Here is a 55890-nt window from a genome sequence, read left to right on the forward strand (position 1 = left end):
GCGCCACCCACATCGACCTCTACGACAAGGACCAGCACGTCACCCCCGCCGCCAACAAGCTCAGCGACTTCTACACCACCCACCTCACCACCTGAGGAGTGAAGCCCGACGCGCCCCGGCCCACCTCCTGGGTGGCCGGGGCGCGTCGCGTTGTCAATCGACCCCCTCTAGTCACACTCTAAAACATAAAATATATTCCACATTATTGTTGAGGTCATCTTGCTGGAAGCGAGGCGCACATCGTGCAGTGCATCCCCCCGGTCGAAGCAGCGCTCGCCCGTCTGGTGACGGATCTGGAGTACGACTCCCTGCCGCCCGAGGCCCTTCAGGGGGCCCGCAGGCTCATGCAGGACCAGCTCGCCGTGCAGATCGGCTGCGCGAGCCTGCCGTGGAGCCGATCCGTGCGGGAACTGACCCTCGCGCGCCACGTCCCGGGCGTCTCGCACGTGGTCGTCACCGGCGACACCATGAGCGCGGCGGACGCGGCCTTCGTCAACGCCACCTTCGGGCACGGCTTCGAATACGACGACGCCCATCGCGCCAGCTCCAGCCACCCCGGCAGCTGCGTCGTCTCCACCGCCCTCGCCGTCGGCGAGGAGCTGGACGCGACGATGCGGGACGTGCTGCTCGGCATCGTCGCGGGCTACGAGGTCTACACCCGCATCGGCGTCCTCGCCGCCCCTCACCTCCTGGAGCGCGGGTTCCATCCGCACGCCGTCCTGTCGAACTTCGGCGCCGCCGCCGTGGTCGCCAAGATGCGCGGTTTCGACACCGAGCGCACCACGCACGCCCTCGCCATCGCCATGAGTCACTGCTCGGGCACCACCGAGTACACCTCCTCGGGCGGTTCCGTGAAGCGGGTACACGCGGGCATCGGGACGCGCAACGGCATCCGGGCGGCCGAGATGGCGGAGGCGGGCGTCACCGGACCCCTCGCGCACCTCACCGGATCCAAGGGCTTCTTCCCCACCTTCGTCGGCCAGCCGCTCGACGAGGAGAAGGCACTGGCCGCCTTCTCCCCGCGCGCCGCCTACGAGATCGAGCGGATCTGGATCAAGCCCTACTGCTGCTGCGGCATCAACCACGCCTACATCGACGGCGCACGACGACTGGCCGACCGCGCGGAGCTCATCGACAGCGTGGAACTGGGCATCCAGACCGGAGGCAACGTCATCGTCGGCACGCGCAACGTCAACGCGTACACGCCCGAGAGCATCGAGAACCTGCAGTACAGCCTGCCGTTCCAGTTCGCCCTCTCGCTCCTCGGGCTCGGCAACGGCTACGCCACGCACCGCGCCTACATGGACGGGGGACTCGACCTGTCGGAAGACGGGCGGGTGGCCGCGCTCGCCCGACGCGTCCGCATCACGCCCAAGCCGGAGCTCGACCGGACGCACCCCGGCAAATGGGTCGGGGACATCACCGTGACGTACCGCGACGGCACCCACGAGAGCCTCTTCGTCGACAGTCCTCTTGGTACCGCCGAGAACCCCCTACCTGGCGCCGACCTCGACGCCAAGTTCCGCGACCTCACCGTGATGGCCATGGGTGCCGGGCGGGCGGAGGAACTGCTCAAGGTCATCGCCGACGGAGATGACGCGATGCCCGCCGCGGACCTCGCCACCCTCCTGATCGTCTGACCACCACCGGACCACACCGGTCCTCCTCACCGAGCCGCTTCTGTTCAGGGACGAGACAGAGAAGAGAAGGTGCATGACCACCACACCGACCACCCACCCCGCCATGCCGGAGTTCGTCACGGGCGCCCACAAACTGCTCATCGGCGGGGAATGGGTCGAGCCCGCCTCGGGCCAGTGGATCGACGTCGTCAACCCGGCCACCGGCGGGACCCTCGGTTCCATCGCCCAGGGCGACTCCAGCGACATCGACCGCGCGGTCAAGGCCGCCAGGCGCGCCTTCGAGGGCGAGTGGAGCCGCTGGACGCCCCACCAGCGCCGCAAGCTCCTCCTGAAGGTGCACGACCTCGTACTGGACCACTTCGACGAACTCGCCCTCATCGAGACCCTCGACATGGGCGCGCCGCTCGCCAGGACGAAGGGCCTCGCCGAGTGGACCTCCCAGGTCCTCCAGTTCTTCGCCTCGCAGTGCGACGCCGGCGGTGCCGCGGCACCCCAGAACTCGCTGCCGGGTAACTTCCTGACCCTCAAACACCAGGCGCCCGTCGGTGTCGTCGGCGGCATCATCCCCTGGAACGGCCCGCTCATCGGCCTCTGGTGGATCTTCGGCCCGGCACTCGCCACCGGCTGTACCGCCGTCCTCAAGCCCGCCGAGGACGCCTCCCTCTCCGTGCTCCGCGTCGCCGAACTGCTCACCGAGGCCGGCGTGCCCGACGGCGTCGTCAACGTCGTCACCGGCTACGGTGCCGAAGCGGGGCAGGCCCTGGCCGAGCACATGGACGTCGACCGGATCGCCTTCACCGGCTCGGTTGGGACCGCGCGGGCGATCGTCCAGGCGTCCGCGGGCAACCTTAAGCGTCTCCAGCTGGAACTCGGCGGCAAGTCGCCCGACATCGTCTTCGCCGACGCCGACCTCGACAGGGCCGTGCCGGGCGCCGCGATGGGCGTCTACACCAACAGTGGGCAGGTGTGCGTCGCCGGCACCCGCATCCTCGTGCAGCGCTCGGTCCACGACGAGTTCGTGGCGCGCATGGGCGAGTTCGCGAAGTCCATCCGCGTCGGCGACGGCCTCGACCCGGACACCCAGCTCGGCCCCCTCGTCTCGCAGCGCCAGCTCGACCGGGTCATGCACTATATCGGTGTCGGGGATGAGGAGGCCAGACTGGCCGGTGGCGGCCGCCGGCTCGGCGGCGATCTCGCCGGCGGCTTCTTCGTCGAGCCCACGATCTTCGCGGGCGCCACGAACGACATGACGATCGCCCAGGAGGAGATCTTCGGCCCGGTGGCGTCCGTGATCCCCTTCGACGACATGGACGACGCACTGCGCATCGCCAACGACACGCCCTACGGACTTGCCGGCGGTGTTTGGACGCGCGACCTGGCTACGGCGCACAAGGTCTCGCGGGGGATCACCGCCGGCACGATCTGGGTCAACTGCTACGGAGTCCTCGATCCCGCCATCGGCTTCGGCGGGACGAAGATGAGCGGCTACGGCTGGAAGGGCGCCAAGGAGCACGTGGAGAGCTTCCTCTACCCCAAGGCCGTGTACATCAACCTCGATTGATCCAGCGGACGCGTGCCGTTTCGCGCGCACCTGCCGCCATCGCCGTTCACGGGCCGGAATCCCGTGAACGGCGATGGCGTCCCTGTGTCTTGCGCGGAAGCCCGCCTGCGTCAGCCGCGTCAGATCGTGTCGTCCTCGTCCAATGCGGCAGGGGTTGCCGACGGCCATGCGCGGGCGGCGGCTTCCAGGATGGAGCCGATCACCGCGGGATCCAGTCGCGACAGACCGTCGAACAGCCCGCTCGTGCGCAGGGCGATCACGCCTGCGAGGCAGGCGACCAGCGTCTCGGCCCCGGCGACGGGGTCGTCCGCGCCCGAGGCCGCCAGGTGCGTGGCGAGCGCCGACACGAGGTGGGTATGCATCTCCACCGCGGCGGAGGCCCGGACCTCCGGCGTGCTGCCCTGGGCGAGGAGCGCCTGGACGAGCGGGCCTGGAGTGCCCCGGAGGTCGGCGCGACGCAGTGCGTCCACGGTGTACGCGACGAGGTCGACGCCCTCGGGCGACGCGGCCGACTCGCGTCCGTCCTCGGCGACAGCGGAGCGGTAGAGCGCGGCCTTGTTGCCGAAGTAACGAGCGACCAGCGACCCGTCGACACCGGCCCTCTCACCGATGTCGCGCAGGGTCACCGCCGCGTATCCGTGCCGGCCGAAGAGCTCCCGGGCGGCACGGAGCAGCGCGGCGCGAGTGGCGTCGGCGTCGCGCTTCCTGCTGCGTGTGTGGTCTCTGGGCGCGTCCATGACTGTCCTTTCCCGCCTGGCCCGCGTCAGCGATCGGAGCCGCGGCGGATGACACCTGGGTCGGCGGGGGGAGTGAGGCGGAGGGCCGCTCCGCTGCCCCGGGACACGACCGGTGACACGTCCGCCGGGGAGGAGGTGCCCCGGCGGGGAGGGAGTACGACAGCCGCGGCGACCCCGAGGAGGGTCGTTCCCGCCGTCACCAGCAGAGCTGCCGTATAGCCGGTATCGCTGGGCAGGAGGCTTCCGGCCGGAGTGAAGACGACCATGATCGCCGATATCGCTGCGCTGCCGACGGCCCCGCCGATCGTGCGCAGCACCTGGTTGAAGCTGGTGGCGCTCCCGGTCTCGGACGGCGGGACGTGGCGGACGATGAGCAGAGGCATGACCGCGTAGGCGGCGCCCACCCCGGCGCCGAGCAGGAACGTGCCGAGGACGAGGACCGACATGTGGTCGCGCCACAGCGCGAGTGCGACCAGGTCGAGGGTGACGATGAGGGGGCCCAGGGGCAGAACGCGCAAGGGCCCACGGCGGGAGACCAGGGCGTTCGCGACGCGGTTCGCCACGACGCTTCCCACGGACATCGGGAGCAGCACGAGCCCCGTGGCGGTGAGGGAGAGGTGGAATCCGTATCCAGCGCCCTCGGGGACCTGTGTGTAGAGGTTGACGAGGGACAACACGCCGAACATGCCGACGCCGGTGAGCAGGGCCGTCACGTTCGCCGCCAGCACGGCGCGGTTGCGCATGAGACGTACGTCCACCAGGGGGTGCGCGGCACGACGGGCCTGGAGGAACCATACGAGCAGCAGCACCACGCCGCCGCCCAGACAGCCGAGCGTGGTGGCCGACCCCGCCCCCCAGACCATGCCCTGGCTCAGGGAGAGGAGCAGCAGGGCCAGCGCCGAGCAGAGCAGTACGGCACCGGCGAGGTCGAGCGGGTGGCGCGGTGTCGAGGACCCCGCGGGTACGGCCCATCGCACCACGAGCAGCGCGGAGGCGCTCAGCAGAGCCGCGAACCAGAACCCGGCACGGTAGTCCGCGTGCTGTGCGATCACGCCGGTCATCGGGTATCCGATGCCCGCGCCCACCGATGTGGTGACGGAGAGAGAGGCGATGCCGGAGCGCATCCGTCTCCGGGGGAGATGCTCCCGGGCGACGGCGATGGCCAGTGGCAGCAGACCCATGCCCATGCCCTGAAGGGCGCGACCTGCGAGCAGCAGAGGGAGGCCGGGTGCGGTCGCCGCGAGGACACTGCCGGCGAGGACGCCGAGCAGGGCCGCCTGGATGGCTCCGCGACGACGCGGCCCGTCGCCCAGGCGGCCGAGTACGGGGCCGGCGACCGCTCCGGCCAGCAGGGTGGCGGTCAGCACCCATTGGGCCGCGCTGAGCGACACGTGCTGTTCACGGGCGATGGTGGGGACCATCGGTGCCCCGAGCGTGCTGATGACGGAGACGGTCAGCGAGGTGAACATGAGCGAGGGCAGCAGGGCCCGGGGCCGACGGAGGGAGGGGGGTTCGGCCATGCTGCCGCTTCCTTTCGCGGGACTGTGATGTCACCAGTCCATGTCATCGGGTGATGACATATAATATGGAAAATATATTCCACGGGTCAAGTCGAGACCCCCGCCCAGTGGGGCGGGGGTCGATGCGGAACGGCTGGGCCGAGTCGTCCTACAGGTTGTCCTTGAAGAACGGCGTGATCTTCTCGAAGGCCTGGTCGACGGCGAACGGCTGGTCGTACAGGTCGTAGTGGCTCGCGCCCTCGACGACGAAGATGTTCTTGTTCTTGGAGGCCGCCTTGTCGAAGAGCTCGAAGCCGTCCCGGTAGGAGCCGAAGCCGCCCGGAACGCTGCCCACGATGATCTGGAGTGGTTGTGTGAGGAGCCGCTCGGCCAGGTGGAACGCGTCCCAGCCGACCGCGGCCGAGAGGCCGGAGAGCCGCAGCTTGTTCGGGGAGTTGGGGTTGGCCCCGCGGGGGGTCTTGTAGTAGTCGATCGCCTGCTCGATGTCGATGTCGGCGATGCCGGCGGACTCCCGCTCCTCCTGGCTGTTGGGGATGTAGGTCGTGATGACCGGGTCCGCCCCGCGCGCTTCGGCCGTCCGCTGCCTGCCGACGGCTTCGAGCATGCCGATCGCCGCACCGGCGCTGAGGTCGCCCTCGCGCATCAGCCGGCCGTAGTTGGCTCCGACGACGGTGACCAGTGCCTTGATGCGGTGCTCGGTCATGGTGGCGTTGGCGGCGTAGCCGCCTCCGCCGCAGACGCCGAGGCAGCCGATGCGGTTGTCGTCGACGTAGTCGAGGGTGACGAGGTAGTCCACGGCGCAGCGGAAGTCCTCCACGCGGGTGGCCGGGTCCTCGAGGTAGCGCGGTTCGCCTCCGCTCTCGCCCTGGTACGAGGCGTCGAAGGCGAGCGTGACGTAGCCCTGCTCGGTCAGGCGCTCGGCGTAGACGCTGCCGGCCGTCTGCTCCTTGCAGCTGCTGATCGGGTGGGCGCAGATGATCGCCGGATACTTCTTCGACGAGTCGAAGTCCTTGGGCAGCCGCAGATCCGCCGCGACGTCCCAGCTCCTGTTCTTGAACCGCACGTGCTCCATGACCTGCTCCTCACCGTGTGCGTCGCCTTGGCGGCAGCACCCTCTTGCGATCCGAAAACTTCCCATTTCGGACGATTCCACGGCATCGCTCAAGTATCCAGGGACAGAATCGGCCCCCCCGGCCCGAGTCGCGTGGGCCGGCGTATAAGGCGTAGTGACACGACAACCCGAGACACCGGAGCCGTACGCGGTGCAGGGGAGCGGCCGCGATCTCGATGCCTGTGGCACGTAGCGCCTCGGGTGCCCGAAGGGGAGCGTCAGAGCAGTGGGGGGAGGGACGGGCGGGGCCCAGGACAGGGACGGCCCTTCCTCCCGCATCCGGGCGATGGCAGCCTGCCTGCGGTGGTTCGTTCGAGGGACCTCATCCCCCGCAGGGCACGACGCGGCCCGCGGGGATGCCCCGGTCCGCGCGGTTGTGAAGCCTGCACTCGCCCACCCCCGCATTCCTTCGGCATTCAGGAGGCCGTCATGTCCCCCCACGCATCGTCATCCGCTCCCCGCCGCTGTCGAACGCTCGTCGTGGGCGGCTCCCTCGGCGGCCTGACGGCGGCTCTCGCCCTGGCGGCCGCCGGGTTGTCGTCCACCGTCCTGGAACGAACCGCCGGGCGGACACGGCGTGGTGTAGCGATTCTGGTGGCCGGTGCCCGGCTGCGGAGGGCGATCGGGCCGGCGGCACACCACGTGGTGGGGGAGGTGCTCGGACGGTCGTCCATGAGCCAGATGTCTCTGCCTCATGCCTGGTGGGACGTCTACAGCGCCCTGCGGCGGGCCGCCGAGGCCGATCCCCTGATCACCCTTGTGGAGCGGGCGCACGTGGCCGAGGTAGGCCAGGACAGCTCGTCGGCATGGGCGCGCACGGACTCCGGGGAGACCTGGACCGCCGACGTGCTGCTGGGCGCCGACGGGTACCGCAGTGTCGTGCGCCGCCATGTCGACACGGAGCGTCCGCACGCGGCGTACGCCGGATACGTGGTGTGGCTGGGGCAGTCCGAGCTGCCGTCGGCGCACCGCGGGCACGTCGGCGGTCCGGACTTCTTCTCGCACGAGAACGAGATGCTCGCCGTCTACCCGCTCATCGACAGCAGTGAGGAGGTCACCCGCTTCGGCTGGGGCTGGTTCGATCCGACGCGCAATGACCTCTTCCACCGGATCGGCGCCGTCGAGGACGGGCGCGTGGTCCGTACGCCGCGCGTCTCCGAGGTCCCGGAGGGCGTCTACCGGGAGATGGCGGACCGGGCCGGTGGAGCGTGGCACGAGCCGTGGCGTGACGCGGTCGTACGGGCCTTCCGCGAGCGGGAGGTGATCGCGACACCGATCGCCGAGTACCTCCCGCGGCGGGTCGTCGCCGGCCGGGTCGCGCTTCTCGGGGACGCCGCTCACGCCCAGACTCCGATGACGGGCGCGGGCTTCGAGGAGGCCGTGTCCGATGCGACTGCACTGGCGGAGATGCTCCCCGGGGCCGCTTCGCCCGTGACGGTGCTGGAGAGGTACGAGCTGTCGCGCCTGGCCGACATGAGACGCCGCGTGTCGGGGGGCCAGGCGTTCAGTCGGTCGTTCTCCGGCGTCTGAGCGGTGGCCCGCTGGGGGCTCGCCCTCGGCTGACCCCCCTGGCGAGAACTTTAAATAAGATATATTATTACGCCATCCATTGAGTCTCGCACCCGCGTGCGGTGGCTATCTAGACGCCTGGCAGGCATTCCGGTGAGTTCGACATCCGCGCGGTCACCGACGAGCCGGGGCGAGAGGGAGAAGGCGTCCATGGCAGTTGCTCCGTTCTCAGAGAAGTACTGGAGTGAGATCGAGGCCGTTTCCGCCGAGGAGGCGCGGGCGGTCCAGAACGAGCGGTTGCGCGAGCAGATCGCGCATCTGGCCGCGAACAGCGCTTTCTACCGGGAGAAGTTCTCCCTCCACGGCATCGACCCGACGAGGATCAGCTCCGTCGATGACTTGGCCGACATCCCCTTCACGGAGAAGCAGGAACTGCGCGACAGTCTCGCCGCGGTGCCGCCCCTGGGAGCCCATGCCGGCGTCGACAGCACCGAGATCGTGCAGATCCAGGCTTCTTCGGGGACCACCGGCAGCCCTTCGTACGTGGGGCTGACCGCCTCCGACATCGTCACCTGGTCGGAGCTCGGGGCGCGTGCCCTCTACGCGAACGGGTTCCGCCCCGGCGACCGGCTCCTGCACGCCTTCGGCATGAGCAAGGGCTTCGTCGGCGGGCTGCCCATCGTGCAGATCATGCAGTACATGGGCATCGTTGACATCCCCATCGGGGCGGAGGCCGGTGCGGAGAGGCTGCTGAGGGTCCAGGCGGACCAGCGGCCGAACGCCCTCATCGGCACCCCCCACTTCCTCGCCCACCTCGCCGAGCAGGCCCCGAAGATCGTCGGCCGCCCCGCCCGCGAGCTGGGCGTCCGTGCGATCAGCGTCGGCGGAGAGCCGGGCGGCGGTCTCCCGGCCGTACGGGAGAAGCTGGAAGCGCTGTGGGGCGCGACCTCGCGCGAGATGCTGGGCGGTACCGACATCGCCTGCACGTACTGGGGCGAGTGCGAAGCGGCCGACGGCATGCACTTCCTGTCGCCCGACCTCATGGTCGTCGAGCTGATCGACCCTGAGAGCGGTGCCCGGATCGAGCCGGTGGAAGGAGCCCAGGGCGAGCTCGTCTACACCGCGCTGCGGCGTCGGGCCTCGGCCCTGCTGCGCTTCCGCACCAGGGACTACGTCGTCGTCACCGGGACTGACTGCCCCTGTGGAAGGACCGGCTTCAAGGTCCGGTGCATCGGTCGCACCGACGACATGCTGATCGTGCGCGGGATCAATCTCTTTCCTTCGGCCGTCAAGCAGCTGGTCGCCGAGCTGGCGCCGGCGACGACCGGAGAGATGCGCATCCGCGTCGACTTCGAGGGTCACTCGACGCAGAGGCCGCTGCCCCTGGTCGTGGAACACGCCGCGGGTATGGGCCCGGCCGAGCAGGGCGCCCTGCGCTCCACCATCGAGCAGCGGGTCCGTTCCGCCCTCAACGTGAAGACGGTCGTCCAGCTCGTCCCGGACGGGACTCTGAAGCGACCCGACCACGTCAAGGTCTCGCTGATCGAGCGCGTCACGCCGTAACGCAGTCCACGGCGTCAGGGGCCGGTGGACACGGGAAAGACCGTGTCCACCGGCCCCTGACGCGTTCGGGGGAGGCCGACGGGACCGGGCGTACCTGGCGTGGCTCGAACGTCGAGAACTCCATGGATCCGGGAGGCGCCCCGGATCCATGGAGTTCTCGACGCCCTGCACGCCGGCCGGCGCTCAGGAGTGGGGTGGGGCCCCGCGGTCGTCCGACGGGCGGTCGAGCAGCTGGCCGAGGAAGGCGCGGGCCGCGGGCCCCGGGGTCCGCCCGTGAGGAGTGGCGATGTGGATCTTCCGGACCGCCCACGGCTCGTCGAGCTGCACCATGGCCACCCCGGGGGCCATCTCCTGGCTGACCAGGCACTCGGGTTGCACGGTGACGCCGAGCCCCGCCCGGACGAGACTGATCGCCACGCTCGCGCTCCGCACGGTGTACCCCGGCTCGAAGTCCTGCTCGAGCCGACGGGCGGCGGCACGGAAGGCCCCGAGCATCGAATTGACCGCGATCAGCTTCTCCGGCAGAAGATCCCGGAAGGTCACGCTGAGCTGATCGCTCAGCCAGTGGTCCTCACGTACCACCACGACCAGACGGTCGCGCCGATAGGGAGTGACGTCGACGCCGTCGAGGTCGAGCTCGTAGGCCGCCGCGAACACGCCGATGTCGGCCTGGCCGTGGGCGACCTGCTGGACGATGTCGGCGTTCTCGACATCGTGGACGGCCAGGTTCACGAGGGGGTACTCGCGGCTGTACTCGCCGATCTCCCGAGCGAGGAAGGGGACGAGGAGGGTGCGGGCCGACGCGATGGTGAGATCACCGCGCACGCCCTCGGTGAAGGAGGCGATCTCGGAACGCATGTCCTCGAGGCTGTCGAAGATCTGGCGCACGTAGCGTGCGAGCACCGCGCCGGCCGGGCTGGGCACGACCCCCTTGGGGCCGCGTTCGAGCAGCTGGATCCCGGCGATGTCCTCCAGGACCTGGATGCGCTTGGTGGCTGTGGACGCGGCGATGTTCTCGCGGATCGCCGCCCGGCCGATCTGCTGCTCCTCGATCGCGGAGAGGAAGAGTCGCAGCGTGAACAGATCGACCTGACGGATCAGGTGCAGTCGGTTGAAGGTTCCCATGTCGCCACCCAAGTGTTGCCACGCGTGCCTGGGCCGAAGGCCCCCGGTCCACCGACTGGGGCAGTGTCCGCAGGGGTCACCGACGGTCCTTGAGCACCCTTTCGATCCCGTCATTGTCAGCCCCGATGTCACGGGCCGCGTGCAGCGGCGGCGGGCGCTTTCCGTCGAAGGACAGAGGCAGGCCCACGAGACCCAACTCGTCGTCCTCCGGTGTGCCGATGATGCCGAGGGCGCGGGTCTGTTCGTGGGCGACGAGCTCCGCGGTCGTCTGGATCGGTGCCACCGGTATGCCCGCCGCCCGCAGCTTGTCCTGCCAGTGTGCCCGCGTCTCCCCGGACAGCCGCTCGCCGATCAGCCGGTCGATCTCGCGCCTGTTCCGCAGTCGGCCGGCGTTCGTGGCGAACCGGTCGTCGGTGGCCCACTCCGGCGCCCCGAGTGCCTCGCAGAGCCGGGCGAACAGGGCGTCGTTCGCGCAGCTCACGACGACGTCCCCGTCGGAGGTGGGGAAGGCCCGGTGCGGCACGATGAAGGCCACGCCCGAGCCGTGGCGACCGCCGGGTTCACCGTCCGCGCCGTGGTTCGCGATGCCGACGGACATCCAGGCGACGGCCGTCTCCAGAAGCGAGGCGTTCACGGTCGCGCCGGCGTGCTTGGTGCCGCGCCGGTGGAGGGCCGCCAGAACGCCGATGGCGGCCCACATCCCGGCACCGAAGTCGACGATGGAGACGCCGGCACGGACGGGGGAGCCGTCCTCCTCGCCGGTGATGCTCATGATCCCGGAGAACGCCTGCATCAGCGGGTCGTATCCGGGGAGTGTGTTCAGGGGCCCCCGGTGGCCGAACGCGCCGATCTCGCAGCAGATCAGTTCGGGCTTGGTCACCCGGAGGCTGTCGGAGTCCAGCCCGTACGAGGTCGCCGCACCGGGGCGGAGGTTGTGGACGAAGACGTCCGCCCGTTCGGCGATCAGCCGGTGCAGCGTGGTGAGCTGGTCGCGGTCCTTGATGTCGATGCTGATGCACCGCTTGCCCCGGTTGAGGGCGTGGAAGGCGGCCCCGCTGCCCTTCCACGTGCTCGGCCCCCACCCGCGCGCGGAGTCGCCCGTAGGCCGCTCCACCTTCCATACCTCGGCGCCGAGTTCGGCGAGGATCTTCCCGGTGAACGGCGCCGACGCGCTGTCGCTCAGCTCCACCACCACGACGCCCGACAAGGGCAGATCACGCAGCATGATGTCTCCTCTCCCCTTCTCAGCCGGCCGGCGGTGGCGCCGCGGCGCGCGCCGCACCGGAGCTCAGCAGGTCGTCGATCTCGGTCCCGCTGAAGCCGTACTCCGCGAGGACTTCCGCGGAGTGCTCGCCGAGCCGGGGTGCCGGGTGGCGCAGTTCCGGCGTGCTCTCGCTCCACCGCTGAGGGATGCCCAGCGCCCGCAGGAGCCCCTCGGTCGGGTGCTCCTCGTCGACGAAGAAGCCGACCTCCTTCATATGGGGGTCGTCGAGCAGCGTCTCCGGCGTGTTGACCTCGATGATCGGGATGTCCGCCTCGACCAGCAGGGCGACCCACTCGGCCGTCGTCCTGGCCGGAAAGGTCCCGGCCACGAACTCGTTGACCAGGGCGATGTTCTCGGTGCGGGCCTGCACGGTGGCGAACCTCGGATCGACGGCCCGCTCCGGGTGACCCGTGATCTCGCAGAACTTCCGCCAGTGCCGGTCGGTGTAGATGTTCGTCCCCACGTAGCCGTCGAGCGTGCGGTACGGGCGGCGGTCCGGGTTCATCATCCGCGCGTACCCCCAGTCCCCGATCGGAGGGGAGAAGGTATGCCCGTACAGGTGGTCACCCAGGACGAAGTGGGCGAACGTCTCGAACATCGGTACCTGCACCTCCTGACCGCGGCCGGTCCGCTCCCGCCGGTACAGAGCCATAGAGACGGCCGAGGTGGCGGCCATGCCGACCACCCGGTCCGCGATCGCCGTCGCCACGTAGTCGGGCGGGCCGGCCTTGCGGCTCTGCAGGACGGGCATGCCGACTGCGGCCTGGATCAGGTCGTCGTACGCGGGCCGGTCCGCGTACGGACCGTTCTGCCCGAAGCCGTGGACGCTGCAGTAGACGATTCCCGGGTTGACCTGCCGGGTGTCCTCGTACGACAGTCCCAGCCCGGCCATGGACTTGGGACGGAGGCTGGACAGCAGCACGTCCGCGGAGCGGATCATCCGCTTCAGCGCGGCGCCGCCGCCCTCGCTCTTCAGATCGAGGACGAGGCTGCGCTTGTTCCGGTTGAGGTGGAGGAAGATCGCGCTCATGCCGGGATTCCGGCGGGGGCCGATGCCGCGGGTCGTGTCGCCCTCGGGCGACTCGACCTTCGTGACGTCGGCGCCCATGTCCGCGAGCAGCAGCGTCGCGTACGGTCCCATGAAGTTCGACGACAGGTCGAGGATCCGCACGCCGTCGAGAGGGCCGGTCATCTCATGCCTCCTGTCCGGGTGTCGCCCGCGTGAACACGGGCAGCACCTGTGCGCCGCGCCGGACGAAGCGCACCGACACCTCCATGCCGATCTCGACGGCGCCCGGCGGCTCGTCGATCTGCGTGAAGAGGAAGTAGCCCTCGTCCAGGCGGACGAAGCCCACGCTGTACGGCGCGATGCCGGCCCAGACTGGGGTCGGTCCGCGCATGATCGTGCTGTGCGAGTAGACGGTGCCGTGCCCGGCGGACCGCACCCAGTCCAGCGACGCCGACCCGCAGTGCGTGCAGAAGGAGTGTGCCGGCCAGACGGCCTGCTCGCAGTCGCCGCAGCGCTGGAACGTCAGCCGCTCGTCCGCCAGAGCCTCCCAGTAGGGTTCGGCGTCCAGCAGGCGGTACGGCTGGGGCCAGTCGTTCGTGTTGCTCGTCTCGCTCATCGGGTGCTCCCCATCGCGTGTCAGGTCGAGGAGGACAGCAGCATGACGCTGCCCGCCGCCAGCATGCCGCCCGCGCCCTGTACCAGCGCCGTCCGTGGACGACGCGCCGGCGCGAGCCCGAGGGGACGGCCGCGCAGCTGGCGGACCGCCTCGACCAGGCTGTCCATGTTGCAGGAGATCCCCGGCTGGCCGAACGACAGCCAGCCGCCGTTCGTGTCCGTGGGCAGGTCCCCGTCGATGCCGGTGCGCCCCTCGCGGTAGACGTCGATGCCGTGGCCCTTCTTCGCGAAGCCGAGGTCCTCCATGACGATGGGGCCCATGTGCGCGAAGTTGACCGAGATCTGCGTCATGTCGATGTCGGAGGGGCCGAGGCCGGACCTCGTGTACGCCTGGCGAGCGGCCTCCGCCGTCGCCGTGTGCGTCAGGTTGGGGAACGCGCCGAGGCCCGGGAAGCGGCACTCGCGCATGTTCATGCGGTCGCCCAGGTATTCGTGGGTCGTAGCGGATCCGTAGCCGAGGACGTACACGGGATCGAGCGCGTCCTTCGCGCGCTCGGGGGAGGTGACGACCAGCGCGCCGCCGGTTCCGCCGCCCCAGGTGGAGCACATCCACCGGCGCAGCGGGGTGGCGACGTACGGCGAGGCGAGCACCGTGGCACGGTCGATCTCGCCGTGCTTGCGCTTGGCCGCATGGGGGTGGTGGGCCCCCCAGCGCTGGTTGGCCACGGCCACGTCCGCGAGGTCCTCCTCGGTGAGGCCGTACTCGTGGAAGTAGCGGTGCGCCGCCTGGGCGTACAGCGCGGGGATGGTCGGGCCGTACGGGACCTCGAACTGGGGGTCGGCGTCGGCCTCCGCACCCATCGCCACCGCGTCGACGAAGAGCTGGGTCGCGTCGCTCTGCAGGCAGAGTACGTACTCCGCGGCGCCGGCCGCGATCATCTGGGACGCGACGGCGATCGTAGACGTCAGGCCGGCGCCGTGCATGGTGAGCTCGCTCGTCAGGGTCACCGGCATCTGCATGTGGGAGATGAAGATGTTGCTCCACTGCGACCGCTTGTCCGCCCAGGGGGAGCGGCCGGTGAACACGGCGTCCACCTGGTCCTTGCGGATGCCGGCGTCGGCGAGCGCCCGGTGGGTCGCCTCGGCGGCGAGCTGCAACGGGTCCTTGCGGTCGTCGAGCGAGGCGTAGGAGTCGCCCATGCCGATGACGGCGGCGACGGGTGCGGGTGACATCGGGCTGACCTCAGGCCTTCTTGCGTGGCTTCTCGGTGGGAATCGACGCCGAGACCAGGGCATCGAGGTCCTTCCGCCTGCGCAGCATGAGCAGGCTCCACTCGGACTTCTGGCAGACGTCGCCGTGCTGGTTCAGCGCCTTCATCAGGAAGGTGATGACGCCGTACTTCTCGTCCTTCTCCTTCTTGCCGACGACCTCGCAGGTCACGTAGATCGTGTCGTCGATGTGCACCGGGGTGAGGTAGCGCAGGTTGTCGATGCCGTAGTTGGCCTGGATCGACGGGCCGAAGGTGATCAGGCCGGTCATGATCGAGTACGTCAGGGAGCCCTGGACCAGCCGCTCGCCGAAGCGGGTCTGGGCCGCGTAGTGGACGTTCGAGTGGATCTCGATCCAGTTGCCGGTCAGCGCGCAGTAGTTGACGACGTCGGTCTCGGTGATCGTCCGGCCGCCCGAACGGAAGACGCGGCCGACCTCGATCTCGTCGAACGGCATGTCGATGCGGTTGTCGATGACGGTCATGGGGGAGTCCTTCCGGGCGTCTCAGACGCCGGTGGTCAGGCGCATGGACTTGGCGATGATGGTGCGCTGGATCTGCGAGGTGCCGCCGCCGATGGTGGACTGGACGCTCTCCCGCAGGTAGCGCTCCATGTCGGCCTCGGGGAGATTGGCGTAGCCGCCGAGGATCTGCATGCCGTCGAGGGCGCACTGCTTGAGCGTCTCCGAGCCGTAGAGCTTGGCCATCGACGTCTCGCGGGCGGCGGGCAGGCCCTGTGCCTTCATCTGGGCGGCGCGGTAGCAGAGCAGGCGGGCCGCGTCGACGCGGGTCTGGTTCTCCGCGAGCATGTGCTTGAGCACCTGGAACTCGTAGATGGGCCGGCCGAACTGGATGCGCTCCTGGGCGTAGCGGTTGGCCGCGTTGACGGCCTCCTGCGCGTTGCCGGTGTAGGCCGCGGCGACGGCGCAGCGCTCCAGTTCCAGGTGGTCGGTGATGATCTTCCAGCCCTGCCCGACCTCGCCGAGGAGGTTCTCGGCGGGGACGCGGACCTCGTCGAGGAAGATCTCGGTGGTGCCGGTGGCGTGCCTCGACAGGGTCGGCAGCTTGCGGATGTCCAGGCCCGGGGTGCCGTTCGGGATGAGCAGGACCGAGAGACCGCCGTGCTTGTCCTCGTTGTCCGTGCGGACCAGCATCGCGATGACGGTGTCGTCGGCGGCGGCGCCGCTGCACCACAGTTTGGATCCGTTGACGATCCAGTCGCCGTTCTCGTCGCGGCGCGCGTGGGTCTTGGTGTTCGACGCGTCGGAGCCGGCCTCGGGCTCCGAGATGGAGACGGAGAAGCGGATCCTGCCCTCGATGAACGGCCGGACGTACTTCGCCTTCTGATCGGCGTTCCCGAACTTGATGATGTTCATCGCGGTGAACGTCGGAACGAGCACCGAGCAGGCGAAGTCGAAGCCGAACTTGCCGAGGCCCTCGGCCATCAGCGAGTAGTCGAAGATGTCACCACCCGAACCGCCCTCCTCCTCGGGGATGAGGATGCCGAGCCACCCCTGGTCCGCGATCTTGCGGTAGGCCTCGTACGGGTACAGGCGCTCCGTGTCGCACTTGCGGACGTATTCGACGGTGATTTCCTTGTCCATGAAATCGTTGACCGTCTTCAGCCAGGAGATCTGGGACTCGTCGAGGAAATTTGAAGCCATGTGTGGACCACTCCAGAAAATGATGATCAGTGAATTCCTGCGGTCGCTCACACGTTAGGAGAGCGGTGCAGGTGATCCAAGTGGAAAGTTTCGAATCCACGATTCGCGCCGGTCGAATCGACGGGGCGGTCCGAATCGGCCCGGCGGAGCACGGCGGCACGGGGCCGGCGTGCTCCGCCGCACTAGACGATCGCGCCCGCCGAGCGCAGGGCGGTCAGGTCCGCGGCCGAGAGGCCCCAGTCGGCGAGGACCGCGTCGGTGTCCTGGCCGGGGTGCGGGGGTGGGCACTGGATCGCGCCGGGGGTCCGGCTGAAGCGCGGCGCCGGCGCCGGCTGGACGACGCCCGCCACCTCGACGAACGTGCCCCGTTCCCGGAGGTGGGGGTGGTGCGGTGCCTCGGCCATCGACAGGACGGGGGCGAAGCAGACCTCCTGTCTCGCGGCCAGCTCCGTCCACTCGTCGCGGGTGCGGGTGCGGACCGCCCCGGCCAGGGTGGCGCGCATCTCCGGCCAGCGGGACCGGTCGTGCTGGTCCGGGACCTCGTCCTCGGAGAGGCCGAGGACTCGCAGCGTGTTGCGCCAGAACCGCGCCTCGTTGGAGCCGATGCTGAGCCAGCGTCCGTCCGCGGTCTCGTACACGTCGTACCAGGGCGCTCCGGAATCGAGCCGGTTGGTGCCCCGCTCGTCGCTCCAGTAGCCGGCGGCGCGGAGCCCGTAGAAGAGGGTCATCAGGGAGGCGGATCCGTCCACCATGGCGGCGTCGACCACCTGCCCCCGTCCGGAGCCGCGTGATTCCAGGAGCGCCGACAGCACGCCGAGCGCGAGATAGAGGGAGCCTCCGCCCAGGTCGCCGGCGAGATTGAGGGGGATGGTCGGCGGTCCGCCCGCCGGGCCGATGGAGTGCAGCACGCCGGTGAGCGCGACGTAGTTGACGTCGTGGCCGGGATCGTGGGCCAGCGGTCCCTCCTGACCCCAACCGGTCATGCGTCCGTAGACGAGGGCGGGATTAACGGCGAGGCAGTCCTCGGGTCCGAGACCCAGTTTCTCCGCGACACCGGGTCGGAATCCCTCCACCAGGACGTCGGCGGCGCGTACCAGCCCGAGAACGGCCTCGACCGCCTCGCGCTTCTTCAGGTCGAGTCCCGCGCTGCGTCGTCCCCGGTTCAGCAGATTGAATCGGGGGTCGACCGGTGCGCCTCCGTCGTATCCTGCGGGGCGGTCGATTCGAATGATGTCCGCGCCCATGTCGGAGAGAAGCATGCAGCAGAACGGAACAGGTCCGACGCCTCCCAGCTCGATGATTTTCACACCCGCAAGCGGGCCACTGGCTCGGCTTTTCATAGGTGTCCTCCCTGGCTTTCCGCGGAGCGTATCTCCGGCTCGAACGGCGGGCCAATACCCGATTGATTGCAAAGTTTCGAAGTGCCGATTCGAAGATTTCGCATCGGATGGGGCGGCCGGGCAACAGCGAAGGGTGGCACTCGGGAATCTCCCTCGTGCCACCCCTGGCGCACCGTGCCCCTCCACGGGGAGGGGCGGGAGTCAGACCGCGCAGCCGCGCAGGGTCTGGCCGCCGTCGACGACGATCTGGGTTCCGGTCATGTAGGAGGCGAGGCCGGACGCGAGGAAGAGGACGACCCGGGCGATGTCGTCCGGTACCGCGATCCGCCCCTTTGGGATCCGCTTCTCCAGCTCCACGATGGCGGCCTCGTCGAGAAGGGGCGCGAGGCCCGGCGTACGGACGCCGCCGGGGCAGACGTTGTTCACCGAGATGCCGTGGGGGGCGAGCTCCAGGGCCATGGTCTTGATCAGCCCCGCCACGGCGTGCTTCGAGGCGCCGTAGTGCGCGAGGCCGAGCATGGACGGGTTCACTCCCTCGACGGAGTTCACGTTCACGATCCTGCCGCCGCCGCCCTGGGCGATCATCTGCCGGGCCGCTGCCTGCGAACAGAGCATCACACCCAGGAGATTGACGTCCAGCGTGCGCCGTGCGAGGCCCAGGCCCGTGTCCAGGAAGGCCGAGCCCTGGTAGATGCCGGCGTTGTTCACCATGATGTCGAGGGCGCCGAAGGCGTCGACGGCGGCGCGGACCATCGCCTCGGCGTCCTCCGCCTTGCTGACGTCCGCGGCGATCGTGCGGACGCGCGTGGGGTCGGAGAGTTCCAGCGCGGCCTCGTCTGCGGCGGCCTCGGCGATGTCCGCGATGACGACGTTGGCGCCGGCTTCGTGGAGGCGGCGGACGATGCCGAGGCCGATGCCCATGGCCCCGCCGGTGATGAGGGCGGTCTTGCCGCTCAGGTCCAGCAGTTCGCCGATGGGCAGGGACTCGGGGGAGGGGGTTTCAGTCATACCTCACTCATATCATGCACAAAATATTCTGCACACCCATGGCGTGCGCGGTACCCGACGTGGCAGGATCGCGGCGCGGTCGGCCCGTAGAAAGCCGGCCCATAGCGCCCCCGGTTGCCGGGTGGCCCGCGATCGCATTCCAGGCCGGACTCCCATGGGATCCCCGCCTTATCGATGCGCACGTGCACGGTGCGCATTTCCCTTCCCGGCCCCGTATTCGGAGGAATCCATGCCGAGGTACACCTATGTCGTGCTGACCAATCCCGTCGACGAAAAGGAAGAGGAATTCAACGACTGGTACACGAACACGCACGTGCACGATGCGCTGAGGGTGCCCGGGTTCGTTTCCGCGCAGCGGTTCGAGCTGGCCCCCGCGCAGCGCGCCGCGACTCCCTACCCCTGGCGCTACCTCGCGATCTACGAGCTGGAGACCGAGAACCTGCAGGAGTCGGTCGACGCCCTCGCCGCGCGGTACGACACGCCGGAGATGGTCATCAGCGAGGCGCTCCACCCGGAGCGGCTCGGACTCCTCTTCGAGGCCATGGGGCCCCGACTCGAGGTGAAGGTCTGATCGCCAGCCGGTCCTCCGCCTGAGTGCCGTTCCGGAGATGCGGGCGGCGTCAGCTCTGCCGGCCGCATCTCGCCGCTCTTTCCTACCGGCGCACGGAAATCCGCTCGTACCGCGTTCCCCCGCGCACGACCGGCCTTCCGGCGCCGTCCACTGCCGCGGTACTCGGGGGCCGACCGCCCCCCCCGAGCGACGCATCTGTCCCCGCAACCCGTGTCGTCCTGGCCCGGTTCCGTCCGTGCTCCGTCCGAATCCCCCTGAGATCCGCTCCGGAACGAGGAGAACATGAGTATCCCGGAAAGCCACCAGAGCGTCACCGAGAGGGCGTCGAAGGCGCCCGCGCAGCGAGGTCGCATCCTCTTCGCCACCGTTGCCGCGCAGTCGATCGAGTACTACGACTTCCTCATCTACGGCACCGCCGCGTCGCTGGTTCTCAACGACCTCTTCTTCCCTTCGGGGAACCCGCTGCTGAGCAACCTCGCCACCTTCGCCACCTTCGCGGTCGGCTTCGCCGGACGGCCCATCGGCGCGGCGATCTTCGGGCACTTCGGTGACAAGCTCGGCCGCAAGCCCGCTCTCCTCGCGGCGATGGTCCTGATGGCGGTGTCCTCGACGCTCATCGGACTCCTGCCCACATACGGAGCCATCGGCGTGGGAGCGCCCGTCCTCCTCGTGATCCTGCGCATCGCCCAAGGGATATCGGTGGGCGGCCACTTCGGCGGAGCCACCCTGCTGGCCCTGGAGAGCGCACCGCCGAACCGCCGAGGGCTCTTCGGGGCCCTGCCCCAACTCGGTGTGGTCGTCGGCATGGTCGCCGGCACGCTGGTCTTCCTGCTCGTCAGCAACGTGACTACGGAGAGCCAGTTCGCGGCCTGGGGGTGGCGTGTCCCGTTCCTCCTCAGCGTGCTGATGTTCCCCCTCGCCTACTTCGTGCACCGGCACGTCGAGGACACCCCGGAGTTCCGCGACGCGGACCGTCGGAGTGCGGACAAGCAGCGTTCCGCACCCGGCTCGTCCGTGCTGCAGGTACTGCGCCGCCCCCGACAGATCCTGCTGGTCGCATGCGTCTTCCTCCCCGCCGGCATCAACTTCTACGTGATCGTCACCGGGGTGCTCCACCACGCGACCCACGACCTGGAGATCTCACAGAACGCCATGCTCGCCGCGCTCATGCTGTCGATGCTCGCGTTCGCGGTCGGCACCGTCGGCTTCGCGTGGCTCTCCGACATCCTCGGCCGTCGCAAGGTCTACGCCGCGGGTGCTGCCTTCGCCGGGGTGTGGGCCTTCCTCCTCTTCCCGCTCGTGGAGACGCGGAGCTTCCTCCTCATCGTGGTGGCCGCGTCCGTCGGACAGCTCGGCGTGGGCGCCATGTTCGGTCCAGGCACCGCGCTCTTCGCCGAGGCGTTCCCGCCGAAGATCCGCTTCGCCGGCTCCTCCATCGGCAACCAGCTGGCCAACATCGTCGGTGCGGGGCTGGCCCCCTTCGTGATGGTCGGCCTTCTGGCCGCGACGCACACCTCGGTGTCCGTGTCGGCCTACATGGCCGCGGCCTCCGTCGTCAGCCTGATCGCGCTCGCGGCCGTCAGGATCCCGAAGGACGATACCGACGAGCCGGTGACATCGGGGTAGCAGCACCGCATGCGCGCAGTGGGGCCCGGCCTGCCGACCGGGCCCCACTGCCTTGTCCAGATCGCCGCACGCAGGGAGTGGACGGGCGGCGACCTGACATCAGACCCCGAGCGAGTCGTGGTAGCGGAAGTCGATGTCCCCGTCGAGCATGTCCGCGAGCTCGGCGACCACGCCCGTCTCGGTGCGCCACGCGAGGTAGTCCTCGAAGTTCTTCCGGGAGTCCCACTTCTCCATGAAGACGACCGTGTTCGGGGCGTCCTGGTCGCGGACGACCTCCACGCTCACGTTCCCCTCGAAGGCACGCGTGCCCGGCAGCTGCTCGACGAACCAGCTGCGCAGGTCGTCGAAGCGTCCGTCCTGGACGGTCATCTTGAAGATCACATGGCAGGTCATGTGTGGTTTCTCCTCGTGCGGTGCGTCGCGTCGGGGTTCAGGTCGGTGCGAAGGCCCGATCGGGCGAGTTCGGCTACTTCCGTTCGTGGATGTGGGGAACGGGGTGCGGCACCCGCTGTCCGGCCGGAGTGGAGGGGAGGTTGTCGAGGTCGCCCGCGACGATCTCGACGAGGTAGCCGTCGGGGTCGGCGGCCATGACGATGCTGACCGTGCCGAAGTCGATCGGCTCGATGGCCAGTTCGTAGCCGGCCCGGCGGACCGCCTCGGCGGCGGCCTGGACGTCATCGACCTGGAACACGATCGGCGTCCACCCGGGCACGGAGGGAGCGGGCATGACGTCGCCGTGCAGGAGGACGAGGGGCCGGGCCCCGCTCGCGTCCTCGAGGACGATCTCCTCGACGTCGGGACCGCCGAATTCAAGGCGGACCGCTTCCCGCAGGCCGAAGAGTCCCGTGTAGAAGGCCAAAGACCGTTCGAGGTCGCTCACCACGAGTTTGAAGTTGACGACGCGCGCATTCACCATCTGCGTCTCCAGATTCCTTCGAAGAGTTCGGAAGGGTTGGGATTCTCCGTCAGTCAGAAGGTAGTTCTCATATGGATCGCGGTGTGTCCAGAGAATTGGACACACCGTTGTGCGGAGCGCTCTTCTCAGGGGGATGTAGTTGTTCTGGACAGGGAGGTCGGAGGTTTTTCCGCCCCTTCTCGCTGTTCGATGGGCGGGTTGATGGAGTGGACGTGGCCGCCCGGGCCCGGGCATACGCGCTTCTCCACCACCCACCTCACCAAGTGAGTGTCGACGCCCGGGGAGGTGCTGTGCACCGGGCGGTTACTTGCCCCAGAGCTTCCTGTACTGCTCGGGGTAGTTCTTCACGATGCTCGGGAACGCGTTTCCCTGCGGCGCCTCGGGGACGTTGTTCAGGCTCTTCGACCAGAGCATCGGACGCGGGTACATCACGTCGTGCTTCAGCGCGCTCTCCTGCTGCCCCGTGAAGATGCGGGCCAGCGCGTCGACGACACGCCATCCCATCTCGCCCTGGTCGAGCGGGGCCGAGGCCGTCAGCGCGCCGTTGGCCAGCGCCGGGATGCTCGCCGGCGCGGTCCCCAGGGAGTAGGTCCTGGGCAGCGTGGCTCCGGCGGCCTGCGCGGCACTGAACAGATTGATCCCCATCGCGTCGTAACTTACGAACATGGCCTTCATGTCGGGAGAGGCGCGAGTGAAGTTGGCCATCGCCGTGCCCGCGGTCGTACCAAGCGAGGACACCGGGATGCTCGCCTCGACGATCTCGCAGGAGGGGCAGCGGGTCTCGATCTCCTTCTTGTACGCCTCGGTGTACTCGGAGATGATCCGGTACCCCGGGAGGCCGACGATGCCGACGATGCCGGGTTCGCCCATGTCGGCGAGGGTTTTGTCGGCGATGGCGACGGCCAGGTCGTTCAGCGCGTCGAGGCCGGCGATCTGGATGACGAGGGGACCACCGGAAGGGTCCGGGCCGTTGTTCGAGACGACGGGTATGCCCTTGGCCTTCAGCTTCGCGAGCTGGCCGGCGATCGGCGCGGTTTCCGTCGCGCTGATGACGACCGCGTCGGGCTCCAGCTGGATCGCCTGGTCGAGAGCCTGCTGGAGCAGCTGGGGGGTGGGCTCCTTGGGCTGGATGAATTTCAGCTCCCAGTCCAGCTCCTTGACCGCCTCGGACATGGCCTCGTGGGCGATGATCGTGCCGATGCCTCCCGGCCCGGCCCCGATCATGACGATCCGCTTGCCGCCGGGGATCGGCTTGCCGACGGGCTGTGTGATGCCGATGGACGTGGGAGGCTCGGCGAAGGCACGGACCCGCGACGTCGCGAACTTGATGCCCTCGACGTCGGCGGGGGTGGCAGGCTTGTTCCTCGCGCCGCCGTTATCGCCGCAGGCCGCCAGGAGGAGGCAGAGGGAGACAGCGGACGCCGTCGCGACGATGGGCCGCGTCGCCCGGCTGCTTCTGATCGACTTCATGGGCTCGGTGCTCCTTGGGGGTGGGGGACAGGTGGTCGCACTACTGGAGGAAGCCGTCTAGGCAGCCGGTACGGCGTTCTGGGGACTTCGCTGCTGACGTGCCTTCGCACGGATCCAGGAGCGGGCGCGGATGACCTGCTCGAGGTTGGACATGCCGAGGGCGAGCAGCAGAACGACGCCGCTGAACATGCTCTGGGCCCATGGCTCGCCGCCGATGAGATAGATGCCGTTGGTGCCGGTCGCGATGAGCAGCACGGCGACGACCGTTCCCCAGGCGTTGAACCGGCCGCTGAACTGCGTAGCCCCGAGGAAGGCCGCGGCGTACGCGTCTAGGAGGTACGGCGGCCCGATGTTCGGGCTGCCGGACTGGACGGACGAGGCGAGCAGGACCCCGGCGACACCGACGGTGGCACCGGTCACGATCAGCCCGGCGAACCTGAGCCGCCTTACCCGGATGCCCACCAGTTCCGACGCGCGCTCGCTGAAGCCGAGCGCGTACACGCGGCGGCCCGTGACGGTGTACGTCTGGAAGAACCAGATGAACAGGGACATGGCCAGCATCATGAAGAGCGGGACGTACAGACCGAGGACGCCGGTCGTCGCCAGCTTGCTGAAGGGGCCGACGAGCGGACCGCCGGTGATCGTCTGTTGGGAGAGCATCGAGCCGACGGTGGCGAACAGGGCCCCCGTGGCGAGCGTGCCGATGAAGGAGTCGATGCGGGCACCGACCACCACGAGCCCGTTCACGACCCCCATCGCGAGCCCGGCGAGCAGGGTGACTGTGATCGCCGGCAGCATGCCCCAACCGCAGGAGACCATCAGCCAGGCGACGAGCAGGTTGGCCAGCCCCATGGCGTTGCCGATGGAGAGGTCGAAGGTGCGGGAGGCGAGCGGTACGACGAGCGCCAGCGCCATCAGGCCCGGAACGGCCATCCCGTTGAGCACGGACCGGAGTGTGGTCGTCGTGGGAAAGGTGTCGGGGGCCCACAAGGAGAAGAGGACGACCAGCGCGAGCCAGACGTAGACGACTCCGACACGGGTGAAGCTCAGTCGCCGCAGCCAAGACGCGCGGGTGCGAACCGGATCCGTTCCTTCGACCGTCGCGTGGTCAGTTCTGCTCATCGTGTGCACCTTCGATTGCGTAGACAAGGGCGGGCTTCGTCATCCGGGATCCGCTGAACTCCCCGGCGAGGCGGCCGTCGCGGAGCGCGAGAACGCGGTCGCAGCAGGCCAGGAGGTCTTCGACGTCGGAGGAGGCCATGACGATCGACAGCCCGTCGTTCGCCCGGCGGCGGAGCTCGGCGTAGAGCTTCCGGCGGGCGCCGATGTCGATGCCCGCGGTCGGCTCGGAGACCACGAGGACACGGGGGCCCACCGACAGGGAACGGGCCAGTACGGCCTTCTGCTGGTTCCCGCCGCTCAGAGTGGTGATCGGGCGCGCCGCGTAGGCGGCTTTCGCGTGCACGGACGCCAGCCACTCGTGGGCGAAACGGCGCTCGGCCAGGGGCGTCACGACCCCCCGGGAGCGGATCGACGGGAGGGCGCCGAGCGCGACGTTCTCCGTCGTGGTGAAGCCGTCGACGATGCCCTCGGTGGCGCGGTCGGCCGGCACGAACACGATGCCGAGTTCCCGTGCACGGAGGATCGACAGCTTCCCGGCGTCGGTTCCCCGGACGGTGACGGTCCCGGTGACGCCTTCGGTCCGGGCGCCGGCGAGGACGTACGGAAGCTCTTCACGCCCCGAGCCGAGCAGTCCCGCGACCCCGACGATCTCGCCTGCGCCGACGCGCAGGTCGAGTCCGCGGAGGTAGCGCCCCTGGAGGTTCCGTACCTCGAGTGTGAGGCCTTCTTCACCGGCTCTTCGCGTGGGGGCCGACGGCGCCGTGGAACCCGTCGTGTCCCGCGTGGCCGGAACCTCCTCGTCGCCGACGATGACGTCGACGAGGCGCTCCAGCGTGACGTCGGAGAGGGAGCCGTTCCAGACCTTCCTACCGTCGCGCAGCACCGTGGCGTGGTCGGCGATGGCCATGACTTCGTCGAGGCGGTGGGAGACGAGGACGACTCCGGCGCCCGCGGCGCTGATCTCGCGGATCAGCGCGAACAGCCGGTCGACTTCGTGAGCCGCGAGAGCGGCCGTGGGTTCGTCGAGAACGAGGACGCCGTTCGTGCCGTCCCAGTCCGCGAGGGCACGTACGATCGCCACCACGGCACGTTCCGGCGGTGAGGCCTCCGACAACGGCAGCCTGGGGTCGAGGGTGAAGCCGAACCGCGCCAGCAGCTCGCGGGACCGCTGTGCCTGCTTCCGCCAGGAGATGAGCCCGGACCTTCCGCGCCGATACCCGGCCGCGAGGCCGATGTTGTCGATCGCGCCGAGCTCGGGGACGATCCCGAGGTCCTGGTGGACGAATCTCAGCCTGTTCCTCCGCGCGTCCGCCGCATCCCCCGGAGTGAGCGGTACTCCGAACACGGTGGACGTCGCGCCCGGGTCAGGGGCGTGCACGCCGGCGAGACATTTGATCAGTGTCGACTTGCCGCACCCGTTCTGTCCGAGCAGGGCGTGGACCGAGCCCGCCTGGACCTCCAGATCCACCCCGGAAAGGGCTTGGACACCTGGAAACGTCTTGGAGAAGTTCGTCAGGGAAAGTGCGGTCCCGGGAGTGGGGAGTTTTCCTGAGCCGGGCTGGGCCTCGGCTTCTTGCATGTGCATTCTGCCCATGGGGTGTTTCGCTTCCTGGGGCGGCGGCCGCTCCGGGCCGTACGACGCATCCTGAAATGAGTCGTATAAAATATATTGAACGGTAGTAGACGGGTGTGCTGTGCGGCGAGTCAAGAGTCGGCGAGGTAACTTTTCCGACCGCGCTCTCGGTCGCGTCGGGCATGCGGCGGCTTCCCGCAGTCGCTATGGGGGTGTGCAGGCGCGTCGGCGCTCGGGGTGGCCGGCTCGTGACTGAGGAACCATGCCACGGCACTTTTCGACCCCGGAAGTGCGTGTGGAGAAGTGTCCAAAATCTTGGACACTCGCCGCGCCGCCCGAAGGTGGCGGGCGGGGTGCCGTAGCGCAGCGCTCTTGAGGGCTCGGCAAGCGAAGGGTAAGGTATATAAAATATTTATGCTAGGAGTGTGGTCGGTGACGGTCGGAGGAGCGGCGCGAGGGCTCGACCCGTTGGTGATGCCGGGGCGCATGTGGGTGAACGGTGCGTGGGTCGCGGCGCGGTCGGGGCAGACCTTCGCGGTAGTGGACCCCGGCAGGGGCGAGACGGTCGCCCGGGTTCCGGAGAGTGGTCCCGAGGACGTCGACAGGGCGGTGAAGGCCGCGCGTCAGGCGTTCGTGGACGAGCGGTGGCTGCGGCTTTCCGGAGCCCAGCGGGCGGTGGTCCTATGGCGTGTGTCCGAACTCCTCGAAGCCCACGTGGACGAACTCAGCCGCCTGGAGAGTCTGGACGTCGGGATGCCGGTGGCTCAGGCGCGGATGATGCTCGGCGAGGCGGTGAACCAGTTCCGTTACTTCGCCGGTTGGGCCGACAAGATCCATGGCAGGAGTGTCGAGATCGGGCCCGCCGAGCGCCGCTTCCAGGGGATCACCCTCAAAGAACCCGTCGGCGTCGTCGGCATGATCGTCCCCTGGAACGCGCCGATGATCGCGACTTCGCAGAAGCTGGCTCCCGCCCTGGCCGCGGGCTGCGCCTGCGTGGTCAAGCCCTCCGAGGAGGCGCCGCTCACGACCCTGGCGATCGGACGCCTGCTCCTGGAGGCCGGGATCCCCGAGGGCGTGGTGAACGTGGTGACCGGCAAGAGCGCCGCCGGCGCCGCCCTCGCGGCGCACCCGGACGTCGACAAGGTCTCCTTCACCGGTTCCACCCAGGTGGGCCGCCTGATCGTCGAGGCGGCCGCGGGCAACCTCAAGAAACTCCAGCTCGAACTGGGCGGCAAGTCCCCCGTGATCGTGCTGCCGGACGCGGACCTCTCAGAGGTCATCCCCGGGGTCGCCATGGGCGTCTTCTGGAACAGCGGCCAGATCTGCACCTCGGGGACGCGCCTCTTCGCCCACCGGGATGTCTTCGACGAGGTGGTCGAGGGAGTGGCGGAGTACGGTCGGTCGCTGCGGATCGGCTACGGCACCGAGCCGGACGTGGACCTCGGACCGCTGATCTCGCACAGGCACCTTGACCGGGTGAGCCGGCACGTGGATGAAGCGGTCAAGGACGGAGCCTGGCTGGTGGGCGGGGGGTCCCGGGTGGGGGAGAGGGGGTACTTCTACGAACCCACCGTCCTGGCCGACGTGGACCCCTCGATGCCTATCGCTCGGGAGGAGGTGTTCGGACCGGTGCTCGCGGCCATGCCCTTCACCGAGGTCGATGAGGCGGTCGCCAGGGCCAACGACTCGGTCTACGGTCTTGCGGGAAGCGTGTGGACCAGGGACGTCGCACGGGCCCACACGATCGCCCGCAGACTCCGGGCCGGTCGGATCGGCGTCAACGTGCATCGCGCAGGGGGGGTCCAGATGCCCATCGGTGGCTACAAGCAGTCCGGCTGGGGCCGCGAGAACGGACCCGAGGCGGTGGAGGAGTACCTGGAGACGAAGTCGGTCGTCACCCTGCTCGACCGCTGAGCGGAGCAACACCGGCCGGACACTCCGCGGAGCTCCATGACCGTCGCCGAGCGGTTGCGCGTTCGTAGGATGGCTTTGTGGCAGACCACGTGCCCGGTGCCGGTCCGCGTTCGGCGCCCCGGGCTCACAGGCCGGACCGTTGCTCCGAGTCGGGCCGCGCCCGCCCGTGTCGGTGAACCGGCCTACGGCTTCCACCCCTCGGGACCGCCCGCGGTGCCGGATCCCGTGCTACGCGAAGGAGTGCGCATGTCCTCGACCATGACCGCCTTGTACGGCGGTACCGGCCCCGAATGGGAGCTCCGTGAAGTGCCCGTCCCTACCCCGGGCCCCGGTCAGGTGTTGGTCCGGGCCCGGGCCGCCGCCCTGAACCACGCGGACGCGGCGGTCCTGGCCGCCGCCGACCCGACGGCCGGCGGCACGGGCGTGCCGTACCTCGCCGGGTACGAGTTCGCCGGCGAGGTCGTGGCCCTGGGGGAGGGGGCGGCCGGCCCCGGGGTCGGTACGCGGGTGATGGGCACGACGCCGGGCAGCTTCGCCCAGTACGTCCTGGTCGATCACCGGCATGCCGTCCCCGTTCCCGGCAGTCTCGGGTACGAAGAGGCCGCCGCGCTGCCCACGGGGCTGCTCACCGAGCATGGCGCCCTGATGAGCGGCGGCTTCGAGGCGGGGCAGTCGGTCCTGATCACCGGTGCCACGTCGAGCGTCGGCCTGATCGGCGTCCAGGCCGCCAAGGCCCTCGGTGCTTCGACGGTCGTCGCCACGACCCGTACGGCCGCCAGGGGCGCCCTGCTCCGGGAGATCGGAGCCGACGAGGTCGTGGCCGCGGCGGAGCAGAACCTCACGGAGGCCGTCCTGGAGCTCACCTGCGGCGAGGGCGTCGACCTCGTCCTGGACCATGTGGGAGGCCGAACCTTCGCCGACTGCCTGCCGGCCACCCGTGTCGACGGCAGCGTGGTCAACATCGGCCGCCTCGACCGGGCCGAGACCACTATCGACCTGGACGTTCTGTCGTACCGGCACCTGCGTGTCCGCGGGGTGTCTTTCGGATTCTCCCGGCCCGAGATGCTCGGTGCCACCCTCTCCGGGGCGGTGAGTGCGCTCGCGTCCGCTCTCCTCGACGGGAGGGTGCAGCCGCTCATCGACAGCAAATACGACTTCCGCACCGCCTCCGAGGCAGTGCGGAGGCTCGCCTCTCACCAGGCACTCGGGAAGATCGTCCTGGCAGTGCACTGACGGGCACAGTCAGCATTCGGTCAGCATGCGTCGTCGGGCGTTCCCGGAGGACTGTCTCAACAGGTGCCGGTGACGGAGTGAAGACCTAAGACCGTGTCCTATGTGGTGAGGCGGGCGAGGCGCTTGCAGCAACAGAGAGCGGCGGCGAGCCCAAGGAATGCCAGGTAGTTGCAGCGGTCCCGGTTTGCGGCCGGGCACATCGGCGCACCGGCCGCAGATCGACCGAAGCCCCAGCTCATCCGGTCGCGGGGTACACGTTCATGTCGATGCCCACCGCGGCGTACTGGTTGATCGCGTACATGCTCGCGCCGTCGTAGAGGCCGCGATCCTTGCCCGTCCGGGCGTCGAGGATGACGCCTTCGGCGTCGGCGGTGGCGTAGACGGCACCGTGGAAGGCGTTCTTGACCTCGGGCTTCTTCCAGGGGTCGTCCTCGGAGATGGTCCAGAGCACCTTGCGGCTCTGGGCCTCGATGCCCCGTGCGATCTCCTTGGTGTCGCAGACGACCACGGACCGATGGTCGTAGAAGCAGTGGATGAAGCTGCCGCTCGGTCCGCTGGGGACGGGCTCGCCCGTACGGCTGTCGCGCAGCCAGCCCGCGACGAAGAAGCCGCCTCCCACCTGCTCGACCTCCACGTCGGAGGGGAGTTTCGACTTGTCCGTGCTGGTGCTACTCGGATGTTGTGCGACCCGCCTGGCGATGGAACCTGGGCGGGGCACACAGGCATACGGTGCGGCTCACACCAAGGCGCCGGTTCGGCCGGCGAACTCTCGGAGCCCCGGGATGCGTGCGGGCCCGTACAGCAGGTTCGTCGTAAGGGCACGGAGGGCCGGCCGGCGTGCTTCCTGGGGGGCTTCCTGCTCGACGCGGCGCAGGGCGGCGAAGGTCTCGGTGCCCTGGCCCAGGGCATGGTGCATCCGCGCGATGTCGGTCCAGGCCCTGGCTCGGCGCTCGGCGGTCGGGATGTGGTCGACGTTCAGGCGGTCCGCGACCATGACGCCCTCGTCGGGGGTACCGAGGGTGTTGTGGACGCTGATGCGGTAGAGATCGACCTGCGTGCGGGTGGCCTCGACGGTGAACAGGCCGCGTGGTGCCTCGGGGCGTCGTGCGGTCTCGTCCTCGGCTTCGTCGAGGAGGGACAACGCAGTCGTGCGGTCGCTTCCCGCTGCGGCCGAGTACGCGGCGGTCAGCAGAAGGGTCGTGCGTACCGCGGCGGTACGGGGGTCGGCGGGGTCGAGCTCGGCTGCCTGGTTGTGCAGGAGGCTGACGGCTGAGGTGCAGTGGCTGGAGCGGCGCATCGTGATGGCGAGGACGCGGGAGGCTTCGCCGACAGGGACGGGCAAGCCGCTGGAGCGCGCGGCGGTGAGGGCGCGGTCGGCAGCGACCCAAGCGGCATCCGAGTGCTCCTTCAAGGCGAGCTCGGCGGCCAGGACGTAACCGCGCGCGAGGAGCGCTGCCGCCTGACGGCGGGCGGTGCCTCCCGCCGCCTCCCGCGTGGCTTCGGCCGTGGCGAGCAGTCCGGGCAGGACCCGGCCGAGTTCGGCGTACCGCGCGGCGGTGTAATGCCGACGGGCGGCGACGACCGCGGACACGAGGTTCTTCAGCGGCACGGGGCCAGCGTCGGGAAGACGGAACAGCAGGTCGTCGAGGTCGGCGGGGGCGGCCGCTGCCGGTCCTGCGCCGACGACGGCCGTCATCCCCGTGGCCAGGGCTCCGGCCAGTACTCCTCTGCGGCGCAATGTGTCCTCCTCGTCCGGCGTCAACGTGCTTGCCACCGTAGCGATCAGGGGGCGTCCGGGCACGGTGGAACCACGTAGCTGGTCAAGGGACAGGTTCAGAGCCTTGGCGAACCGTGGCGCTGCGGCAGGGTCGAGCCGCATCTTGCCACTCTCGATCCGGGAGATCGCGGAGGCGGAGTAGCCGACGCGCTGGCCGAGCTGCCCTTGGGTGAGGCGCAGCGTGCATCGGGCGCCGCGGATGAGGGCGCCTAAATCCTGTTCGTGGATGCCCATGGGTACCTCCTGCACACCGACGGGCGCACGACGGTAGCGGGAGTGCGGACAGGCCGGTAGGGGCGTGCGGTTGCACGGCATGTGCCGGTCTCGCACACCGTGTGCGAGGGCAGGTCGACAGGCCCCCGCAGGCATCGGTACGGCGGGACGGTGGTGCCTCGCAGACGGGCGGCCGCCCCGGCCGTTCCGCTGCTCGCACCTCCCGAGGAGGTTCCATGGAGCATCAGCCAGACCGGCTGCGCCTCGTCATCGGATCCGACGACGCGGGCCGACCCTACAAGGACGCACTCGCCGATGATCTGCGCGCGGATACCCGCGTCGCGGTCGTCCGCGACATCGGCGTGGGCGACCAGAGCCGTGCCCCGTACCCCCGGATCGCGCTCGCTGCCGCTGAACACGTCGCCGCCGGCCGTGCGGACCGGGCGCTGCTGGTGTGCCACACCGGCCTGGGAATGGCCATCGCCGCGAACAAGGTGCCCGGGGTCCGGGCCGTCACGGCGCACGACGTGGTGTCGGTCCGGGCCGCGGTCCTGTCCAACGACGCCCAGGTCCTCGCGCTCGGGCAGGGCGTCATCGGTCTTGCCCTGGCCCGGCGCCTGGTCGACGAGTGGCTGGCCCACCGCTTCGTGCCGGGCGCCTCGGCGGCGGTGAAGCTCGCCGCGATCGGCGACTACGAGCGGCGCCGTGCGAGCGGTGCGGCGGCCGGGCGGGGGCGCTGACGATGGCGGTGGACATGAGCACGGTCCCGGACGTCGACCCGCTGCTCCTGCGCTGGCCGGCCGAGCCGCAGCAGGGCGGCTGGTACACCGACGCCGAGCACCAGGCGCTGGCCCGGGTCATCGAGGAGTCGGACGACTGGCGCACCGGCTGGCGTCAGGCCGCGTACCTGGGCGAGTTCGAGGAGGCGTTCGCGGCGTACTGCGGTGCCGGGCACGCGGCCGGGTTCAACTCCGGCGGCACCGCTCTGGAGATGGTCTTGCGCGCCCTGGGACTGGAGGACGGCGACGAGGTGGTCTCCTGCGCGGTCAACTTCGTGGGCCCGCACGTCGCGGTCATCGGACAGGGCGGGCGCCTGGTGCTCGCCGAGTCCGAGCCGGACACCCTCGGCCTCGACCCCGTCGACACCGAGCGGCGCCTGACCCCGCGTACCCGGGCGATCCTGCTGACCCACTGGAACGGGGCCATCGCCGACGTCCAGAAGTTCGAGGAGCTGGCCGCGCGGCACCCGCATCCGGTGCACGGGCCGCCGAAGGTGATCGTGGACGCCGCCCGCGCCTGCGGTGGGCGGACGCCGAGCGGCGCGCGGGTCGGTGCCGAGGGCTGGGCGACGGTCTTCTCCTTCGAGTCGAAGAAGCTCATGACGACGCTCGGGCAGGGCGGGATGGTCACCACCAGCGACCCCGCGCTCGACGAGCGGCTGCGGCTGCTGCGCGGCTACGGCGGCCTGGGGGAGTCCTGGGGTACCAACCAGATGCTGTCGAAGGCGCAAGCCGCGGTCGGACTGGTCCAGCTCTCCCGGCTGGACGAGATGAACGCGGTGCGGATCGCCCGCGCGCACGCCCGGACCCGGGCGCTCGCCGATGTCGCCGAGCTGACGCTGCCGCCGAACTGGCACGAGGGGCGGCACTTGTACTACCGGCACAACCTCCTCGTCCCCGACGCGTGGGCGGGGGCCGGCCGGGACGAGCTGATGCACGTGCTCGCCGCTCGGTACGGCGTCGGCAGCATCATCAACGACCCCATCACCCCGCACAGCAAGGCCCTGATCCGCCGCCATACCGCCGACCAGCGCGTCCGACGCGCCGAACGGCTCGCCGCCCGGCTGCTGTGCCCGGTCCTCCACCCGCAGATCAGCGACGCCGACGAGGCCGAGATCTGTGACGCGATCCGCCGGGCCGTCGCCGACGTCGCCCGCACCCGCCCCACCACCTGACCCAAGGGGAGGACCCCGATGTCCCTTCTCCAGCAGGAGATCGACCGCATCCGCGGCCGCGAGATCTCCCTCGCCGACCCCTACGAGCCGAAGGCCCCGGCCGGCCGACTGCGGATCGTTCTCGCGATGCCGTACGGACACGCCTACAGCCTGATGTGCAGCGGCCCGATGGCCCTGTACGACCTTATCAACCGCGATCCGGCGATCCCGGCCGTCGCCGAGCGGGCCGTCGAGTACGACGGTCTCGTCCGCGACGGCGCCCGGCTGCGGCCGCCCGCCGGGGAGACGTACCGCAGCATTGAGTCCCCGGCGCCGGTCGCGGACGCGGACGTCCTGGGCGTCTCGGTGACCAACGCCGGCGGCCTGCACCAGGTGCTGCGGCTCCTGGACCTCGCCGGGATTCCGCGCCGCACCGCCGACCGCGTCCCGGGCCGCCACCCGCTCGTCGTCGGCGGCGGCCCGGGCCTGACGAACCCCGAACCCCTCGCGGACTACCTCGACGCCATCGCCCTCGGCGAGGCCGAGCAGTCCGTTCCCGAGCTGCTGCACGTAGTGCACACGTACCAGCTCGACCCCGGCCCGGTGCCGCTGCACCAGCAGCTCGCCCGAATCCCCGGCCTGTACGTCCCCGCCGCCTACGAGCACGACCCGGCGCCCGGCGGCGGTGTGACCGCGGTCAGGCCTGTGGCGCCAACCGTTCCGGCCCGCGTCCACGCCCCCTACCTGTCCGTCGCCGAGCTGCCGGCCGCGCACTTCTGTTCCCCGGTCAGCGACGGGAGTGCCGCCGTCATCACCCCGGTCCTCGGCTGCCTGCACGAGTGCCACTTCTGCACCCTGGGCGTTCCCGAGTTCCGCCAGGCCCCGCTCGACCTCCTCATCGGCTACGTCGACCGTCTGGAGGCCCATGGCATCCGCCAGATCATCGTCAGCGCCCCCACCTTCACCCAGTACCGGCACAAGCGCGCGTTGCTGGACCACATCCGGGCCTACGCCGACCGGGCCGCTGCCAAGGGCGAGAAGGTCTCCACGATCATCGGATCCGTCCGGGCCGACGAGATCACTGCCGACTACCTGACGGCCCTCGCCGAACTCGGCGACTTCGGGCACCTGTTCACTGAGCTCGCCCTCGACCGGCCCCGGGGCATCGTCACCATCGCCCCCGAGTTCGCCGCCCCGGATCTGGTCGCCCTGTACGGCAAGACCCTCAAGCGCGAGCGGGTCGACAAGGCGATCGACCTCTGCCGCACCAGCGGAACCGTCAGCGCCGTGATGCTGTACTTCATCGTCGGCGCCCCCGGCGAGACGCCCGCCGACCGGCACGCCATCGCCGACTACGCCCGCGACGTCCGCAAGCGGCTCGGCGACGGCGACACGGCCGTGATCGTCAAGCTCACCCAGTTCCAGCCCACGCCCGGCACCCTCGGCCAGCGCCTGGCCATGGCCGACCCGGACACCGTCCAGGAGTACGTCCGGCAGATCACCGCCACCCTGCGCGACCTCGTCGGCCCGGCCGCCTTCGCCCGGCACTACCGTGTCGAAGGCCCCTCCACGGCGCGCATGCACCTGGAGGCGGTGTGCCTGCGTGGGGACCGGCGCATCGGCCACGTCCTGGAAGACCTCTACGACGCCGGCACCGACCCGCACACCCTCACCCGCGACCAGTTCGCCGCCGCGCTCGCCGCGCGCGGCCTGGACTACGACCACCACCTGCGGCACATGGACGACACCGTGCTGCCCTGGCACACCGTCGACTCGGTCAACCCTGCCGCCGAGCAGCAGCTGGCGAACGCGCTCACGAAGAGGAAGGCCCGCCCGTGATCCATCCCGTCCTGCCGCTGCACCCCGGCAAGCACGCCTTGCCCGCGGTCGCGGACCCGGCCGAACACGCCCGTCACGTCCGCACCCGCGTCCCCGAGGCGACCCTCGCCGATCACGACGGCGCCGTCCTCGTCTACCAGGACCGCGTCCTGAACCACATGGTCGCCGACTACGGCGGCCGCCGCACCGACTGGGTCCGCGGCAACCTGCGCCTGATCGAGCGGCGCGGCCGGCGCCTCGCGGTCTGCGGCGGCTTCGGCCCCGGCGCCCCCGCCGCCGCCCTCGTCCTCGAACAGCTCCTCTCCCTCGGCATCCGCCGCGTCATCACCGTCGGCACCGCCGCCTCCCTCCACACCAGCCTCACCCCCGGCAGCCTCGTGGTGTGCACCCGCGCCCTGCGCGACGACGGTCTGTCCCACCACTACCTGCCGCCCGGCCGGTACGCCGATCCCTCGCCCGGGCTGACCCGGCATCTGGTCGGCGCCCTGCACGCACGGGACGCCGAGCCCCGGCGGGGAAAGGGCTGGACCACGAGCGCCGTCTACCGGGAGACGGCCGCCGAGGTGGCCCACTACGGCGCCCTCGGCGCCCTGACCGCGGACATGGAGGCCGCCGGCGTCTTCGCGGTCGCTGAGCACCGCGGCGCCGACGCCGCCGCGGTGCTCGCCGTCGCCGACAGCCTCGCCGACCGCCGACCCCGCCGCGACCACCCCCGCACCGAGGCGGCCCTGCACACCGCCGTCGAGGCCTCGCTCGCCGCCCTGACCGCTGCCGCACGCGAGCAGCCGCACGACTAAGGTGGGCCGTCTCCCAGATGACGAGACGGCGACGGGCAGGTTCCCGGCGCGGAGAAGGACCGGATCTTCGTGAGCACTGGCGCACCCCGCGTCGGGGCGGTCGTTCTGACGATGAACGACCGCCCCGACGAGTTCCCCAAGGCCATGAACTCCCTCCTCGCGCAGGAGGGCGTCGACCTGGACGTGGTCGTGGTCGGCAACGGCTGCGCCCCCGACCAGGTCCCGGCCGGCGTCAAGACCGTCACGCTCACGGAGAACGTCGGCATCCCCGAGGGCCGCAACGTCGGCGCACGGGCGGTCGACGGGGAGCTGCTGTTCTTCTTCGACAACGACGCGGTCCTGCCCGACCCCCGAGCCCTCGCCCGCCTGGCCGCGGCCCTGTGTGACGAGCCGGCCCTCGCCTACGCCCAGCCCCGGATCGCAGACCCCGAGACCGGCATCACCGTCCGTCGCTGGGTCCCCCGCCTGCGCGCCGGAGACCCGACCCGGCCCGGCATCGTGACGGTGATGGCCGAGGGCGTCGTCATGATCCGCCGCAGCGCGTTCGACGACGCCGGCGGCTGGCCCGGCGACTTCTTCCTGTTCCACGAGGGCATCGACCTCGCGTGGCGGCTGTGGGACCAGGGCGGTACCGGCCGCTACCTGCCCGACATCGTCGTCCACCATCCCGCGACCAACCCCGCCCGCCACGACCGCTTCTACCGGCTCAACGCCCGCAACCGCGTCTGGCTCGCGAAGAGGAACCTTCCCGCGCCCCTGATCCCCCTCAACCTCGCCGCCTTCGTCCTGCTCACCCTGTGCCGATTCCGGGACCGGGCGGCCCTCCGCGCCACCGCGGCCGGCTTCCGCGAGGGCCTGCGCGGAGGCCATGGACCACGCAACCCGATGAGCTGGCGTACCGTCGTCCGCCTCACCAGGGCCGGACGCCCCCCGATCGTCTGACCTCCCATCGGCATGGAGAGAGCGGGCCGGGAGGGCGACTGTGCCTGTTACTCCTGCGGACCTCGGTAGATGTTCGAGACGCTCTCCAATGCGGCGTGCCACGGGTACGTGGCCGGGTCGCCCTGCCCCGGCGGGTTCGGCACGAACCCGCCCTCGCCGTACACCACGCGGACGCCGGCGCTGCGCAGGGTTTCGATCGACCGCTCGAACTGCGGGTGCGCGACGTACGCCTGGTTGACGCACGGCATCATCGCCATGGGGATGCCCTTGCCGATGCCCTCGGCGACGACGCCGACGAGCCACTTGTCCGTGATGCCGAGCGCCCAGGCGTTCACCGTGTTGAAAGTCGCGGGCGCGACGAGGATGGCGTCCGGCTCGGGCCAGACGTCCGGCTGCCCAGGGGAACGGTAGTCCCAGCGGACGGGTCGGCCCGTCAGGGCGGCGAGGCCGTCGAGGGATTCATGGAGCCAGCGGGCCGCTGTCGGGGTGAGCCCCAGGCAGACGTCCCAGCCGTCGGCCTGCGCCTCCTCGATGACCCGGGCGATGTCGAAGACGGGGGGCGCCGCGCTGCTGAACAGGTACAGGGTCCGTGTACTCATGGATCTATCCGATCACATGGAATCGCCCCCGATCCAAGGGAGTCGGGGGCGAAGCCGTCTCGCGCAGCTCCGGGCGCGAGTAGCGTTCCAGATGTCGAGTCAGGAACGGAGTACTAGTATGCCTATCTCGGGCGACGACCACACCGGAATCCGCATCAAGGAACAGCGCCGGCTGGCGAGATTGACTCAGCGCGAGCTCGCTGACCGGATCCCGTACTCGTACAGCTGGCTGACCCAGGTGGAGTGCGGAGCGCGACCGGCCAGCGTCGACTTCACTGCCGCCGTGGCACGAGCACTGAGGATCGACGTCACTGTGCTGACAGGCCAGCCCTATGTGACCCAACTGCAAGAGGACCGCCTGGCGGAACTCATCCGCCCCATCCGTGAAGCCATGGACGTGTACGACCTCGGCGACGACCCGGCGCTGACGACCCGTACCGCCGGCGAGCTGGTCGACGCCGTCGAGGATCTGTGCGCCCAGGTGCGGGCGGCCCACCTCCACGCCGTCGCGGCCGCCCTCCCAGACCTCATCACCGAACTGACCGCGTTGTGCTGGCGGACGCCGACCACGGAGCTGTGGCGAGCGCTTGCCGCCGCCTACCGGACCGCCCACGACGTCACCGTGAAGATAGGGTATTTCGACCTCGCGGGCGTTGCCCTCGACCGGCTCGGGTGGGCAGCGGAGCGGGCATCGGATCCGTGCCTCGCCGCCATACGGCAGTACTTCCGTGCGCTGGTCTACTTCCGGGAAGGCGAGTACGCGATCGGCCGGCGCCTGATCCGCTCCGGCCACGCCGTCCTCGACCCGGGCGACCAGTCCCGCGAAGCACTCGCGGTGGCCGGCCAGCTCCACCTCGGCGGGTCCGTCCTCGCCGCGCGGGCCGCAGACCGGAGCGCGGCCGCCGATCACATCGCGAGCGCCCGCGAGCACGCGTCACGGGTCGGGGACGCGAGCCGTATCCACTGGCTCAGCTTCGGCGACACCAACGTGTCGTTGCACGAGATGAGCGTCGCCATGGAGATGCGGCGGTACGACGATGCCCTGCGGCAGGCGAAGGCGATCCGGCTGCCGGCGAGCATGGCGACGTCGCGCCGGTCGCACTACTACATCGACAGGGCCCGCGTGGAGATGGAGCTCGGGCACACCGAGGCGTCGTTGAAGTCCCTGTGGACCGCGAGGCGGGCCGCGCCCGAGCCGACCCGCTACCACCCGCAGGCGAGGGAGACCGTGCGAGGCCTCGTCCACGTCTCCCGCCGCACTCCGGAGACGCTGGGCAACATGGCGGCCTGGATCGGCCTGTAGGCAGGGAGAGAGAACTCTCACCGAACTGAAAGAGTTCCGGCCCTCCGGCCTCGCCACGATGGTCTCGACACTGATCAACGACGAGGTCGGGGGCGCTACATGGCGAGCCACGACGGTGTGAAGGATCGCACCTACGACCCTGGCCCAGCCGCCGAGAACAGCGGCCGGACCAGGGGAAAGCCGACGGGGTCGGCCTTCTTCGACGGACCGGTGGAAGCTGACCCCGGTGTGTTCGTCCACCCGCGCAGCGACCGCGCAGCCGGCGCCGAGACCTGGCTGATACTCGCAGCGCGTGACGCCCACCAGGCCCGGCGGGAGTGGGCGGAGTACGGCGTGGCGCTGCTGCGCTGCGGCACCAGCTTCACCGCCGTGCGAATCCCGGCGGACATCGTCCTCGCCGCGGCCGGCACCACCGACCGCGCCGCGCTGGTGACCTACCTGACGACGGCACTCGACGGCCCGTGCTTCTTCGACGGCAACGGCCGGGCGTTCTACGTCCTGACCCCGCTCAGCACCGCGCACCGGTGGGACGTCCCCGAAACGGAGTGCTTGGGTGCCGACTTCTACCTCGGCGTCCCCGCGACCACCATCACCGAGCCCGACCCGCGGTGCGCCGCCTACTGGGTCGTACCCATGGACGGCCCGGCCGTGCTGTGCGACCCGGCGATCGTCCGGTGGCTCGTGCAGCGGGGCCGGATCCAGCGCTCGGAGGCTGCGGCGTTGGAAGCGGGCGAAGATGCTTGAGGTCCCCGCGAGCCAGCGGCCGGAGTTCTACCTCGCCGCCGACGAGCCGTCCCTGTCGCGCACGCTTCCGTGCGACGTGAGGTCGGTCGCCGTCGCGCGGCGCCTGGTCATCGCTGCCCTCGACCGCTGGGAGCTGCCGAAGGACCTGGTGGACCGGGCTGAGCTGGTCGTCTCTGAGCTGGCCACCAACGCGGTCGTGCACGCCCGTACGCGCGGCGGCTCGATCCGGGTCGGCGTGTCCCGTGTCGAGGACGATCTCGTTCAGGTCGCCGTGACAGACCTTGACCGGCGCCCACTGGTCCGGAGGGAAACGGGCCCGTGCGCCGAGGGCGGCCGCGGCCTGGACCTCGTCGCCGCGCTCTCCGACCGCTGGGGCTGTGAGCGCCGGCATTGGGGCAAGCGGGTGTGGGCCGAGTTGCGGGCCGCGGAGAGCCAACGGTGAGCAACACGAAGATCCAGGTCGTTTACTGCCTCGTCCTCGGGTCCATCCTGGGAGCTCTCTACGTGGGCATCTTCCACGGGCCGACCGGTGGCTGACCGGCAGTGGGTCATCGGCTTGTGCTGGCGGTGCGAGAGTGCTGACGAGCCGGTGATGTGGCTCGGCCCGGTCTCCAGCGAGCACCACGGACACGGCCCCTTCTACGCGTGCGACCCGTGCATCCAGCGCCTGGAGGAGCTGGTCGTGGAGTACGGCGCGCGGCGCGATACCTGAGACTTCCGTCCCCGGTCGTCCGGCCGGGGCCGGGTCGCCGCCTCACCCCTTCGACATATGAGAGGTCCTTCGTGGCCGGACGCGCCATCATCACGGGGGAGCAAGCCGCATCCTGCTACTTCCGGACGACCGTGGACGCCCCCAACCGGAAAGCGTTCGTCCAGATCTGCGAGCCGCGCAACGCCCTGTGACCACTGATTCGTGGTGGCGACGAAGCGAGGGAAGTGCATGGCCGTGGATGCCGTCCGCGACCGCCTGGTTCCGCAGCTCGCGGAGGCGGTGACGAGCAGATCGCCGCCCTCGTGGAGCTGGACGCCCATAGAGCTCATAACACGATCTTGGTGAATGGCCCCGGCGCGCTTCTGGACTGGATCGAACAGGACGCGTGCGTCCACGCCGGTGACGACCCGCACGACGATGCCGCCCTCCTCGTCCTCGGCTGGCTCCCCACCCCATGCGGGGAAGGTGAAAGCGCAGCTGGCGACCGCTGACGGCCACAGCCCTGGATGACAGTCCCGTGGCCCCAGGGGAAGCGTTCGCGGGGCCGACCGGGATGTGGCTCCGTGTTGTTCCTCCCCGGTGCCGGCCGACGCTGACTGTCCCTCGGCGGGAACGCATCCGCTGGTGCCGGCCCGTTCCCGGAGCCGTGCTTGGGTGGGGCGGCGCCCCTTCGAAGCCGTGCGGTGGGCCGGGATGCGGACGTCGGCCGGGAGGGCACACGGGTGGAAAGGCGACACGATCGGACGACCGGACGTTACAGCAACACAAGTAACACACATAAAAGACAAATCGTTTCTTCGTCTCTTGGAGGTGTGATGCCCTACGGTTCGATCGTGGGTCCCGGGAGCACGCTGGCAGCCACGGGGCTGGCGACGGGACAGGTGTGGCTGGTGGCGATCAGCGTGATCGCGGTGCTGGTGGGCGTGGTGGCGGTCCGGACGTCGTTCCGCCGGGGAAAGGGACCGGTCGAGCAGTGACGCCGCTACCTATGATGAGACGTCGGCGCGGGCGGCTGTCGGCGACCGCCCGCGCCGCGGCGCCCGTGAAGCCGGTGCCGAAGCGGTGGCCGGGCGTGGCCCCGCTCCCGCGCGCCTGGCACGCCTCCTCCCTCGGCCTCCTTTTGCTCGGCGGGGTGCCGCTGACGGCATTCCTGGCCTGGGGCGTGGCGCACATCTACAGCGCGGTCGCCGCGCTGGCGGGCGGCAGCCAGTCCATGGTGGTGCCGTGGCTGGTGTCGTTCCTGCTGCTGTGGTGGGTGCCGCTGTCCTGGCTGGAACGCCCCCGCACCGCTCCGCCCGAGGCGCAGACGGAGCTGGACCGGCTGACGGTCACCGTGCAGATCCCGGTCTACAACGAGGACCCGGACGCGCTGCGCGGCTGCCTGCACTCCCTGCTGGTGCAGACCCGGCCGGTGGACCGGATCCGGGTCGTCGACGACGGCTCCGTGAACGACGACGGCACCCCGATGACGTACGCCGACGTCCGCGCCGAGCTGTTCGAACGGGCCGCCGCCCGCGGCGTCGAGGTCACCTGGGACCGCACGGTCAACCGGGGCAAGCGCCACGCCCAGATGCACGTCCTCGCCGACGACGACGCGGACGTGTTCGTCACCCTCGACAGCGACTCCCTCCTCGACCCCGAGGCGATCGCCGAGGGCCTGAAGCCGTTCGCGGACCCGAAGGTCACCTCCGTCGCCGGTCAGGTCGTCGTCCTCAACCACGACGCCAACGCCCTCACCCGGATGATCAACCTCCTCTACCTGCCCTTCACCCGCGGCCTGCGCTCCGCCCAGTCCGTCCTGGGCCGGGTCACCATCAACTCCGGCACCCTCGCCTTCTACCGCGCCCACATCGTCCGCGACGCAGCCGGCGTCTACGAGAACGAGACGTTCCGCGGCCGGCCGATGCAGATGAACGACGACTCCATGCTCACCTTCTACGGGCTTCTGGCCGGCGACACCGTCCACCAGCCCTCCTCCCTCGTCTTCACCCTCGCCCCCGAACGCTGGTCGCACTACCTGCGCCAGCAGATGCGCTGGATGCGCGGCACCACCGTCCGCCACCTGTGGTGGCTGCGCTACATGCCCGCGACCGGCATCGTCTTCTGGTCCACCGTCGCCGAGTACGTCCACATCGCCCTCGGCATCGCCATCCCCGCCGCCATCCTCGCCGACCCCGGCCTGCGCGCCCACACCGGCACCCTCGTCCTCGCCGGCGTCGTCATCGGCGCCGCCATGAGCTACCTGATGGCCCTGCGCCTGTTCACCGTCCACCGCACCGACATGCGCCTGCGCCAGGCCCTCCTCCTCTTCGCCCTCGCCCCCCTCGCCTCCGCCTGGCGGGCGCTCGTCCTGCGCCCGCTGTACTTCTACGCCATGGCCACCTGCCACCGCGTCAACCGCTGGGGCACCCGCACCACCGTCGAAGTCACCCGCACCCAGCAGATCCCCGCCACATGACAGCAGCGCCGGAACCACCTTGAGTCTGGTGCGCACGATGACGAGGCACCGCGCGGCACAGGACATACCGACACCGCTGGACGGGGCCGCTCCCACCAGGCGAGTAGGCCGGACGCTCCAGAGCTACCGGGGGAGACCTCAATCGAAAGGCCCGCACACCGAAGATGCCGGCGAGGCTCACATCTGCAAGAGGACGCGAGACAAGACGGCATCCCGACAAGCGAGAGCGGGCTATACGGTCCAACCGTCGTCACACGATCATGTCCGGGTCTCCTTCAGCCGTCTCCAGCAGATGAGGCTGCAGGCGAGGGATACGAAGGCGTCGTGGAGTTCGGTGCGGCGTTCCCAGCGAACGGCGAGGCGTTTGAACTGGTGCAGCAGGGCGAAGGTCTGCTCGACGACGAAGCGGAGCTTGCCCAAGCCCTCGATGTTCGGGGCGCCCCTGCGGGAGATCACGGGCAGGATCCGGCGCTTGCGCAGTTCGCGGCGGTTGGGGTCGGAGTCGTAGCCCTTATCGCCGAGCAGGGCTTCGGGGCGTCGTCTCGGGAGGCCGGGGCGACCCGCGACGGGCGGGATGCCCTCCACCAGGGCCAGGGTCTGGGTGACGTCGTTGACGTTGGCAGCGGTGGTGATGACCTTGAACGGGGTGCCGCGCCCGTCGCAGATCAGGTGGTGCTTGCTGCCCGTCTTCCGTCGGTCGACCGGCGACGGACCGGTGTCGGCACCCCCTTTTTCGCGCGGACATGGGAGCTGTCGACGCATGCTCGGGACCAGTCCAGCTCGCCGGCCGCGTTCAGCTCGGCGAGCAGGATCCGGTGCAGCCGGTCGAAGACCCCGGCCTTCTGCCAGCGGTCCAGCCGCCGCCAGCATGTCTGGCCCGAGCCGAATCCCAGCTCCGGGGGCAGTAGTTGCCAGGCGATGTCGTTGATCAGCACGTACAGGATGCCCTGCAGGCACTGCCGGTCCGACACCGGCCGCGGGCCAGGAGCCTTCTCCGGCCAGGGCGGCAGCAGCGGCTCGATCAACACCCACAGTTCATCGTCCACGATCCACGGCCGGGTACTCACACCATCCCGAACGGCCGAATCGTCGCACCGGTCACGGCCGACCGGGGACGTTTAACAAGATCGTGTTACGAGCTCTTATGGGAATAAGCGGAATGGCTTCTTCTTTACTCTTCCTTGGGGATTCTTAGAGGCTTCATTATCGGCTCATTTGCTCCGGTCATATCGCCCATACAGGGCGATATTTACGTGGAGCGCGGAATTCCGTCGTCTCGATATCGACCTTCCCGCATTACCTTCCCGTGGGGCGTGCTTGACCTGGATCTACCCCTTGCATAGCCTCCGTTTCGCGCTCGCGTTCTGACCAGACCGAGCTTCGGGCCGTTAAGTCGACCAAGCAGGGGGAATCTGTGTATGACGTCATCGTTGTGGGCGGCCGGTGCGCGGGATCGCCTCTCGCCATGCATCTGGCCCGCCAGGGCCACCGCGTCCTCTTAGTGGACCGGGCCTCCTTCCCCAGTGACTCGGTGTCGACCCACTACATCCACCAGGCCGGCCTGCTGCGCCTCCAGGAGTGGGGTCTGCTCGACGAGATCATCGCGGCCAAGACGCCCGCACTCCGCAAGATGCACTACTCCTACCGGGGCATCGAGCTCAACGGCTTCGCGGAGCCCGTCGACGGCATCGACGCCGTCTACTGCCCCCGTCGCACGGTCCTGGACGAGATACTCGTCAACGCCGCCCGCCGGGCCGGCGCCGAGGTCGTCGAGGGATTCACCGTGACCGACGTCGTGGTCTCCGAGGGACGCGTCACCGGCATCCGCGGCCGCGAAGGGGACGGCCCCGAGCACGAGTTCAGTGCGACGATCGTCGTGGGTGCCGACGGCTTCCACTCCACCGTGGCCAAGAAGGTGGGAGCGGAGCTGTACAACGTGCGCCCCGCCGCCGGGTTCATCTACTACTCGTACTACGCCGGCCTCGAGTCGTGGGGCCTGCACCACAAGAACGGCTTCAACGAGAAGTGGTTCGGCACCTGGCCGACCAACGGCGACGTCAACATGGTCGCCGTCATCGGTACCAAGCGCCACCTCAAGGAGTTCCGCCAGGATGTCGAGGCCAACTTCCAGGCCGTGATCGACGATGTCTCTCCGGAGATGGGCGAGCAGCTGCGTGACCAGGGCCGGCGCGTGGAGGACTTCCGTCCCATGCGCTACCCCGACAACTACTACCGCCGCGCGTACGGCCCGGGCTGGGCGCTGGTCGGTGACGCCGGCTACCACAAGGACCCCTACACCGGCTGGGGCATCACGGACTCCTTCCTGCACGGTGAGCTCCTCGCCGAGCGGATCCACCAGGGCCTCGCGGGCGAGCGCCCCATGGAGGAGGCGCTGGCCGAGTACAACAAGCTCCGCGACGAGGAGAGCGCCGGCGTCTACGACTTCACGACGACGCTGGGTGAACTCACCGAGCTGCCGCCGTTCTTCAAGGCGACGATGAGCGCGATGAGCAAGTCCCAGGAGTGGACCGACAAGATGCTGGGCCTGATCGGCGGCATCGTCCCGGACTACGAGATCTACGCGCCGGACGCCCTGGAGCGGCTCTACGACGCCGCCGGCGTGCCGGAGGCCGAGCGGATCTACGACCCCGCCGGCTGACCGAGGCCCGCTGCCCGCCGCCGTCCCCCCTCCGGGCCGACCCCGAGGGAGGAAGCCCGGATCCCGGACCCCATAGCCCGGTCGCGGATCCCGGAGCAGCGTCTCGCCACCGAGCGCCAGGTGCGCCTCCGCCCGCGCTCGCGTCGGTGGCCCACCGCACCGGTTCGCCCCGGCCCCATTTCCGACCGTCCGTTCCCCGTCCTCGACGGACCTGCGTCCGGCACGGGTACGGCATCGGCGTGGGCGTTTCCCGACCGCGCCGGCACTCCGGCGTGCCGCGACGGACGGGCGTTCCGGCACCGGTGTCTCCCGAGGGCCACGGGGGGCACCGATGGCCGGTCCGCCCTCCGGTGCCGCCGGGCCGGGCCCGTACGGACGATCACAACTCCCGCTCGGTCGATGGAATCTCCCGTCCGGACGACCACCGCTCCCGTCCGGACGAAGCAGCCCCCGTCCGGGCGATCGCCGCTCTTCCCCTTCTCCAGCAGCACCCCAGTCAGCCGCCGTCCAGGCGCGCCCGTGGCCCGGTGCGGCCTGTCCGCACAGGCCCCGGACCAAGGCAGCGCCGGCACGGCACCACTCCATGTGCTTCGCCTTCGAGGGAGTCCCGCAGATGACGCGTGCGTCCAGCATGTTCGACCTCATCAGTGACCAGGATGAGGAAAGGCCCTACTTCGAGACCGGCGGCATCGGCAGGTCGCACGCGTTCTACACGGGCGAGGAGCAGTTCCGCAGGGAGATGTCCCGGATCTACGGCCGGCGCTGGCTCCCGGTCGACCACGTCTCCCGCCTGAAGGAGAAGGGTGCCTACAGCACCCTCAACATCGGCTCCGGGTCCATTCTGCTCATCCACGGTGACAACGGAATCCAGGGCTACCACAACTACTGCCGGCACCGCGGCTACAAGCTCGTCGAGGAGGCCACCGGCAAGCGCCAGAGCCTCGTCTGCCTGTACCACTGCTGGGTCTACGACCGAAACGGCAAGCTCAAGAGCCTCAACGGCACCTACATGGACCACTTCTTCGACAAGGAGAAGAACGGCCTGCTGCCCGTGCGGACCGAGGTCCGCTTCGGCGTGGTCTTCGTGGCGCTCTCCGACGACGCGCCGGACCTCGACGAGTCACTGGGCGAGTTCGGCGAGTTCGCGAAGGTCTACGACCTCGCCGAGCTGGAGTGCGTCGAGGCCAAGGACTACCCGGTCGCCTCCAACTGGAAGCTCGTCGCGCACAACGTCAACGAGAGCCTCCACTTCCCGACCGCCCACAAGGACCTGCACCGCATCACCGACTTCGACGACGCGGGCACCTACGGCCTCGAAGGCGACATCGTCGGCGCCTGGCAGTCGATCCGTACCGGCTACAACTCCGTCTCCGTCACGGGACGCAGCGCGCGCACGCCGATGCCGAACGTCCCCGAGGGCGACCTCCAGAAGATCAACTGGATCACCATCCTGCCCAACCTGCTCTTCGGGTTCACGGCCGACTACGTGATGATGCAGTGGGTCTGGCCGGAGAGCCCCGGCACCTGCTTCGTCCGCCACTTCTGGCTGTTCCACCCCACCGAGACCGCCAAGAGCGACTTCTCGCACGAGGACGTCTTCGCGCTGTGGGACAAGGCCAACTACGAGGACTGGGAGATGTGCGAGCGGACCCACCGCGGCCTCTCCAACCCGCTGTGGACCCCCGGCCAGCTCTCCTACGACGAGGAGGTCGTCGCCCAGATCGACGCCTGGGTCGTGCGCGAGACCGCCGAGGCGTCCGGGGCAGCCGCGACCGAGAGCGCCGGAACCGCCTCCGCCCCCGCCGCCGAGAACGGCGAGGCCGCCGAACCCGGAAAGGCGGAGCGGTGAGCACCAAGGCCAACTGCTACCTCATCGGCGGCACCCGCGTCCTCACCCAGTGCGCGACGCGGCTCCTCGACGCCGGCGTGACGATCGAGGGCATCCTCAGCCGCGACCCCGCGGTCGTCGCCTGGGCCGACGCCCGGGGCGTCCCCGTGCACGACCCGGCCGGCGACCTCATGGCCCTCCTGTCGGAGCGGCCGTTCGACTACCTGTTCAGCATGGTCAACTTCCGCATCCTGCCGGGAGCCGTCCTCGACCTGCCGAAGATCGCCGCGATCAACTTCCACGACGGCCCGCTGCCCCGCTACTCCGGAAGCCACGTCCCCGCCTGGGCCCTGTACGAGGGCGCCCCGCGGCACGCGGCCACCTGGCACCTGATGACCGAGGCCGTCGACGCCGGCGGCGTGCTCCTGGAGCGCTGGTTCCCGGTCCGCGAACACGCCACCGCCCTCTCCCTCACGTACGAGGCGGCCGAGACGGGCATCGAGCTGTTCGCCGACCTCGTCCCGTACGTCGCCCGGCGCACCCTCCCCGAGATCCTCGACACGAGCGGCCGCGAGCGCCACTTCTACCGCCGGTCCGCGCGCATGGCGGGCGGCGGCGTCATCCACGCTGGCACCAGCGCAGCCGAGGCGGTACGGCTCGTCAGGGCTCTGGACCACGGCTCCTTCCCCAACCCGCTCGGCGTACCCGCCCTCGTCACCGAACAGGGCGCCGTCTACACCCGGCAGGCCCGGCTGATCCCGCGCGACGAGACCCGCACCGCGACCACCGTGCTGTCCGTCACCACCACGGCGATCACCCTGGCCGCCCCCGACGCCGACCTCGTCCTCAGCGACTGGCGGGCCGTCGACGGAAGCACGCTCAGCGGCCAGGCCGCCGCCCAGCGGCTCGGCATCGCCCCCGGCGCGGCCCTCCCGCCCGTCTCGGAGGACCGCCTGGCCGACATCGCCGACGCCCAGAAGCGCCTGCGTCCCCACGAGCCGTGGTGGCGCGCCCGCCTGGAGGACGTGCGCCCGGTCCCGCTGACCGCCGACGACTTCTCCGCGGCGACCGCCCACTACGGGCACTACGAGCTGGCCTACCTCCCCGCCTCGCGCGACGAGAGCGTCGCCGTCTTCCGCGCCTTCCTCGCGGCCGTCGCCGAGCGCGCCGGCGAGGAGGTGTTCGACTTCGCCTGGTCCCCGTCGGTCGCCCGCGATCTCGCGGAGCGCACGCACGGGCTGACGGCCGCCCGCTTCCCCGTCCGCTACGACGGCGGGACCGCCCGTTCTCTCCGGGAGCGGCTCGACGAGGCCGCCGCCCGCCACGGATACACCGGTGACCTCGAGGTCCGCCTCGGCCTGGCCGGACGGCCGCTCGGCACCGACGAGCCGAGCTTCACGCGCGTCATGGTGCTGGAGCGCGATCCGGGCGAGGAGGCGTCCGCCGACCCGCACACCGAGATCGCCCTGCTGTGCCCGAGCGACGGCCCGCCCACGATCTTCGTGCGGGAGACCGCCATGGGCGAGGACGAGGCGCTGGACTTCGTCGAGCGCGTCGAGGACCTGGCCATGGCGGCGTTGCTCCAGGGCGACGAGCCGCCGACCGGGTCCACTGACTCCGCCCGGTCCGCGGACCCCACCGGGTCCCCCTCCGCGGAGTCCTCCTCCGCCGGGGCCACCGCCCTCCCCGGGGAGCCCACCGAGGACGCCGCCGGGAGGTCCGGCGAGCGGACCGGCGGCCCGACCGCACTGGACCTCTTCGCCGCCGCGGCCGCGGAGCGACCCGGAGCCGTCGCCGTCCGCGCCGGGAACCGCACGCTCGACTACGCCGGTCTCGACCGCTGGGCGGACGCCGTCGCGGCCCGCCTGCACGACGAGGGCATCGAGCAGGGCTCGGTGGTCGGCGTCCTGCTGGAGCGCGGCACCGCGCTGCTCCCCGCCATGCTCGGCATCCTGCGGGCCGGCGCGTCCTTCCTGCCCCTGGACCCCGGGTACCCCGTGGACCGGCTGCGGCGGTACGTGGACGTCTCCCGCTGCGAACTCGTCCTCACCGACGCCCGCACCCACGACCTGGGCGTGTCCCTGGGGCCCGCGCGGCAGGTTCCGGAGGCGGACGGGGCGGCCCAGGCCGTACCGCCGCGCGTGACCGCGGGCGACCTGGCGTACACGCTCTTCACCAGCGGCTCGACCGGCGACCCGAAGGGCGTCGAGATCGGCCACGGAGCCCTCGCCGACTTCCTCACCGGCATCGGCGAACGCCTCGGCGTCACCGCGGACGACACCGTCCTCGCCCACACCACGGTCGCCTTCGACATCTCCCTGCTGGAACTGCTGCTGCCGCTCACCGTCGGCGCGACGGTCGTCCTCGCCTCCCGCGAGACCGCGGCCGACCCGTACCGGCTGGCCGAGTTGGCGAGCGGGGTCTCCGTGGCCCAGGCCACGCCGAGCCTCTGGCGCCTGCTGCTGGGGACCGGCTGGACACCGCACGCCGGGCTGACCGTCCTCTCCGGCGGCGAGGCCCTGTCGCCCGCCACCGCGGAGCGGCTGCACGAGCCCGCCCGCGCGCTGTGGAACCTGTACGGCCCGACCGAGGCGACGATCTGGGCCGCGGCCCACCGGGTCGAGTCGGTCGGCACCTTCCTGCCGCTCGGCGAACCCCTGCGGCACATGGAACTGCACGTCCTGGACCAGGACCTGAACCCGTGCGAGCCCGGGAGCACCGGCGAGCTGTACCTCTCCGGCACGGGCCTGGCCCGCGGCTACGCCGGACGGGAGGACCTGACGCGTGAGGTCTTCGTCGACCACCCCGTCACCGGGACGCGGCTCTACCGCACCGGCGACGAGGTCCGCCTGCACGAGGCCGGCGCGGTCGAGTGGCTCGGCCGGTCCGACGCCCAGGTCAAGGTACGGGGCCACCGCATCGAGCCCGCCGAGATCGAGCGGGTCCTGGAGAGGGCCGACGGCGTCACGGCCGCCGTCGTCGTCGCGGCGCGGTTCGAGGGCCGCGGCGAACCGAGGCTCACCGCCTACCTGGTGGGCGACGCCATGCCCGGCAAGTCACGGCTCGACGCCCTGGTCGGCGCCGCCCTGCCCGCCTACATGGTGCCGGACGCCTATGTGAACCTCGACGCGCTGCCGCTCACCGACAACGGGAAGGTGGCCCGCGCCAGGCTCCCGCTGCCCACGCGCGACACCATCCTGCGCTCCGGCGAGGAGCCGGAGCCCGTTGCGGCGATGACGACGAGCCCCGGAACGGCGCCCCTGACGGCGGCGGAACCGGAGCCCGCGGCGGTCGCGCCGGCCGTGGAGCCGGCCGTCGCGACGACGGTCGAGGACACCGCCGGTTCCGGCGCGCACGCCGACTCCGCCATGACGGAAGAGGGGCTGGCGCGGTCCGTCGCACGGGTCTTCGCCGCCACGCTGGACCACTCCGGCTTCGACGTCCACGCCAACTTCTTCGACCTGGGCGGCGACTCGGTGAACGTCACCATCGCCGCCGCCCGCCTCAGCAGTGAGCTCGGCGCCTCCGTCACCGCCCCCTCGATCTTCGCCTCGGGGACCCCGGTGAAGCTGGCCCGCCTCCTCGGCGCCGAGGGCGTCGTGCCCCTGCGCGACCAGGGGACGGGGACGGGGACGGCAACGACGGCCGGGACGGCACCGGCGGAGGCGCACCCGGCGGCCGAGACCGCTGCCGAGCCCGCCGAGCCCGCGCCGGCCACTGCGGATGCGTCGGCGGCCCCGGCCGCACCCGTCACCGCGGAAACGTCGGCAGCTCCGTCCGCGACCCTGCCCACCGCGACCCCGCCCACCGCCGCCCCGTCCGCCGCCTCCGCGCGCACCGCCGACGACGGCGCCCTCGCCGTCATCGGCATGGCGTGCCGGTTCCCCGGCGCCGGCACCCCGGACGAGCTGTGGCAGAACCTCGTCGCCGGCGTGTCCAGCATCGGCGCCGCGCCCGAGGGCAAGCGCGGCTGGGCCCACCTGTGGTCCGAGGCGGGCGCCGACGACGTGCGGATGGGCTGGGTCGAAGGGGTCGAGCACTTCGACGCCGCCCGCTTCGGGCTCACCGACCGCGAGGCGCGCCGCATGGACCCGCTCCAGCGGATGCTGCTCAGCGTCACCTCGGAGGCCATGGAGAGCGCCGGACGGGACCACCACTCCCTCGGAGCCTCCACCGGCGTCTTCGTCGGCGCCATCGCCAGCGACTTCCCGGAGATCGTCGCCCGGAGCATCGGCCACTCCGACCCGCACGTGGCCACCGGCACCGCCCCCTCCATGGTGGCCAACCGCCTGTCCCACGTCTTCGACTGGTCCGGCCCGAGCTTCGCCGTCGACACGGCCTGCTCGTCGTCCCTCGTCGCCCTCCACGAGGCCGCCATGCACCTGCGGGCCGGCGAGGTCGACGCAGCCGTGGTGGCCGCCGCCAACCTGGTGCTCACCCCGGCCAAGACCCGCTCCTTCACCCGTAACGGCATGCTCTCCCCGCAGGGCGCCTGCCGGGCCTTCGACGACGCCGCCGACGGCTACGTGCGCGGCGAGGGCGCCGGCGCCCTGATCCTCAAGCGGCTCTCCGACGCCGAACGCGACGGGGACCCGGTCCTCGCCGTCATCCGCGGAACCGCCGTCAACCACACCGGCGGCAGCGCGGGCTTCCTCACCGCGCCCAGCAGGCCGGCCCAGGAAGCGGTACTGCGCCGGGCGCTGGCCCGCTCCGGGCGCACCGCCGCCGACATCGGCTACGTCGAGGCGCACGGCACCGGCACCCAGCTCGGCGACCTCATCGAGCTGGAGGCCCTCCACGCGGTCCTCGGCGAGCCCGCCGGCCGCACCCCGGTCGCGGTGGGCTCCGTGAAGACCAACCTCGGTCACCTGGAGCCCGCCGCGGGCATCGCCGGCCTCATCAAGACGGTGCTGGCGCTCCAGGCGGCCCACATCCCACCGTCCCTGAACTACGAGACCCCGAACCGTTCGTTCGACTTCGACGCCTCACCGCTGTACGTGGCCGACCGCCTCCTCCCGTGGGGCCCGGGCCCGCGCGTCGCGGGCGTCAGCAGCTTCGGCTTCGGCGGTGCGAACGCCCACGTCGTGGTCGAAGCCGCACCGGGCACGGAACAGGGCGGCGCGGACTCCGGCCCCCAGCTGCTGGTCCTCTCGGCCGGCTCCTACGACGCGCTGCGCACCCTCGCCCGCCGGCTCGTGCTCATGCTGCGCTCCGCCTACTGCCCCTCCCTGGAGGCCCTGGCCGAGGCGAGCCGACTGCGGCCGGCCGGCGTGCACCGACTGGCGTGCCTCGCGGACAGCGCCGAACAGCTCCAGGACAAGCTCCAGCTGTTCCTGGCCGGCGTCGAGGAGGTCCGCTCGCTCCACGTGGGCGTGGCGGCCACGGCGGGGCGTCCGCACGGCCTGCCCACCGCGGCGCCCGTGAGCCGCGGTGAACTCACCGTCGCCGCAGAGGCGTTCGTCGCGGGCGCCGATCTCTCCGCCGGGCCGCGCCGCCGGGCGGGGGTACGTTTTCCGACTGCGCCGCACGCCGAGAAGTACCTGTGGCTCGAACCCGCGCAGGAGCAGACGCCGCCGCCTCCCGCCCGGACCCGCAGCACGTGGACGGAGCACCCGGAGGCGGCCGAGCACCTCGTCCTCGGCCGGCCCACCCTGCCGGGCGCCGGGTACCCGGCCAAGGTCGCCGACTTCCTCGGCCGGGACCGCTTCGGTCTGCGCGACCTCACCTTCCGGGCGGCCGTCGAGGCCCCCGCGACCCTGACGGCCGCACGCGACGGCGACGCCCTCGCCTTCCGCGACGGCTCCGGCGCCCTGGTGTGCACCGCCACGCTGACCGCGCCCGAGCAGCCCGCGCTCGCCGTCCCGCCCGCCGCGCACCGCTTCACCGAGGTCGGGCTCGACGCGATGTACGCCGCGTTCGCCCGCTCCGGGCTGGACTACGGCACCGGCTTCCGCACCGTGACGTCCCTGTCGGTCGCCCCCGGGGAGGCCGTGGGCGTCCTGCGCGGCGACACCGCCGGGACCGTGGACGCCCGGCTCCTGGACGGTGCCTTCCAGATCGCGCTCGCCGCCTGCGGCGCTCAGGGGCTGTACGTCCCCTTCACCGTCGAGCGGCTCACCGTCCTCGGCCGGCTTCCCGCCACCGCCCGCGTGTACGCCCGGCGCGACCGGGACGCCGGGCCGGACTCCGGGCTGCTGACCGCCAGCCTGGTCGTCCTCGACGGCGACGAGCCCGTGCTCGAGGCGCGGGGCATCACGTGGAAGCGGCTGTCCTCGGCCCCGTCCGGACCGTCCGCGGCCGTGGACACCGGCCCCGGCCACCGCCCGGCCCCGGCCGCGCCCCCGGCCCCCGTCCCGGCCCCGGTGGGCACCCCTGCCGCGGTGCCCACCTCCAACGGCCACCTGCCCGGCGGCCTTCCGGGCCGTTCGCTCCAGGCGGCGCTGACCGACTGGGTGGCCGCGGCCCTGGAGCTGGACGCCTCCGAACTGGAAACCGACCGCCCGCTCCAGGAGCAGGGCCTCGACTCGATGCTCGCCGTCTCGCTGGCCCAGGACATCCGGGCCCGGCTCGGCGTCGACATCCCGGTGACGCTCGTCCTGGAGGTCGGCACCGTCGACCGCCTCGCGGAGGAACTGCGGGACGAGTACGGCGTCACCGCCCCGCCCGCCGAGACGACCGGCCTCCCGGCCGACGCGGGCGCGGGCGGTCCGGAAGGCACGGGCGGACCGGGAGGGCCGGGCGAGGAACCGGCGGCCCCACCGGCCCCGGCCCCCGCGCGGGACGTGACCGCGTCCCAGGCCCCCGCGCAGGACGTGACCGCGTCCCCGGCCCCCGGGCCGGACGAGGGCGCGTCCTCGGCCCCCGCCGTGCTCCCGACAGCCACCGCCGTGTCCGCCGCCGCGGACGCCGACACACACGACATCGCCGTCATCGGCATCGACGGAGTGTTCCCCAACGCCGCGAACCTGGACGAGCTGTGGCGCGTCCTGGTGGAGGGCGAGGACTGCCTGACGGAGGTCCCCGCCTCCCGCTGGGACATCGACGCCCACTACGGCACGGACGGCGCCCCCGGCACGGTCTACCTGCGGCGCGCGGGCTTCGTCGAGGGCCTCACCGAATTCGACCCCGGCTTCTTCCGGCTCTCGCCCGCCGAAGCCGAGTGGATCGACCCGCAGCAGCGTCACCTGGTCCAGTCCGCCTGGCGGGCCCTGGAGGACGCGGGACTCGCGGGCAGGCCGCAGCCGGCCACCGGCGTCTTCGTCGGCGCCAGTTATCAGCACTACCGCGACACCGTCGTCGGCGACGTCGTCCAGACCCCCGCCGGCCTGGGCAACCACAACGCGATCCTGGCGAACCGGGTGAGTTTCTTCCTGGATCTGCACGGGCCGAGCATGACGATCGACACGTTGTGCTCGTCGTCGCTGGTGGCGTTGCACACGGCGGTGCGGAGCATCCGGGCGGGGGAGTGCGAGCAGGCCGTCGTCGCCGGCGTGCACCTGGGCATGTCCCCCCAGTACTTCCAGCTCGGCTCCCGCCTCCGCTCGTTCTCCCCGTCCAACGCCCTGCGGCCGTTCGATGCGGGTGCGGATGGGTTCGTGCCGGGTGAGGGGGTGGTGACGGTGGTGTTGAAGCCGTTGGGTGCGGCGTTGCGTGAGGGGGATCGGATCCGGGGTGTGGTGAAGGGTTCGGCGGTGAATCACGGGGGTCGTACGAGTGGGTTGACGGTGCCGAGCAGTGCTGCGCAGCAGGCGGTGATCTCGGCCGCGTTGGTGGATGCGGGTGTGTCGGTGGAGTCGATCGGTTTGGTGGAGGCGCATGGGACGGGGACGGGTCTGGGTGATCCGATCGAGGTGGAGGGTTTGACGCGTGCGTGGCGGTCGGTGACGGGTCGTTCGCAGTTTTGTGCGTTGGGTTCGTTGAAGGGGAATGTGGGGCATCTGGAGCCGGCTGCGGGTCTTGCGGGGTTGGTGAAGGTGTTGTTGTCGATGGAGCGGGGTGTGGTTCCTCCGTCGTTGCATGTGGTGCGGCCGAATGATCACATTCGTTTCGAGGGGACGCCGTTCTTCCTGGCGGATCGGGTGTCGGTGTGGCCTCGTCCGGTTGATGGGCCGCGTCGTGGTGCGGTGAGCGCGTTCGGGATGGGTGGGGTGAACGCCCACGTGATCCTGGAGGAGGCGCCTGCGGTCCCGGCCCGTGAGGTGGTGGGGCAGGAGTCGTTCCTGGTGCGGGTGGACGCGGCGGACGAGACCTCCGCGCGTGCGCTGGCCGGTGCCTACGCGGACCGGCTGGCCGAGGTGGACGACGACCGCCTGGGCGACTTCGCCTACACCGCCAACACGGGCCGCGCCGAGCACCGCTTCGGCACCGTCGTCTCCGGCGGCGACGCGGGTGAACTCGCGGTCGCACTGCGGGACGTCGCCTCGGGCGCGTCCCCGGTGACCCGCCGAAGCGGTCGCACGTCGGCTCCCGTGGCGTTCATGTTCACCGGTCAGGGCTCGCAGTACGCAGGCATGGGCCAGGGCCTGTACAGGACCGAGCCCGCGTTCCGGGCGGCACTCGACGAGTGCGCCGACCTGCTCGCCGGCCACCTCGACGTACCTCTGACGGACCTGCTCTTCGGTACCTCGGCACACCTCCTCGACTCGACGCGGTTTGCGCAGGTGGGGATTGTGTCGGTGCAGGTGGCGTTGGTGCGGTGGTTGGAGTCGGTGGGGGTTCGTCCGGATG

General features: G+C 70.6%; 42 protein-coding genes and 1 pseudogene. 21 read left to right on the top strand and 22 right to left on the bottom strand.

The features are described 5' to 3' along the window. The first annotated feature begins 242 nt into the window (after positions 1-242). Together ACF1ED_RS36010 and ACF1ED_RS36015 are read left to right on the top strand one after the other, a co-directional pair. On the top strand, positions 243-1640 hold the full coding sequence (locus tag ACF1ED_RS36010; protein ID WP_391767578.1) for an MmgE/PrpD family protein: 1398 nt from the start codon (positions 243-245) through the stop codon (positions 1638-1640). A gap of 73 nt (positions 1641-1713) precedes the next feature. Then, positions 1714-3201, top strand: a complete 1488-nt coding sequence (locus ACF1ED_RS36015) for an aldehyde dehydrogenase family protein (RefSeq protein ID WP_391767579.1) — start codon at positions 1714-1716, stop codon at positions 3199-3201. Positions 3202-3320: 119 nt separating this feature from the next. On the opposite strand, the gene ACF1ED_RS36020 is transcribed toward ACF1ED_RS36015, so the two are convergent. The 3 genes from ACF1ED_RS36020 to ACF1ED_RS36030 form a co-directional block, all read right to left on the bottom strand. Continuing rightward, positions 3321-3938 carry a helix-turn-helix domain-containing protein gene (locus ACF1ED_RS36020; RefSeq protein WP_391767580.1) on the bottom strand — a complete coding sequence of 206 codons (618 nt, stop codon included), beginning with the start codon at positions 3936-3938 and terminating at the stop codon, positions 3321-3323. A 26-nt stretch (positions 3939-3964) separates the two neighbouring features. Beyond that, positions 3965-5458, bottom strand: coding sequence for an MFS transporter (locus ACF1ED_RS36025; RefSeq protein WP_391767581.1), 1494 nt, complete (start codon positions 5456-5458; stop codon positions 3965-3967). A 148-nt stretch (positions 5459-5606) separates the two neighbouring features. Then, a complete protein-coding gene (locus ACF1ED_RS36030) occupies positions 5607-6530 on the bottom strand; it encodes an alpha/beta hydrolase (RefSeq protein WP_391767582.1) in 924 nt (307 codons plus the stop codon). A gap of 711 nt (positions 6531-7241) precedes the next feature. Here ACF1ED_RS36030 and ACF1ED_RS36035 point away from each other — a divergent pair. Both ACF1ED_RS36035 and ACF1ED_RS36040 read left to right on the top strand, forming a co-directional pair. Beyond that, a complete protein-coding gene (locus ACF1ED_RS36035; RefSeq protein ID WP_391767583.1) occupies positions 7242-8099 on the top strand; it encodes an FAD-dependent monooxygenase in 858 nt (285 codons plus the stop codon). Between the two features lie 189 nt (positions 8100-8288). Then, positions 8289-9641 carry a phenylacetate--CoA ligase family protein gene (locus ACF1ED_RS36040; RefSeq protein WP_391767584.1) on the top strand — a complete coding sequence of 451 codons (1353 nt, stop codon included), beginning with the start codon at positions 8289-8291 and terminating at the stop codon, positions 9639-9641. 183 nt (positions 9642-9824) lie between these two features. Here ACF1ED_RS36040 and ACF1ED_RS36045 read toward each other — a convergent pair whose 3' ends face one another. The 9 genes from ACF1ED_RS36045 to ACF1ED_RS36085 all read right to left on the bottom strand — a co-directional run bounded on the left by ACF1ED_RS36045 (position 9825) and on the right by ACF1ED_RS36085 (position 18934). Then, the gene (locus tag ACF1ED_RS36045) at positions 9825-10766 is read right to left on the bottom strand and encodes a LysR family transcriptional regulator (RefSeq protein WP_391767585.1); all 942 of its coding nucleotides are present in this window, start codon (positions 10764-10766) and stop codon (positions 9825-9827) included. A gap of 76 nt (positions 10767-10842) precedes the next feature. Further along, positions 10843-11991: a CaiB/BaiF CoA transferase family protein gene (locus ACF1ED_RS36050; protein WP_391767586.1), complete on the bottom strand. Its 1149-nt coding sequence runs from the start codon at positions 11989-11991 to the stop codon at positions 10843-10845. 19 nt (positions 11992-12010) lie between these two features. Beyond that, complete coding sequence (locus ACF1ED_RS36055; protein ID WP_391767587.1) at positions 12011-13222, bottom strand: CaiB/BaiF CoA transferase family protein; 1212 nt, start codon at positions 13220-13222, stop codon at positions 12011-12013. A 1-nt stretch (position 13223) separates the two neighbouring features. Then, a complete protein-coding gene (locus ACF1ED_RS36060; RefSeq protein WP_391767588.1) occupies positions 13224-13655 on the bottom strand; it encodes a Zn-ribbon domain-containing OB-fold protein in 432 nt (143 codons plus the stop codon). A gap of 20 nt (positions 13656-13675) precedes the next feature. Further along, positions 13676-14887 carry a thiolase family protein gene (locus ACF1ED_RS36065; protein ID WP_382809664.1) on the bottom strand — a complete coding sequence of 404 codons (1212 nt, stop codon included), beginning with the start codon at positions 14885-14887 and terminating at the stop codon, positions 13676-13678. A 10-nt stretch (positions 14888-14897) separates the two neighbouring features. Continuing rightward, positions 14898-15407: a MaoC/PaaZ C-terminal domain-containing protein gene (locus ACF1ED_RS36070; protein WP_391767589.1), complete on the bottom strand. Its 510-nt coding sequence runs from the start codon at positions 15405-15407 to the stop codon at positions 14898-14900. Positions 15408-15428: 21 nt separating this feature from the next. After that, on the bottom strand, positions 15429-16586 hold the full coding sequence (locus tag ACF1ED_RS36075; protein WP_391767590.1) for an acyl-CoA dehydrogenase family protein: 1158 nt from the start codon (positions 16584-16586) through the stop codon (positions 15429-15431). A 182-nt stretch (positions 16587-16768) separates the two neighbouring features. Continuing rightward, positions 16769-17926, bottom strand: a complete 1158-nt coding sequence (locus ACF1ED_RS36080) for a CaiB/BaiF CoA transferase family protein (protein WP_391767591.1) — start codon at positions 17924-17926, stop codon at positions 16769-16771. 201 nt (positions 17927-18127) lie between these two features. Beyond that, on the bottom strand, positions 18128-18934 hold the full coding sequence (locus ACF1ED_RS36085; protein ID WP_391767592.1) for an SDR family NAD(P)-dependent oxidoreductase: 807 nt from the start codon (positions 18932-18934) through the stop codon (positions 18128-18130). A 250-nt stretch (positions 18935-19184) separates the two neighbouring features. Between ACF1ED_RS36085 and ACF1ED_RS36090 the strand changes: the two genes are divergently transcribed. After that, the gene (locus ACF1ED_RS36090) at positions 19185-19505 is read left to right on the top strand and encodes a hypothetical protein (RefSeq protein WP_391767593.1); all 321 of its coding nucleotides are present in this window, start codon (positions 19185-19187) and stop codon (positions 19503-19505) included. Positions 19506-19787: 282 nt separating this feature from the next. After that, complete coding sequence (locus ACF1ED_RS36095; RefSeq protein ID WP_391767594.1) at positions 19788-21131, top strand: MFS transporter; 1344 nt, start codon at positions 19788-19790, stop codon at positions 21129-21131. A gap of 99 nt (positions 21132-21230) precedes the next feature. Here the strand turns inward: ACF1ED_RS36095 and ACF1ED_RS36100 are convergent, their stop codons facing one another. From ACF1ED_RS36100 to ACF1ED_RS36120, 5 genes are all read right to left on the bottom strand, one after another. Continuing rightward, on the bottom strand, positions 21231-21524 hold the full coding sequence (locus ACF1ED_RS36100) for a putative quinol monooxygenase (RefSeq protein ID WP_386738170.1): 294 nt from the start codon (positions 21522-21524) through the stop codon (positions 21231-21233). 73 nt (positions 21525-21597) lie between these two features. After that, positions 21598-22047, bottom strand: coding sequence for a VOC family protein (locus tag ACF1ED_RS36105; protein ID WP_391767595.1), 450 nt, complete (start codon positions 22045-22047; stop codon positions 21598-21600). A gap of 303 nt (positions 22048-22350) precedes the next feature. Next, positions 22351-23517: a sugar ABC transporter substrate-binding protein gene (locus ACF1ED_RS36110; protein WP_391767596.1), complete on the bottom strand. Its 1167-nt coding sequence runs from the start codon at positions 23515-23517 to the stop codon at positions 22351-22353. A gap of 57 nt (positions 23518-23574) precedes the next feature. Beyond that, the gene (locus ACF1ED_RS36115) at positions 23575-24639 is read right to left on the bottom strand and encodes an ABC transporter permease (RefSeq protein WP_391767597.1); all 1065 of its coding nucleotides are present in this window, start codon (positions 24637-24639) and stop codon (positions 23575-23577) included. Further along, on the bottom strand, positions 24626-26347 hold the full coding sequence (locus ACF1ED_RS36120; RefSeq protein WP_391767598.1) for a sugar ABC transporter ATP-binding protein: 1722 nt from the start codon (positions 26345-26347) through the stop codon (positions 24626-24628). The genes ACF1ED_RS36115 and ACF1ED_RS36120 overlap by 14 nt, the downstream gene beginning before the upstream one ends. Before the next feature lie 351 nt (positions 26348-26698). On the opposite strand from ACF1ED_RS36120, the gene ACF1ED_RS36125 reads away from it, so the two are divergent. Continuing rightward, a complete protein-coding gene (locus ACF1ED_RS36125; protein ID WP_391767616.1) occupies positions 26699-28126 on the top strand; it encodes an aldehyde dehydrogenase family protein in 1428 nt (475 codons plus the stop codon). Positions 28127-28372: 246 nt separating this feature from the next. Then, the gene (locus ACF1ED_RS36130; protein ID WP_391767599.1) at positions 28373-29359 is read left to right on the top strand and encodes a zinc-binding alcohol dehydrogenase family protein; all 987 of its coding nucleotides are present in this window, start codon (positions 28373-28375) and stop codon (positions 29357-29359) included. Between the two features lie 98 nt (positions 29360-29457). Here the strand turns inward: ACF1ED_RS36130 and ACF1ED_RS36135 are convergent. From ACF1ED_RS36135 to ACF1ED_RS36145, 3 genes and pseudogenes are all read right to left on the bottom strand, one after another. Next, positions 29458-29640 (bottom strand): annotated as a pseudogene (locus ACF1ED_RS36135) (IS5/IS1182 family transposase); the annotation flags it as partial. Then, positions 29595-29993 (bottom strand): hypothetical protein, encoded by a 399-nt coding sequence (locus tag ACF1ED_RS36140; RefSeq protein ID WP_391767600.1) that lies wholly within the window; start codon positions 29991-29993, stop codon positions 29595-29597. The pseudogene ACF1ED_RS36135 and the gene ACF1ED_RS36140, both read right to left, overlap by 46 nt. A gap of 102 nt (positions 29994-30095) precedes the next feature. Then, a complete protein-coding gene (locus ACF1ED_RS36145) occupies positions 30096-31370 on the bottom strand; it encodes a helix-turn-helix domain-containing protein (RefSeq protein ID WP_391767601.1) in 1275 nt (424 codons plus the stop codon). Positions 31371-31585: 215 nt separating this feature from the next. Between ACF1ED_RS36145 and ACF1ED_RS36150 the strand changes: the two genes are divergently transcribed. The 5 genes from ACF1ED_RS36150 (at position 31586) to ACF1ED_RS36170 (ending at position 36860) form a co-directional block, all read left to right on the top strand. Continuing rightward, complete coding sequence (locus ACF1ED_RS36150) at positions 31586-32089, top strand: RpiB/LacA/LacB family sugar-phosphate isomerase (protein ID WP_391767602.1); 504 nt, start codon at positions 31586-31588, stop codon at positions 32087-32089. A 2-nt stretch (positions 32090-32091) separates the two neighbouring features. Beyond that, positions 32092-33303 (top strand): DegT/DnrJ/EryC1/StrS family aminotransferase, encoded by a 1212-nt coding sequence (locus ACF1ED_RS36155; RefSeq protein ID WP_391767603.1) that lies wholly within the window; start codon positions 32092-32094, stop codon positions 33301-33303. 18 nt (positions 33304-33321) lie between these two features. Next, the gene (locus ACF1ED_RS36160; protein WP_391767604.1) at positions 33322-35121 is read left to right on the top strand and encodes a B12-binding domain-containing radical SAM protein; all 1800 of its coding nucleotides are present in this window, start codon (positions 33322-33324) and stop codon (positions 35119-35121) included. Then, positions 35118-35918: a nucleoside phosphorylase gene (locus ACF1ED_RS36165; RefSeq protein WP_391767605.1), complete on the top strand. Its 801-nt coding sequence runs from the start codon at positions 35118-35120 to the stop codon at positions 35916-35918. The genes ACF1ED_RS36160 and ACF1ED_RS36165 overlap by 4 nt, the downstream gene beginning before the upstream one ends. 69 nt (positions 35919-35987) lie before the next feature. Continuing rightward, positions 35988-36860, top strand: coding sequence for a glycosyltransferase family 2 protein (locus ACF1ED_RS36170; RefSeq protein ID WP_391767606.1), 873 nt, complete (start codon positions 35988-35990; stop codon positions 36858-36860). Between the two features lie 47 nt (positions 36861-36907). Here the strand turns inward: ACF1ED_RS36170 and ACF1ED_RS36175 are convergent, their stop codons facing one another. Then, a complete protein-coding gene (locus ACF1ED_RS36175) occupies positions 36908-37459 on the bottom strand; it encodes a flavoprotein (protein WP_391767607.1) in 552 nt (183 codons plus the stop codon). A gap of 118 nt (positions 37460-37577) precedes the next feature. Here ACF1ED_RS36175 and ACF1ED_RS36180 point away from each other — a divergent pair, with 118 nt between their 5' ends. The 5 genes from ACF1ED_RS36180 to ACF1ED_RS36200 all read left to right on the top strand — a co-directional run bounded on the left by ACF1ED_RS36180 (position 37578) and on the right by ACF1ED_RS36200 (position 42676). Next, positions 37578-38762, top strand: a complete 1185-nt coding sequence (locus tag ACF1ED_RS36180; RefSeq protein WP_391767608.1) for a helix-turn-helix domain-containing protein — start codon at positions 37578-37580, stop codon at positions 38760-38762. A 210-nt stretch (positions 38763-38972) separates the two neighbouring features. Continuing rightward, positions 38973-39506, top strand: coding sequence for a hypothetical protein (locus tag ACF1ED_RS36185; RefSeq protein WP_391767609.1), 534 nt, complete (start codon positions 38973-38975; stop codon positions 39504-39506). Further along, positions 39499-39948: an ATP-binding protein gene (locus ACF1ED_RS36190; protein WP_391767610.1), complete on the top strand. Its 450-nt coding sequence runs from the start codon at positions 39499-39501 to the stop codon at positions 39946-39948. The genes ACF1ED_RS36185 and ACF1ED_RS36190 overlap by 8 nt, the downstream gene beginning before the upstream one ends. Positions 39949-41051: 1103 nt before the next feature. After that, entirely contained in the window at positions 41052-41195 is a 144-nt protein-coding gene (locus ACF1ED_RS36195; protein WP_391767611.1) for a hypothetical protein, read from the top strand. Between the two features lie 14 nt (positions 41196-41209). Further along, positions 41210-42676 (top strand): glycosyltransferase, encoded by a 1467-nt coding sequence (locus tag ACF1ED_RS36200; RefSeq protein ID WP_391767612.1) that lies wholly within the window; start codon positions 41210-41212, stop codon positions 42674-42676. A gap of 258 nt (positions 42677-42934) precedes the next feature. Here the strand turns inward: ACF1ED_RS36200 and ACF1ED_RS36205 are convergent. Further along, a protein-coding gene (locus ACF1ED_RS36205) for an IS5 family transposase (protein ID WP_391767617.1) occupies positions 42935-43725 on the bottom strand; the annotation gives its coding sequence in 2 pieces (ribosomal slippage) (positions 42935-43423 and positions 43426-43725; 789 coding nt in all). A gap of 365 nt (positions 43726-44090) precedes the next feature. Here ACF1ED_RS36205 and ACF1ED_RS36210 point away from each other — a divergent pair. From ACF1ED_RS36210 to ACF1ED_RS36220, 3 genes are all read left to right on the top strand, one after another. Further along, positions 44091-45335, top strand: a complete 1245-nt coding sequence (locus tag ACF1ED_RS36210) for an NAD(P)/FAD-dependent oxidoreductase (protein WP_391767613.1) — start codon at positions 44091-44093, stop codon at positions 45333-45335. Positions 45336-45948: 613 nt separating this feature from the next. Then, positions 45949-47184: an SRPBCC family protein gene (locus tag ACF1ED_RS36215; RefSeq protein ID WP_391767614.1), complete on the top strand. Its 1236-nt coding sequence runs from the start codon at positions 45949-45951 to the stop codon at positions 47182-47184. Continuing rightward, the coding region (locus tag ACF1ED_RS36220; RefSeq protein WP_391767615.1) for an amino acid adenylation domain-containing protein at positions 47181-55890 on the top strand (8710 nt) is incomplete at its 3' end. The genes ACF1ED_RS36215 and ACF1ED_RS36220, both read left to right, overlap by 4 nt.

The organism is Streptomyces sp. NPDC014656 (assembly GCF_043084305.1).
Taxonomy (GTDB): Bacteria; Actinomycetota; Actinomycetes; order Streptomycetales; family Streptomycetaceae; genus Streptomyces.

Excerpts from the sequence above, each read along its gene's own strand:
- ACF1ED_RS36015 (WP_391767579.1), top strand. The coding sequence starts at position 1,714 with ATGACCACCACACCGACCACCCACCCCGCCATGCCGGAGTTCGTCACG.
- ACF1ED_RS36020 (WP_391767580.1), bottom strand. The coding sequence starts at position 3,938 with ATGGACGCGCCCAGAGACCACACACGCAGCAGGAAGCGCGACGCCGAC.
- ACF1ED_RS36025 (WP_391767581.1), bottom strand. The coding sequence starts at position 5,458 with ATGGCCGAACCCCCCTCCCTCCGTCGGCCCCGGGCCCTGCTGCCCTCG.
- ACF1ED_RS36030 (WP_391767582.1), bottom strand. The coding sequence starts at position 6,530 with ATGGAGCACGTGCGGTTCAAGAACAGGAGCTGGGACGTCGCGGCGGAT.
- ACF1ED_RS36035 (WP_391767583.1), top strand. The coding sequence starts at position 7,242 with ATGAGCCAGATGTCTCTGCCTCATGCCTGGTGGGACGTCTACAGCGCC.
- ACF1ED_RS36040 (WP_391767584.1), top strand. The coding sequence starts at position 8,289 with ATGGCAGTTGCTCCGTTCTCAGAGAAGTACTGGAGTGAGATCGAGGCC.
- ACF1ED_RS36045 (WP_391767585.1), bottom strand. The coding sequence starts at position 10,766 with ATGGGAACCTTCAACCGACTGCACCTGATCCGTCAGGTCGATCTGTTC.
- ACF1ED_RS36050 (WP_391767586.1), bottom strand. The coding sequence starts at position 11,991 with ATGCTGCGTGATCTGCCCTTGTCGGGCGTCGTGGTGGTGGAGCTGAGC.
- ACF1ED_RS36055 (WP_391767587.1), bottom strand. The coding sequence starts at position 13,222 with ATGACCGGCCCTCTCGACGGCGTGCGGATCCTCGACCTGTCGTCGAAC.
- ACF1ED_RS36060 (WP_391767588.1), bottom strand. The coding sequence starts at position 13,655 with ATGAGCGAGACGAGCAACACGAACGACTGGCCCCAGCCGTACCGCCTG.
- ACF1ED_RS36065 (WP_382809664.1), bottom strand. The coding sequence starts at position 14,887 with ATGTCACCCGCACCCGTCGCCGCCGTCATCGGCATGGGCGACTCCTAC.
- ACF1ED_RS36070 (WP_391767589.1), bottom strand. The coding sequence starts at position 15,407 with ATGACCGTCATCGACAACCGCATCGACATGCCGTTCGACGAGATCGAG.
- ACF1ED_RS36075 (WP_391767590.1), bottom strand. The coding sequence starts at position 16,586 with ATGGCTTCAAATTTCCTCGACGAGTCCCAGATCTCCTGGCTGAAGACG.
- ACF1ED_RS36080 (WP_391767591.1), bottom strand. The coding sequence starts at position 17,926 with ATGAAAAGCCGAGCCAGTGGCCCGCTTGCGGGTGTGAAAATCATCGAG.
- ACF1ED_RS36085 (WP_391767592.1), bottom strand. The coding sequence starts at position 18,934 with ATGACTGAAACCCCCTCCCCCGAGTCCCTGCCCATCGGCGAACTGCTG.
- ACF1ED_RS36095 (WP_391767594.1), top strand. The coding sequence starts at position 19,788 with ATGAGTATCCCGGAAAGCCACCAGAGCGTCACCGAGAGGGCGTCGAAG.
- ACF1ED_RS36100 (WP_386738170.1), bottom strand. The coding sequence starts at position 21,524 with ATGACCTGCCATGTGATCTTCAAGATGACCGTCCAGGACGGACGCTTC.
- ACF1ED_RS36105 (WP_391767595.1), bottom strand. The coding sequence starts at position 22,047 with ATGGTGAATGCGCGCGTCGTCAACTTCAAACTCGTGGTGAGCGACCTC.
- ACF1ED_RS36110 (WP_391767596.1), bottom strand. The coding sequence starts at position 23,517 with ATGAAGTCGATCAGAAGCAGCCGGGCGACGCGGCCCATCGTCGCGACG.
- ACF1ED_RS36115 (WP_391767597.1), bottom strand. The coding sequence starts at position 24,639 with ATGAGCAGAACTGACCACGCGACGGTCGAAGGAACGGATCCGGTTCGC.
- ACF1ED_RS36125 (WP_391767616.1), top strand. The coding sequence starts at position 26,699 with ATGTGGGTGAACGGTGCGTGGGTCGCGGCGCGGTCGGGGCAGACCTTC.
- ACF1ED_RS36130 (WP_391767599.1), top strand. The coding sequence starts at position 28,373 with ATGTCCTCGACCATGACCGCCTTGTACGGCGGTACCGGCCCCGAATGG.
- ACF1ED_RS36145 (WP_391767601.1), bottom strand. The coding sequence starts at position 31,370 with ATGGGCATCCACGAACAGGATTTAGGCGCCCTCATCCGCGGCGCCCGA.
- ACF1ED_RS36150 (WP_391767602.1), top strand. The coding sequence starts at position 31,586 with ATGGAGCATCAGCCAGACCGGCTGCGCCTCGTCATCGGATCCGACGAC.
- ACF1ED_RS36155 (WP_391767603.1), top strand. The coding sequence starts at position 32,092 with ATGGCGGTGGACATGAGCACGGTCCCGGACGTCGACCCGCTGCTCCTG.
- ACF1ED_RS36160 (WP_391767604.1), top strand. The coding sequence starts at position 33,322 with ATGTCCCTTCTCCAGCAGGAGATCGACCGCATCCGCGGCCGCGAGATC.
- ACF1ED_RS36175 (WP_391767607.1), bottom strand. The coding sequence starts at position 37,459 with ATGAGTACACGGACCCTGTACCTGTTCAGCAGCGCGGCGCCCCCCGTC.
- ACF1ED_RS36180 (WP_391767608.1), top strand. The coding sequence starts at position 37,578 with ATGCCTATCTCGGGCGACGACCACACCGGAATCCGCATCAAGGAACAG.
- ACF1ED_RS36190 (WP_391767610.1), top strand. The coding sequence starts at position 39,499 with ATGCTTGAGGTCCCCGCGAGCCAGCGGCCGGAGTTCTACCTCGCCGCC.
- ACF1ED_RS36200 (WP_391767612.1), top strand. The coding sequence starts at position 41,210 with ATGAGACGTCGGCGCGGGCGGCTGTCGGCGACCGCCCGCGCCGCGGCG.
- ACF1ED_RS36215 (WP_391767614.1), top strand. The coding sequence starts at position 45,949 with ATGACGCGTGCGTCCAGCATGTTCGACCTCATCAGTGACCAGGATGAG.